This is a genomic window from Sphingomonas benefaciens (assembly GCF_052907485.1).
Genome location: NZ_JBREIC010000004.1, coordinates 54,088 through 109,592, shown reverse-complemented (window position 1 = coordinate 109,592; position 55,505 = coordinate 54,088). Strand labels below are relative to the sequence as shown.

Annotated in this window: 59 protein-coding genes (2 of these 59 only partly in view); 43 read left to right on the top strand and 16 right to left on the bottom strand. The window is 68.7% G+C overall.

Annotation, left to right across the window (positions count from 1 at the left end):
* The 12 genes from murD to ACU5AX_RS13895 all read left to right on the top strand — a co-directional run.
* Positions 1-893, top strand: partial view of a UDP-N-acetylmuramoyl-L-alanine--D-glutamate ligase gene (gene murD, locus ACU5AX_RS13950; RefSeq protein WP_446691431.1) — the 3' portion only. Its footprint begins 415 nt before the window's first position; the window shows 893 of its 1,308 coding nt (coding positions 416-1,308); its start codon lies off the left edge, out of view; the stop codon is at positions 891-893.
* Positions 893-2,131 carry an FtsW/RodA/SpoVE family cell cycle protein gene (locus tag ACU5AX_RS13945; RefSeq protein WP_446691430.1) on the top strand — a complete coding sequence of 413 codons (1,239 nt, stop codon included), beginning with the start codon at positions 893-895 and terminating at the stop codon, positions 2,129-2,131. Before murD ends, ACU5AX_RS13945 begins: the two co-directional genes overlap by 1 nt.
* A complete protein-coding gene (gene murG / locus ACU5AX_RS13940; protein WP_446691429.1) occupies positions 2,116-3,285 on the top strand; it encodes an undecaprenyldiphospho-muramoylpentapeptide beta-N-acetylglucosaminyltransferase in 1,170 nt (389 codons plus the stop codon). The genes ACU5AX_RS13945 and murG overlap by 16 nt, the downstream gene beginning before the upstream one ends.
* Positions 3,285-4,700 (top strand): UDP-N-acetylmuramate--L-alanine ligase, encoded by a 1,416-nt coding sequence (gene murC / locus ACU5AX_RS13935; RefSeq protein ID WP_446691627.1) that lies wholly within the window; start codon positions 3,285-3,287, stop codon positions 4,698-4,700. Before murG ends, murC begins: the two co-directional genes overlap by 1 nt.
* Entirely contained in the window at positions 4,697-4,897 is a 201-nt protein-coding gene (locus ACU5AX_RS13930; RefSeq protein ID WP_232474232.1) for a hypothetical protein, read from the top strand. The genes murC and ACU5AX_RS13930 overlap by 4 nt, the downstream gene beginning before the upstream one ends.
* 17 nt (positions 4,898-4,914) lie before the next feature.
* A complete protein-coding gene (murB, locus tag ACU5AX_RS13925; protein ID WP_446691626.1) occupies positions 4,915-5,796 on the top strand; it encodes a UDP-N-acetylmuramate dehydrogenase in 882 nt (293 codons plus the stop codon).
* Between the two features lie 145 nt (positions 5,797-5,941).
* The gene (locus tag ACU5AX_RS13920; RefSeq protein WP_198354777.1) at positions 5,942-6,883 is read left to right on the top strand and encodes a D-alanine--D-alanine ligase; all 942 of its coding nucleotides are present in this window, start codon (positions 5,942-5,944) and stop codon (positions 6,881-6,883) included.
* Positions 6,880-7,815, top strand: a complete 936-nt coding sequence (locus ACU5AX_RS13915) for a cell division protein FtsQ/DivIB (protein WP_446691428.1) — start codon at positions 6,880-6,882, stop codon at positions 7,813-7,815. Before ACU5AX_RS13920 ends, ACU5AX_RS13915 begins: the two co-directional genes overlap by 4 nt.
* 16 nt (positions 7,816-7,831) lie before the next feature.
* Positions 7,832-9,094, top strand: a complete 1,263-nt coding sequence (ftsA, locus tag ACU5AX_RS13910; protein ID WP_198354779.1) for a cell division protein FtsA — start codon at positions 7,832-7,834, stop codon at positions 9,092-9,094.
* Positions 9,095-9,207: 113 nt separating this feature from the next.
* Positions 9,208-10,758: a cell division protein FtsZ gene (gene ftsZ / locus ACU5AX_RS13905; protein ID WP_446691427.1), complete on the top strand. Its 1,551-nt coding sequence runs from the start codon at positions 9,208-9,210 to the stop codon at positions 10,756-10,758.
* 224 nt (positions 10,759-10,982) lie between these two features.
* On the top strand, positions 10,983-13,070 hold the full coding sequence (locus tag ACU5AX_RS13900) for a tetratricopeptide repeat protein (protein ID WP_446691426.1): 2,088 nt from the start codon (positions 10,983-10,985) through the stop codon (positions 13,068-13,070).
* A gap of 9 nt (positions 13,071-13,079) precedes the next feature.
* Positions 13,080-14,243, top strand: coding sequence for a deoxyguanosinetriphosphate triphosphohydrolase (locus ACU5AX_RS13895; protein WP_446691425.1), 1,164 nt, complete (start codon positions 13,080-13,082; stop codon positions 14,241-14,243).
* A gap of 137 nt (positions 14,244-14,380) precedes the next feature.
* Here ACU5AX_RS13895 and ACU5AX_RS13890 read toward each other — a convergent pair whose 3' ends face one another.
* On the bottom strand, positions 14,381-14,686 hold the full coding sequence (locus ACU5AX_RS13890) for a hypothetical protein (RefSeq protein ID WP_232474233.1): 306 nt from the start codon (positions 14,684-14,686) through the stop codon (positions 14,381-14,383).
* A gap of 210 nt (positions 14,687-14,896) precedes the next feature.
* On the opposite strand from ACU5AX_RS13890, the gene ACU5AX_RS13885 reads away from it, so the two are divergent.
* The 11 genes from ACU5AX_RS13885 to tatC all read left to right on the top strand — a co-directional run bounded on the left by ACU5AX_RS13885 (position 14,897) and on the right by tatC (position 24,890).
* Positions 14,897-16,405 (top strand): DUF1800 domain-containing protein, encoded by a 1,509-nt coding sequence (locus ACU5AX_RS13885; RefSeq protein WP_446691424.1) that lies wholly within the window; start codon positions 14,897-14,899, stop codon positions 16,403-16,405.
* A 5-nt stretch (positions 16,406-16,410) separates the two neighbouring features.
* Positions 16,411-17,553, top strand: a complete 1,143-nt coding sequence (locus ACU5AX_RS13880) for a DUF1501 domain-containing protein (RefSeq protein ID WP_198354784.1) — start codon at positions 16,411-16,413, stop codon at positions 17,551-17,553.
* Between the two features lie 158 nt (positions 17,554-17,711).
* Positions 17,712-19,439 carry an arginine--tRNA ligase gene (gene argS, locus ACU5AX_RS13875; RefSeq protein WP_446691423.1) on the top strand — a complete coding sequence of 576 codons (1,728 nt, stop codon included), beginning with the start codon at positions 17,712-17,714 and terminating at the stop codon, positions 19,437-19,439.
* Positions 19,439-20,164 (top strand): SPOR domain-containing protein, encoded by a 726-nt coding sequence (locus tag ACU5AX_RS13870; RefSeq protein WP_446691422.1) that lies wholly within the window; start codon positions 19,439-19,441, stop codon positions 20,162-20,164. The genes argS and ACU5AX_RS13870 overlap by 1 nt, the downstream gene beginning before the upstream one ends.
* A gap of 154 nt (positions 20,165-20,318) precedes the next feature.
* Positions 20,319-20,996 (top strand): hypothetical protein, encoded by a 678-nt coding sequence (locus ACU5AX_RS13865; RefSeq protein WP_446691421.1) that lies wholly within the window; start codon positions 20,319-20,321, stop codon positions 20,994-20,996.
* Between the two features lie 48 nt (positions 20,997-21,044).
* Complete coding sequence (gene nagZ / locus ACU5AX_RS13860) at positions 21,045-22,046, top strand: beta-N-acetylhexosaminidase (RefSeq protein ID WP_446691420.1); 1,002 nt, start codon at positions 21,045-21,047, stop codon at positions 22,044-22,046.
* Positions 22,047-22,098: 52 nt separating this feature from the next.
* Positions 22,099-22,830: a segregation and condensation protein A gene (locus ACU5AX_RS13855; protein WP_446691419.1), complete on the top strand. Its 732-nt coding sequence runs from the start codon at positions 22,099-22,101 to the stop codon at positions 22,828-22,830.
* Positions 22,827-23,405: an SMC-Scp complex subunit ScpB gene (scpB, locus tag ACU5AX_RS13850; protein ID WP_446691418.1), complete on the top strand. Its 579-nt coding sequence runs from the start codon at positions 22,827-22,829 to the stop codon at positions 23,403-23,405. The genes ACU5AX_RS13855 and scpB overlap by 4 nt, the downstream gene beginning before the upstream one ends.
* Before the next feature lie 28 nt (positions 23,406-23,433).
* On the top strand, positions 23,434-23,670 hold the full coding sequence (locus ACU5AX_RS13845; RefSeq protein WP_198354791.1) for a Sec-independent protein translocase subunit TatA: 237 nt from the start codon (positions 23,434-23,436) through the stop codon (positions 23,668-23,670).
* Positions 23,671-23,703: 33 nt separating this feature from the next.
* Positions 23,704-24,099, top strand: a complete 396-nt coding sequence (gene tatB, locus ACU5AX_RS13840; protein WP_446691417.1) for a Sec-independent protein translocase protein TatB — start codon at positions 23,704-23,706, stop codon at positions 24,097-24,099.
* 14 nt (positions 24,100-24,113) lie between these two features.
* On the top strand, positions 24,114-24,890 hold the full coding sequence (gene tatC, locus ACU5AX_RS13835; RefSeq protein ID WP_446691625.1) for a twin-arginine translocase subunit TatC: 777 nt from the start codon (positions 24,114-24,116) through the stop codon (positions 24,888-24,890).
* 94 nt (positions 24,891-24,984) lie between these two features.
* Here the strand turns inward: tatC and ACU5AX_RS13830 are convergent, their stop codons facing one another.
* The 3 genes from ACU5AX_RS13830 to ACU5AX_RS13820 form a co-directional block, all read right to left on the bottom strand.
* Entirely contained in the window at positions 24,985-25,119 is a 135-nt protein-coding gene (locus ACU5AX_RS13830; RefSeq protein ID WP_198354793.1) for an entericidin A/B family lipoprotein, read from the bottom strand.
* A 320-nt stretch (positions 25,120-25,439) separates the two neighbouring features.
* Complete coding sequence (locus ACU5AX_RS13825; RefSeq protein WP_446691624.1) at positions 25,440-26,987, bottom strand: sensor histidine kinase; 1,548 nt, start codon at positions 26,985-26,987, stop codon at positions 25,440-25,442.
* A gap of 56 nt (positions 26,988-27,043) precedes the next feature.
* The gene (locus ACU5AX_RS13820) at positions 27,044-27,418 is read right to left on the bottom strand and encodes a NepR family anti-sigma factor (protein WP_446691416.1); all 375 of its coding nucleotides are present in this window, start codon (positions 27,416-27,418) and stop codon (positions 27,044-27,046) included.
* Positions 27,419-27,487: 69 nt separating this feature from the next.
* Between ACU5AX_RS13820 and ACU5AX_RS13815 the strand changes: the two genes are divergently transcribed.
* On the top strand, positions 27,488-28,294 hold the full coding sequence (locus ACU5AX_RS13815) for a response regulator (RefSeq protein ID WP_198354794.1): 807 nt from the start codon (positions 27,488-27,490) through the stop codon (positions 28,292-28,294).
* 297 nt (positions 28,295-28,591) lie between these two features.
* Positions 28,592-29,242 carry a sigma-70 family RNA polymerase sigma factor gene (locus ACU5AX_RS13810; RefSeq protein ID WP_198354795.1) on the top strand — a complete coding sequence of 217 codons (651 nt, stop codon included), beginning with the start codon at positions 28,592-28,594 and terminating at the stop codon, positions 29,240-29,242.
* 136 nt (positions 29,243-29,378) lie between these two features.
* Here ACU5AX_RS13810 and ACU5AX_RS13805 read toward each other — a convergent pair whose 3' ends face one another.
* Positions 29,379-29,549, bottom strand: coding sequence for a hypothetical protein (locus ACU5AX_RS13805; protein WP_198354796.1), 171 nt, complete (start codon positions 29,547-29,549; stop codon positions 29,379-29,381).
* A 122-nt stretch (positions 29,550-29,671) separates the two neighbouring features.
* Between ACU5AX_RS13805 and ACU5AX_RS13800 the strand changes: the two genes are divergently transcribed.
* Both ACU5AX_RS13800 and ACU5AX_RS13795 read left to right on the top strand, forming a co-directional pair.
* Positions 29,672-32,323: a bifunctional [glutamine synthetase] adenylyltransferase/[glutamine synthetase]-adenylyl-L-tyrosine phosphorylase gene (locus tag ACU5AX_RS13800; protein WP_446691415.1), complete on the top strand. Its 2,652-nt coding sequence runs from the start codon at positions 29,672-29,674 to the stop codon at positions 32,321-32,323.
* On the top strand, positions 32,310-32,771 hold the full coding sequence (locus ACU5AX_RS13795; protein ID WP_446691414.1) for a peroxiredoxin: 462 nt from the start codon (positions 32,310-32,312) through the stop codon (positions 32,769-32,771). Before ACU5AX_RS13800 ends, ACU5AX_RS13795 begins: the two co-directional genes overlap by 14 nt.
* A gap of 27 nt (positions 32,772-32,798) precedes the next feature.
* Here ACU5AX_RS13795 and ACU5AX_RS13790 read toward each other — a convergent pair whose 3' ends face one another.
* Entirely contained in the window at positions 32,799-33,317 is a 519-nt protein-coding gene (locus tag ACU5AX_RS13790) for a hypothetical protein (protein ID WP_446691413.1), read from the bottom strand.
* Between the two features lie 93 nt (positions 33,318-33,410).
* On the opposite strand from ACU5AX_RS13790, the gene ACU5AX_RS13785 reads away from it, so the two are divergent.
* The 4 genes from ACU5AX_RS13785 (at position 33,411) to ACU5AX_RS13770 (ending at position 36,432) form a co-directional block, all read left to right on the top strand.
* Complete coding sequence (locus ACU5AX_RS13785) at positions 33,411-34,625, top strand: multidrug effflux MFS transporter (RefSeq protein WP_446691412.1); 1,215 nt, start codon at positions 33,411-33,413, stop codon at positions 34,623-34,625.
* 67 nt (positions 34,626-34,692) lie between these two features.
* Positions 34,693-35,034, top strand: coding sequence for a DNA primase (locus ACU5AX_RS13780; protein WP_446691411.1), 342 nt, complete (start codon positions 34,693-34,695; stop codon positions 35,032-35,034).
* Between the two features lie 320 nt (positions 35,035-35,354).
* The gene (locus tag ACU5AX_RS13775; RefSeq protein ID WP_198354801.1) at positions 35,355-35,996 is read left to right on the top strand and encodes an outer membrane protein; all 642 of its coding nucleotides are present in this window, start codon (positions 35,355-35,357) and stop codon (positions 35,994-35,996) included.
* 100 nt (positions 35,997-36,096) lie between these two features.
* A complete protein-coding gene (locus ACU5AX_RS13770; protein WP_446691410.1) occupies positions 36,097-36,432 on the top strand; it encodes an HNH endonuclease in 336 nt (111 codons plus the stop codon).
* An 18-nt stretch (positions 36,433-36,450) separates the two neighbouring features.
* On the opposite strand, the gene ACU5AX_RS13765 is transcribed toward ACU5AX_RS13770, so the two are convergent.
* The 10 genes from ACU5AX_RS13765 to ACU5AX_RS13720 all read right to left on the bottom strand — a co-directional run bounded on the left by ACU5AX_RS13765 (position 36,451) and on the right by ACU5AX_RS13720 (position 41,460).
* Positions 36,451-36,582, bottom strand: a complete 132-nt coding sequence (locus ACU5AX_RS13765) for a hypothetical protein (protein ID WP_446691409.1) — start codon at positions 36,580-36,582, stop codon at positions 36,451-36,453.
* A gap of 39 nt (positions 36,583-36,621) precedes the next feature.
* Positions 36,622-36,945, bottom strand: coding sequence for a 5'-nucleotidase (locus ACU5AX_RS13760; RefSeq protein WP_446691408.1), 324 nt, complete (start codon positions 36,943-36,945; stop codon positions 36,622-36,624).
* Between the two features lie 61 nt (positions 36,946-37,006).
* On the bottom strand, positions 37,007-37,606 hold the full coding sequence (locus tag ACU5AX_RS13755; RefSeq protein WP_446691407.1) for a TIGR02466 family protein: 600 nt from the start codon (positions 37,604-37,606) through the stop codon (positions 37,007-37,009).
* Positions 37,603-38,172, bottom strand: coding sequence for an aminoacyl-tRNA hydrolase (gene pth / locus ACU5AX_RS13750; RefSeq protein ID WP_446691406.1), 570 nt, complete (start codon positions 38,170-38,172; stop codon positions 37,603-37,605). Before pth ends, ACU5AX_RS13755 begins: the two co-directional genes overlap by 4 nt.
* A 232-nt stretch (positions 38,173-38,404) precedes the next feature.
* A complete protein-coding gene (locus ACU5AX_RS13745; protein ID WP_446691405.1) occupies positions 38,405-39,046 on the bottom strand; it encodes a 50S ribosomal protein L25/general stress protein Ctc in 642 nt (213 codons plus the stop codon).
* A 217-nt stretch (positions 39,047-39,263) separates the two neighbouring features.
* Positions 39,264-40,166 (bottom strand): TraB/GumN family protein, encoded by a 903-nt coding sequence (locus ACU5AX_RS13740; RefSeq protein WP_446691404.1) that lies wholly within the window; start codon positions 40,164-40,166, stop codon positions 39,264-39,266.
* Between the two features lie 41 nt (positions 40,167-40,207).
* Positions 40,208-40,648, bottom strand: a complete 441-nt coding sequence (locus ACU5AX_RS13735; protein ID WP_446691403.1) for a hypothetical protein — start codon at positions 40,646-40,648, stop codon at positions 40,208-40,210.
* Complete coding sequence (locus tag ACU5AX_RS13730; RefSeq protein ID WP_446691402.1) at positions 40,645-40,824, bottom strand: hypothetical protein; 180 nt, start codon at positions 40,822-40,824, stop codon at positions 40,645-40,647. Before ACU5AX_RS13730 ends, ACU5AX_RS13735 begins: the two co-directional genes overlap by 4 nt.
* On the bottom strand, positions 40,821-41,279 hold the full coding sequence (locus tag ACU5AX_RS13725) for a hypothetical protein (protein ID WP_446691401.1): 459 nt from the start codon (positions 41,277-41,279) through the stop codon (positions 40,821-40,823). The genes ACU5AX_RS13730 and ACU5AX_RS13725 overlap by 4 nt, the downstream gene beginning before the upstream one ends.
* A complete protein-coding gene (locus ACU5AX_RS13720; protein WP_198354810.1) occupies positions 41,257-41,460 on the bottom strand; it encodes a helix-turn-helix transcriptional regulator in 204 nt (67 codons plus the stop codon). The genes ACU5AX_RS13725 and ACU5AX_RS13720 overlap by 23 nt, the downstream gene beginning before the upstream one ends.
* A gap of 187 nt (positions 41,461-41,647) precedes the next feature.
* Here ACU5AX_RS13720 and ACU5AX_RS13715 point away from each other — a divergent pair, with 187 nt between their 5' ends.
* The 12 genes from ACU5AX_RS13715 to ACU5AX_RS13660 all read left to right on the top strand — a co-directional run.
* A complete protein-coding gene (locus ACU5AX_RS13715; protein WP_198354811.1) occupies positions 41,648-42,517 on the top strand; it encodes a glycine--tRNA ligase subunit alpha in 870 nt (289 codons plus the stop codon).
* A 5-nt stretch (positions 42,518-42,522) separates the two neighbouring features.
* A complete protein-coding gene (locus tag ACU5AX_RS13710; RefSeq protein ID WP_446691623.1) occupies positions 42,523-42,756 on the top strand; it encodes a hypothetical protein in 234 nt (77 codons plus the stop codon).
* Positions 42,753-45,047, top strand: a complete 2,295-nt coding sequence (gene glyS, locus ACU5AX_RS13705; RefSeq protein ID WP_446691400.1) for a glycine--tRNA ligase subunit beta — start codon at positions 42,753-42,755, stop codon at positions 45,045-45,047. The genes ACU5AX_RS13710 and glyS overlap by 4 nt, the downstream gene beginning before the upstream one ends.
* An 87-nt stretch (positions 45,048-45,134) precedes the next feature.
* Entirely contained in the window at positions 45,135-47,792 is a 2,658-nt protein-coding gene (gene ppdK, locus ACU5AX_RS13700) for a pyruvate, phosphate dikinase (protein ID WP_446691399.1), read from the top strand.
* Positions 47,793-48,017: 225 nt separating this feature from the next.
* Positions 48,018-48,725: a CoA transferase subunit A gene (locus tag ACU5AX_RS13695; protein WP_446691398.1), complete on the top strand. Its 708-nt coding sequence runs from the start codon at positions 48,018-48,020 to the stop codon at positions 48,723-48,725.
* Positions 48,722-49,678 (top strand): HAD family acid phosphatase, encoded by a 957-nt coding sequence (locus ACU5AX_RS13690; protein ID WP_446691397.1) that lies wholly within the window; start codon positions 48,722-48,724, stop codon positions 49,676-49,678. Before ACU5AX_RS13695 ends, ACU5AX_RS13690 begins: the two co-directional genes overlap by 4 nt.
* A gap of 1 nt (position 49,679) precedes the next feature.
* Positions 49,680-50,315: a CoA transferase subunit B gene (locus ACU5AX_RS13685; RefSeq protein ID WP_446691396.1), complete on the top strand. Its 636-nt coding sequence runs from the start codon at positions 49,680-49,682 to the stop codon at positions 50,313-50,315.
* Entirely contained in the window at positions 50,312-50,998 is a 687-nt protein-coding gene (locus ACU5AX_RS13680) for a glutathione S-transferase family protein (protein ID WP_446691395.1), read from the top strand. Before ACU5AX_RS13685 ends, ACU5AX_RS13680 begins: the two co-directional genes overlap by 4 nt.
* A gap of 198 nt (positions 50,999-51,196) precedes the next feature.
* Complete coding sequence (locus tag ACU5AX_RS13675; RefSeq protein WP_446691394.1) at positions 51,197-52,603, top strand: S41 family peptidase; 1,407 nt, start codon at positions 51,197-51,199, stop codon at positions 52,601-52,603.
* Positions 52,604-52,691: 88 nt separating this feature from the next.
* Positions 52,692-54,131: a 3-isopropylmalate dehydratase large subunit gene (leuC, locus tag ACU5AX_RS13670; RefSeq protein WP_446691393.1), complete on the top strand. Its 1,440-nt coding sequence runs from the start codon at positions 52,692-52,694 to the stop codon at positions 54,129-54,131.
* A gap of 114 nt (positions 54,132-54,245) precedes the next feature.
* Entirely contained in the window at positions 54,246-54,875 is a 630-nt protein-coding gene (leuD, locus tag ACU5AX_RS13665; RefSeq protein WP_446691392.1) for a 3-isopropylmalate dehydratase small subunit, read from the top strand.
* Positions 54,838-55,505, top strand: the 5' portion of a protein-coding gene (locus ACU5AX_RS13660) for an NADPH:quinone oxidoreductase family protein (RefSeq protein ID WP_446691391.1). 337 nt of this gene lie beyond the right edge of the window; 668 of the gene's 1,005 nt are visible here — the first part of the coding sequence; its start codon is at positions 54,838-54,840; the stop codon falls past the right edge of the window. Before leuD ends, ACU5AX_RS13660 begins: the two co-directional genes overlap by 38 nt.

Below are 55,505 nucleotides of genomic sequence, written 5' to 3'. Positions count from 1 at the left end.
CGACGCTGATGGGCGGCAACATCGGCCTTCCGATCCTCGAGCAGGCGCCGCTGGAGCCGAATGCGCAGGGGGGCGGCGTCTATGTGTTGGAACTGTCGAGCTACCAGATCGACCTGACGCAGAGCCTCGATTGCGACGTTGCGGTGCTGCTCAATATTACGCCCGATCACCTCGATCGCTACGATGGGTTCGAGGCGTACGCCGCGTCGAAAGCGCGGCTGTTCGCGATTCAATCGGCGGCGCATGAGGCCGTGATCGGCATCGGCGATACCGCCTCGGCGCAGATCGCCGGTACGCTGGCACCGCGGGCGGACCGGCTGACCAAGATCGCGGCCGGCCAATGCCTCGACCAATCGCGCTGGCCGGCGCTGCAGGGGCCGCATAACGCGCAGAACGCGCTCGCCGCGCTCGCCGTGGCGAAGGCGCTGGGGCTGGCGCCCGAGGCGATCGAGCAGGGACTGGCAACCTACAGCAGCCTCCCGCACCGCATGGAAACGGTCGCGACGCGCAACGGCGTCGCCTTCGTCGACGACAGCAAGGCGACCAACCCCGAAAGCACGGCACCGGCGCTCGGCGCGTTCGAGCGCATCCACTGGGTCGTCGGCGGCAAGCGCAAGGGCGACGACCTCGACGCCTGCGCACCGTATTTCGACCGCGTCGCCGCCGCTTATACGATCGGCGAAGCGGGGCCCTTGTTCTCCGACCTGCTGAAGGGACGCATCCCCGTGGTGGAACAGGCGGGCGACCTCGCCACCGCCGTCCGCCACGCCGCTGCGGCGGCCCGGCCGGGAGAGACCGTGCTCTTGTCGCCGGCCTGTGCTAGCTTCGACCAGTTCCGCGATTATGAGGATCGGGGGCGGGCATTCCGCGCCGCGGTGGAGGCATTGGACTGATGGCGACACGGACGGATGCGGTGCCCGGTGCGGGGCGCGACAGCCTGATCGCCAAGGTCAAGCGTCGCGGCGGGCGTGGCGATCGTTCGCCGCTCGGCACCTGGTTCTGGGACATCGACCGGATGCTGCTGCTGCTGACGCTGTTCCTGATCGCGATCGGGCTGGTGGCGGTGGCGGCGGCGAGCCCGGCGACGGCGGTGCGTTATTCGGGCGAGCACCACAAATTCACGCCGCTCTATTATTTTTGGCGGCAGCTGATGTGGGTTGGCCTGTCGCTGCCCGTGCTGTTCGGCGTGTCGATGCTGCCGGTCGCCACCGCGCGGCGGCTGGCGCTGGGCGGCGCGGCACTGTTCGCCTTCCTGCTCGCGGTGACGCCGTTCATCGGCGCAGTGCATAATGGCGCGCGGCGCTGGATCGGCGTCGGCATCGCCGAATTCCAGCCGTCCGAGTTCTTGAAGCCGCTGTTCATCGTCGCCGTCGCCTGGGTGCTGTCGCTGAAGGTCAAGGATCAGGAGCTGCCGACGGTGGTGATCACCGGCGCGATGACCGCCTTGGTCGCCGGCCTGCTGATGCTGCAGCCGGACTTCGGGCAGACGGTGATCTTCTGCTCGGTGTGGATGGCGCTGCTGATGATCGCGGGGACGCCGATGCGCGTGCTCGGCGGGATCATCGCCATGGTGCCGGTCGGGCTGGGCGCGGCCTATATGTTCTACAGTACGGCACGCGCGCGCATCGACGCCTTTCTGTTCCCGGGCGTCGACGGCGAGGGGGCGGGCGACCATTTCCAGACCAACGCCGCGCATGCGACGATCACCGCCGGCGGCTGGACGGGCACCGGGCCGGGCGGCGGCGTCGCCAAATTCGGCCTGCCCGAAGCGCATACCGATTATATTTTCTCGGTGATCGGCGAGGAGTTCGGACTGATCGCCTGCGCCGTGATCGCCGTCGTGTTCCTGGCGATCGTCGTGCGGGTCTTCGTCAAGCTGCTCGACGAGCAGGATGAATTCAAGCTGCTTGCGGCGAGCGGGCTGGCGGTGCAATTCGGTGCACAGGCGCTGGTGTCGATGGCGGTGAACACGGGGCTGGCGCCGTCCAAGGGGATGACGCTGCCGTTCATCAGCTACGGCGGATCGTCGATGATCGCGCTGTCGATCGGCATGGGGCTGCTGCTCGCCTTCACGCGGCGCAACCCTTTCCTGACGCGCAGTCCCTATGTGGTGAGATGGGGTTCGAATTGAGCAAGCATTACGTCCTCGCCGCCGGTGGTACGGGGGGGCATATGGTGCCCGCCGCGGCGCTGGCCGCGGAACTGACCAAGCGTGGCCACCGCGTCGCGCTGGTCAGCGATGCACGCGGCGTGCGCTTTCCCGGCCTGTTCGACGGCATCCAGACGCACGTACTGCCCGCCGGCCGCTTCCAGTTGAAGAGGCCACAGGGCTGGCCCGGTGCCGTGCGGGAGATGCTGCGCGGCCGGGCGATGGCGCGCGAATTGTACCGGACGTTCAAGCCGGCGGCGGTGATCGGCTTCGGCGGCTATCCCGCCTTTCCGGCGTTGCTGGCCGCGTTTGCGGAGAAGATCCCGACCGCTGTGCATGAGCAGAATGCGGTGCTGGGACGCGTCAACCGCGTCGTCGCCGGGCGGGTGGAGGCGATCGCGACCTCCTACGCGGACACCGCGCGGTTGCCGGCGAAGCTGGCCGGCAAGGTGCATCTGATCGGCAATCCGGTGCGCGAGGCGGTGCTCGCCTTGCGCGCCAAGCCCTTTCCGCTGCTCGAGGAGGACGGAATCTTCCGCGTGCTCGTCACCGGCGGCAGCCAGGGCGCGAGCGTGTTGAGTCAGGTGGTGCCCGACGGTCTGGCGATGCTGCCCGTCACCTTCCGCCGCCGGTTGCAGGTGACGCAGCAGGCGCGGATCGAGGATATCGACGCGGTGCGCGCCAAATATGCCGAGCATCAGATCCCGGCGGAGCTCGCCACCTATCTGCCCGACATGCCGGAACAGCTCGCCTGGGCGCATCTGGTGATCGGCCGGGCCGGCGCCTCGACGATCGCGGAGCTGACCGCGGCGGGGCGACCGGCGATCCTGGTGCCGCTGCCGTCCGCGACGGACGACCATCAGACCGCCAATGCACGCGAGATGACCAGGGCGGGCGGCGCGCGGACGATCCCGCAGGCGGAGTTCACCGCCAAGGAGCTCGCCAAGCAGATGCAGAAACTGGGCCTCGACCCCGCCGCACTCGAAAATGCGGCGGCGCGGGCGAAGAGCGTCGGCCGGCCGAATGCCGTCGGCGACCTCGCCGATCTGGTCGAGAGCCTGGATGCGCCGCTCGCCCGCTTGCCGGTCGGCAAGCCGGTCAAGCCGAAGCCCGTATTGGCGGGAGCGGGGGCATGATCCGCGGCGTCCATACCGACATCGGCCCGATCCATTTCGTCGGCATCGGCGGCATCGGCATGTCCGGCATCGCCGAGGTGATGAAGAACCTTGGCTATACGGTGCAGGGCTCCGACGTCGCCGAAGGCTATGTCGTGCAGGGACTGCGCGACAAGGGCATCGCGGTGACGATCGGCCATGCGGCGGAAAATGTCGCCGAGGCGGCGGTGGTCGTCACGTCAACCGCGATCACCCGCTCCAATCCCGAAGTGGAAGCGGCGCTGGAGCGGCGCATCCCCGTCGTTCGCCGCGCGGAGATGCTCGCCGAGCTGATGCGGCTGAAGCAGACGGTGGCGGTCGCGGGGACGCACGGCAAGACGACGACGACCTCGATGGTCGCGGCGCTGCTCGACGCGGGCGGGATCGACCCGACCGTGATCAACGGCGGCATCATCAACAGCTACGGATCGAACGCGCGGCTCGGCGCCTCCGACTGGATGGTGGTCGAGGCGGACGAGAGCGACGGCAGCTTCCTACGCCTCGACGGCACGATCGCGGTGGTCACCAACATCGATCCCGAGCATCTCGACCATTACGGCAGCTTCGACGCGGTCAAGGATGCGTTCGTCGAGTTCGTCGAGAACGTACCCTTTTATGGCGCGGCCTTGCTGTGCCTCGATCATCCGGAGGTGCAGAACGTGCTGCCGCGGGTGCGCGACCGGCGCGTCGTCACCTACGGTTTCTCGGCGCAGGCGGACATCCGCGGCACCGACGTCACGCCGGTGCCGGGCGGCAACCGCTTCGCCTGCGTGATCCGGCAGCGAGGCGGGTCGACGCGGACGATCGACAATGTCGAGCTGCCCATGCCCGGCCGGCACAATGTCCAGAACGCGCTCGCCGCGATCGGCGTCGCGCTCGAACTCGGCATCGACGATGCCACGATCGCCAAGGGCTTCGAGGCGTTCGGGGGGGTCAAGCGCCGCTTCACCAAGGTCGGCGAGATCGCGCTCGACGGCGGCAGCGTGACAGTGATCGACGATTACGGTCATCATCCGGTCGAAATCCGCGCGGTGCTCGCCGCGGCGCGCGAAGGCGCGCGGGGCCGAGTGATCGCGGTGGTGCAGCCGCATCGCTATTCGCGTCTCGGCAATCTGATGGAGGAGTTTCAGACCGCCTTCAACGACGCCGACCGCGTGCTGGTCACCCCCGTCTATGCCGCGGGCGAGGCGCCGGTGCCCGGCGTCGATGCCGAAGCGTTGGTCGAGGGGCTGAAGCGACGCGGCCACCGCTCCGCCGCCGTCGTCGCCGATGCGGATGCGCTGGCGACGGAATTGGCGGGGACGATCCAGGCGGACGATATGATCGTCTGCCTGGGGGCGGGTGACATCACCAAATGGGCGGCCGGACTGGCCGCGGCGATCGAGGCACGGCGATGAACGATTGGTTCGATGCAAGTCTGCGCTTCCAAAAGCAGATCCTCGACGCGCAACGCCGTACGCTGGAGGCGGGCAGCCAAGCGGTCGGGGCGGGCGATGCGCTGGTCCAGGTGCAGGAGGCGACGCGCAAGGCCGCCGAAGCCAACCTCGCGGCGTTCCAGGCCTGGGCGCGACTATGGGGTGCCGGGCCGTGGTGAACGCCGACGCCATCGCCATGCCGGCGGTCCGCGGCCGCCTGACCCGCAGCGCGCCGCTCGCGCCTTTGGTCTGGTTCAAGGCGGGCGGCGCGGCGGAATGGCTGTTCGAGCCGGCGGATGTTGACGATCTCGCCGACTTCCTCGCCGCGCTCGACCCTGCGGTGATGGTGATGGCGCTCGGTCTCGGGTCCAATCTGATCGTCCGCGACGGCGGCGTGCCGGGCGTGGTGGTGCGATTGGGCAAGGCCTTCGCCAAGGTCGAGGCGATCGACGCGACGACGCTGCGCTGCGGCGGTGGGGCGAGCGGCATCCTGGTGTCCTCGACCGCGCGCGATGCGGGCATCGGCGGCGTCGAGTTCCTGCGCTCGATCCCCGGCACGGTCGGCGGCTTCGTCCGCATGAACGGCGGCGCCTATGGGCGCGAGGTCAAGGACGTGCTGATCGAGGCCGATGTCGTTCTGCGCTCGGGCGAGCGGCGCACGCTGAGCCTCGGCGATCTCGGCTATACCTATCGCCATTCGGCGCTGCCCGACGGCGCGGTGGTCGTGTCGGCGATCTTCCGCGGCATGCCGGCCGAGCCGGCGGCGATCCAGACGGAGATGGATCGCATCGCCGCCGCGCGCGAGGCGTCGCAGCCGTTGCGGTCCAAGACCGGCGGGTCGACGTTCAAGAACCCGGACGGCCACAAGGCCTGGGCGCTGGTCGACGCCGCCGGCTGTCGTGGCTTGCGTCGCGGTGATGCTCAGGTATCTGAGAAACATACGAATTTCCTGCTCAACCTGGGTTCGGCGACGAGCGCGGAGATCGAGGGGCTGGGCGAAGAGGTGCGGGACAAGGTGAAGGCGCATTGCGGGGTGACATTGGAGTGGGAAATCCAGCGGGTGGGGGTGGGGGCGTGATTGGCGTGAATCCAGTCCTCCCCGGAACGGGGAGGGGGACCATGCGCAGCATGGTGGAGGGGGCTCTCCACCCGCGCTGCGCTCCATGGCCCCCCCCCTCCGTCAGCGCTCTGCACTGCCACCTCCCCGTGCCGGGGAGGATTTAATGCAGCCGCTCCACATCGCGGTCCTGATGGGCGGCTGGTCAGCTGAGCGTCCGGTGTCGCTGATGTCCGGCGCCGGCGTCGCCGATGCGCTGGAGGCGAATGGCCATCGCGTCACCCGCATCGACATGGGCCGGGACGTCGCGGCGCGGCTTGCCGAGGCGAAGCCCGACCTCGTCTTCAACGCCCTGCATGGCTCGCCCGGCGAGGACGGCACGGTGCAGGGCATGCTCGACCTGATGGGCATCCCCTATACCCATTCGGGTCTCGCCACGTCGGTGATCGCCATCGACAAGGTGCTGACCAAGCAGGCGCTGGTGCCGGCCGGCATCCCGATGCCGGGCGGCCGGGTAGTCCAGTCGGCGGACGTGTTCGAGGGCGATCCGATCGCGCGGCCTTATGTGCTCAAACCCGTCAACGAGGGCTCGTCGGTCGGCGTCGCGATCGTCACCGCGGACGGCAATTACGGCAATCCGATCGGCCGCGACGTGGAGGGGCCGTGGCAGGAGTTCGACGAGCTGCTCGCCGAACCCTATGTGCGCGGGCGTGAGCTGACGACGGCGGTGCTCGGCAACCGGGCGCTCGGCGTCACCGAGCTGAAGCCCAAGAACGGCTGGTACGACTTCGACGCGAAATATACCGACGGCCTGACCGAGCACGTCTGCCCCGCCGATATCCCGGATCATATCGCCGATGCGTGCAAGCGACTGGCGCTGGAGGCGCATCGCCTGCTCGGCTGCAAGGGCGCGAGCCGCTCCGACTTCCGCTGGGACGACGAACGCGGCGTCGACGGCCTGTTCCTGCTGGAGGTCAACACCCAGCCTGGCATGACGCCGCTCAGCCTGGTGCCCGAACAGGCGCGGCATATCGGCATGAGCTACGAACAGCTGGTTCAGGCGATCGTCGACGAGGCGCTCGCCGATGCGAAGGCGCGCGACGGATGAGCCGCACGATCAAGCGCGGCAGCCCGCCGCGCCGGCCCGCCCCGCGCAAGAAGCAGCCCGTCCGCAAGGTCGGGCTGTTCGAGCGTGCGGTCGGTGCGCTGCCGGTCAGCGAGACGACGATCCGCAAGGCGGCGACCTGGACGATCACCGGCGCCGGCGTCGCGGGCGCACTCGCCATCCTAACCTGGATCGGCATCCCCGGCATGATCGGCACCGCCGTCGCCGAAGGCGCCGGGCGCGCCGGCTTCCGCGTCGAGCAGATCGAGGTAACCGGCCTCAAGCGCATGGACCGGATGAGCGTCTATGCCGTCGCGCTCGACCAGCAGAGCCGCGCCATGCCGCTCGTCGACCTCGAATCGGTGCGCGAAAAGCTGCTCCGCTACGGCTGGATCGCGGACGCCCATGTCTCGCGGCGGCTGCCCGACACGCTGCTGATCGACATCGTCGAGCGCGCGCCCGCCGCGGTGTGGCAGGACAATGGCCAGCTGACGCTGATCGACAAGGATGGCGTGTTGCTGGAGCCGGTGCGGGCGGAGGCGATGCCGGATCTGCCGCTGGTCATCGGCCCCGGTGCCGATCGGCAGGAACCCGGCTATCAGGCGCTGCTGGCCGCCGCACCCGCGTTGAAACCGCGCGTCAAGGCGGCGACCTGGATCGGCAATCGTCGCTGGGACCTGACGTTCGACACCGGCGAGACGCTGGCGCTGCCCGAGGATGGGGCGCCTGCGGCACTGCTCAAGTTCGCGGAGATGGACGGGGCGCGGCCACTGCTTGGCAAGGGCTGGGTGCGGTTCGACATGCGCGATCCCGCCAAGCTCGTGGTACGACGGCCGGACGCCAGCGTCGTCCATGCCTTGCCCGACCCGAGCGAGACGGAAGCGCCGGCGCCGGCAAGCAGGACAATCGCATCGGCGGGGGCGTCCGATGGTTAAGGGGGGCTGAGGCATCATGGCGAAGGTTGCACCGGAAGGGCTGATCACCGCGCTCGACATCGGGTCGTCCAAGGTATCGGCGATGATCGCGCAAAAGGGCGACGGCGGCGAGCTGATCGTGCTCGGCACCGGCCAGCGCGAGAGCCGCGGCGTCAAGCGCGGCTATATCGCCGACATGGGCGCGACCGAGGCGGCGGTGCGCGAGGCGGTGGAGCAGGCGGAGCGGATCGCCGGCATCAACATCGAGAACGTCTGGGTCGGCTTTTCCGCCGGCGGGCTGGTCAGCGACGTCGCCGAGGTCGAGTTCGAGCTGGGCGGCCACCGTGTCGAACAGCAGGACATCGACGCGCTGCTCGCCGCCGGGCGCAATTCGATCGATCCGCAGGGGCGGATGGTGCTGCACGCCCAGCCGGCGCTCTACACGCTCGACGGGTTGACCGGGGTCAAGAAGCCGCTCGGCCTCCATGCCGACCGGCTCGGTGTCCACATCCATGTTGTCGCTGCCGACGGGTCGCCGGTGCGCAACCTCGACTTGTGCGTCCGCTCGGCGCATCTCGAGGTCAAGTCGATCATCGCCGCGCCGGTCGCGACGGGCCTCGCCTGCTTGAGCGAGGAGGAGCGCGAGCTCGGCGTTGCGCTGGTCGAGATGGGGGCGGGGATCACTAACGTCTCGCTATTCGCGGGCGGGATGCTGGTCGGCCTGTGCTCGCTGCCAATGGGCGGGCAGGACATTACCGACGACATCGCCTCCGCCTTCGGCACGCGCCGTGCCCAGGCGGAGCGGATGAAGTGCTTCCACGGCTCGGCCAACGCTTCCCCGCGCGACAATCACGAGATGATCCCGGTGATGCCGATCGCGGCGGAGGACGACGTGCATGGCGGGATGCAGATCACCAAGGCGCAACTGATCGGCATCGTCCGCCAGAGGCTGGAGCATCAGATGGGCGAGATCCGCAAATCGCTGCAGCAGCTGAAATTCGAAGGACCGGTCGGGCGGCAGGTGGTGCTGACCGGCGGTGGCGCCGAGCTGAAGGGCATCGCCGATTATGCGCAGCAGGCGTTGGGGCGCTCGGTCCGCATCGGCCGGCCGCGCGGCTTGACCGCGCTGCCGGAGGCGCATGGCGGTCCGGCGTTCGCGACATTGGCCGGCCTTGCCTTCTACGCTGCGACCGATCCGATCGATCTGCGTGGCGCCGCGCCGCAGCCGCAGACCGTGCACCGCCAGAAGGGGCTTGGCATGGTCCGAAAGCTGATCCAGGCGGCGCGAGCCAATTATTGAAATTGCTTGACGTTTTGTGACGGTTTTCGGTGGAACCATCCCAAGCGTTGAGGCACAAGGGTTAATCAGTGCCCCGGTCAGCGTTTACCGGTAGGGGGCGGAGAGAACAGGCCATGAGCATCGAATTCATCACTCCGGAAGTCGACGAGCTGACGCCGCGTATCGCCGTGATCGGCGTCGGCGGCGCGGGCGGCAATGCGATCGCCAACATGATGCGCGCCGACGTGCAGGGCGTCGACTTCCTCGTCGCCAACACCGATGCGCAGGCGCTGAAGTCGTCGGTGGCGCCACATCGCATCCAGCTCGGCTCCAAGATCACCCAGGGCCTAGGCGCCGGTGCCCGGCCGGAGATCGGTCGTGCCGCGGCAGAAGAGACGATCGACGAACTCGCCAAGCGGCTGGAGGGGGCGCATATGTGCTTCATCGCCGCCGGCATGGGCGGCGGCACCGGCACCGGTGCCGCGCCGGTGATCGCCAAGGCGGCGCGCGACATGGGTATACTGACGGTCGGTGTCGTCACCAAGCCGTTCAGCTTCGAGGGCAATCGTCGCGCCAAGGCCGCCGATGGCGGCATCGAGGAGCTGCAGAAGTACGTCGATACGCTGATCGTCATCCCGAACCAGAACCTGTTCCTGATCGCCAATGCGAACACGACCTTCAAGGAAGCGTTCGAGATGGCGGACGAGGTGCTGCAGCAGGGTGTGCGCGGCATCACCGACCTGATGGTCATGCCCGGCCTGATCAACCTCGACTTCGCCGACGTCCGCTCGGTGATGCAGGAGATGGGCAAGGCGATGATGGGCACCGGCGAGGCGAGCGGCGACAACCGCGCGCTGGAAGCGGCGCAGAAGGCGATCGCCAACCCGCTGCTCGACGGCGTCAGCATGCAGGGCGCCAAGGGCGTCATCATCTCGATAACCGGCGGCGACGACATGCGCCTGCTCGAGGTCGACGAGGCGGCGAACCACATCCGCGACCTGGTCGATCCCGATGCCAACATCATCTGGGGCTCGGCGTTCAATCCTGATCTCGAAGGCAAGATCCGCGTTTCGGTGGTCGCCACCGGCATCGACTCCGACGCCAAGCCCGCCGCCGTCGCCGCGCAGGCCGAGCCGACCAAGTCGTTCAGCTTCGGCATGGGCCGCAAGAGCGACGAGTCGACCTCCTTCCGTCCGAGCACGGCCGCGCCGGCCCAGTCGGCTCCGGCTCTGGCTCCGGCGGCCGCACCTGCCGCGCCGTCGCCCAGCGTGTCGTTCGCGCCGCAGCAGCCGGCCGAGCCCGAGCCGCTCGACCTGACGCCGGACGCGGCGGTCGCGCCGATGTCGCAGGCCGATGCGGCGGATGACGAACTGGTGCTCGGCACCGAGACGATCGTGCCGCAACCGGCACCGCGTGCCTATGGCGATGATCCCTATCCGGCGGCCCCGGCACGCGGCTCGGCCGCTCCCGCTGCGGCGCCGACCGACGACGGCAGCCGCCGCCGCTGGATCGCGCCGGGCAGCGAGGCCAGCCCCGAGGCCGCGCCGCAGCCGCGCGTCAAGCTGGGCGGCACGCTGTTCGAGCGCATGTCCAACGCCGCCCGCGGCGCACAGCGTGAGGACACGGGCGAGGACAAGGAACCGCTCGACATTCCGCGCTTCCTGCATCGTCAGAACAATCAGTAACTGTCGATCGGGCCGCGGCGCAGGTCGCGGCCCCTCGTCCGGCTCCATCGGCCCCGGCGGATGACCGGGGCTTTTTGTTGTCCGCGCGCCCGATCCTGCCGACACGATCCCGCGACAACGACCCTCTCACCGTCTTCGTCGCCGCGCAGTCTCGTTCTGGCGCACGGTCCTGTTGCAGGACATTGCCGGTTCAGTTCCGCTCGGCTCTAGTCAGTGGCAATCCCATGCGTGTCTTTCTTCCCGCTTTCGTCGCCCTGGCGTCCGCGCCGGCCGTGCTGCCTGCGCAGCAGATGGTGCAGGCGCTGCCCGGCACCACCGATGCCGATCGGCTCGCCGAACAGATGCGCGCGCTCGCCAGCAATCCCCGCGACGTCAACGCGCTGATCGCGGCGGGCGAATTGTCGCTCGGCCTCGACGATCTGAGCGGCGCCGCCTCGCTGTTCGCGCGGGCGGAGCAGGTCGCGCCGGGCAATCCGCGGATCAAGGCGGGCGAGGGGTCGATCCTGGTCCGCTCCGAACGGCCGGGCGAGGCGCTGCGCTATTTCGCGCAGGCCGAGGCCGCCGGGCTGGACCCGCGCAATTATGCCGCCGACCGCGGCCTCGCTTACGATCTGATCGGGCAGCAGGAGCGGGCCCAGCGTGATTACCGGCTGGCGTTGAAGACCGCGCCGTCGGACGAGACGTTGAAGCGCTATGCCCTGTCGCTGGGTATTTCCGGCAAGCGCGATGCGGCGCTGGAGCAATTGGATCCCTTGTTGCGCAAACAGGACCGCAGCGCCTGGCGCGTCCGTGCCTTCGTCCTCGCGATGGGCGGCGATCAGTCGGGGGCGGCGAAGATCGCATCGACGATGCTGCCGGGTGGCATGGCGCAGGGTCTGCAGCCGTTTTTCGAACGGCTGCCGACGCTGCCCGCCGCCGACCGCGCCTTTGCGGTTCATTTTGGCGAGGTGCGGACGACGCCGGAACGGATCGCCGATGCGCGGCTGGCGCCCGCCTTGCCGTATCTGGCGCCCGAGGCCGCACCGGTGGCGCTGGCGGCGGTGCAGCCTGCCGCACCGTCCTCACGCGCTGCGAGCCGCAACGAGCGTCGCCGCCGCGGGCGGGATCGGGAACAACCCGGCCGCGTGGCCCTTGCCTCCAATTCGCCGACGCCCGCCACCACCCCATCTTATGCGGAGGTGACGCGAGCCCTGACTCAGGTCCAGCCAGTGCCGGCGAGCGGCGGCTCGATCACGCGCGCTGCGACCATGGCGCCGGTGGCGCCGGTTGCGGTGGCGGCACAGCCGACCGTTCAGCCATTGCCGCCGACCCGGACACCGGTTCCAACTACGACGCCTTCCGCGCCGGTCACGCGGGCGCCGGTCGAGGTCGTCACCATCGCGCCGGCGCCGCGCCCGACAACGGTCGTGGCCAGTCCGCCGCCGCCGGTGGCGCTGGCGACCGCCACGCCGAGCCAGCCGGTGGTCGCGCGGAGCATGCCGGCGCCCGGCTTCACCACCGCCACGAGCGCCGCTCTGCCGACGGCGGGCGTGCCGACGAGCACGTCCACACCGGCCGTCGAATACGCCTCGGGGTCGTCGCCGGTGCCTGCGCCCGTCTCCCCCGTTGCATCGCCAGTCGTGACGACGACGCCCGCTCGAACCGCCTTCGTCGCTCCGGCCCCGACGCGGCGGCGCGAGCAGGCCGATTCCGTCCTGGCGCGGATCGTCGCCGGTCTGTCGATTCCCGGCAGCGAACTGGGCGTCGCCGAACCGCCACGTCCTGCTCCATTGGTCGCGGCACCGGTCGCCGCGGTGGCGTCGTCGTCCGCTGCTGTCGCCACACCGTCGCCCGAACGCGTCCTCGCCGAGGCGAAAGCCAAGGAGCAGCGCGACGCGGAGGCGGAGAAGGCGCTCGCCGCCAAGGCGGCGGCCGACAAGCGCGCCGCGGACCGCAAGGCCGCGGCCGAGAAGAAGGCGCTCGCCGCCAAGAAGGCCGCCGAGGCGGAGAAGCTCGCCGAAGCCAAGGCCGCGGCCGAGGAAAAGAAGAAGGCGCGTGCCAATCCATCGCGCATCTGGGTGCAGGTCGCGGGCGGCGCCAATGAGGACGATCTGCCCAAGGCCTGGGCGGCGGCCAAGGCCAAGGCGCCGATCCTTGCCGGCAAGAGCGGTTGGAAGACGCCGCTACGCGCAACCAATCGCGTGCTGACCGGGCCGTTCAAGACCGATGCGGAGGCGCGGGCCTTCGTCAATCAGCTGACCAAACAGGGGGTCGGTGCCTTTGCCTTCACCAGCGATGCGGGACAGGTGGTGGAGAAGCTGTCGAGCAAGTAAAGGCGGCGCATGACGTTTCATGCGCCCTGGGCCTCCGACCCCGCCGCCAGCCGCGGTCGCCTTCATCCCGAGGGGGAGGGGACGCGCGGCCCGCGCGACGATTTCCAGCGCGATCGCGACCGGATCATCCATTCGATCAGCTTCCGCCGCCTGCGCCACAAGACGCAGGTGTTCATGGCGCCGGACGGCGACCATTTCCGCGTGCGCCTGACCCACAGTCTCGAGGTCGCGCAGATCGGCCGCACGATCGCCCGCGTGCTCGGCCTCAACGAGGATCTGACCGAGGCGCTGTGCCTGGCGCACGACATCGGCCATCCGCCCTTCGGCCATGCCGGCGAGGATGCGTTGAAGGCGGCGCTCGCCGGCGCCGGCGGCTTCGACCACAACGGCCACACGCTGCGCACGCTGACCGAGATCGAGCGGCCCTATCCGACCTGGCACGGGCTTAATCTGACCTGGGAGACGCTGGAGGGGCTGGCCAAGCATAACGGCCCGGTACGCCATCCCGGTTGGGCCCTGACCGAGGCGGATGCGCAATTTCCGCTCGACCTTGCCAGCCACGCCAGCCTGGAGGCGCAGGTGGCGGCGATCGCCGACGACATCGCCTATGACAATCACGATATCGACGATGGCTTGCGGGCGGGGCTGCTGACGCTGGACCAGCTGCTGGCCGTGCCGATGGTCGCGGCCGGCTGGCAGGCGACGCAGGCGCGCTTTCCCGACGTGCCCGCCAAGCGGTTGGCGCGCGAACTGGTGCGCAGCCAAATCGGTGTGATGGTCAACGACCTGATCGAGGAAACGCGACGCCGGATCGCCGCATCCGGCGTGCAGACCGTCGACGAGGTTCGCGCGACCGGCTACGCGCTATGCGGCTTCTCGCCGGCAATGCGCGAGGCGGAGCGCGACCTGAAGCGCTTCATGTACGCCAACCTCTATCACCACCCGCGCCAGCTGGAGGCGGCGGAGGCGGCGCATGGCATCGTTGCCGGCCTGTTCGCCGTCTATCAGGCCGACCCGCGGACGATGGGCGAGGAATGGGCGGAGACGGCGCCGACGGAGGAGCCGGCGCGCAGCCGCCACATCGCGGATTTCATCGCGGGGATGACCGACCGGTTCGCCATCGCGCGGTATCGGGAGCTGATTGGCGAGGTGGCGCTGCCCGAAGGCTTTTGAACCGGCGGGATCGTGCCGGACGCTGCTGATATGGCGGGTCCGCTCCGGAGGCCGTCGGGTGTTTCTGTTGCATATGATATGAGAAGGGCCGCCCGTGATGCCGACGGCCCTGACGCATGCCGGTGCGGCGTTGCGGCTTAGCGCGCGGCGGTCTGGATACCCGTCGCTTCGCGGGCAGCGCCCACCGCCTGAGCGGCGCGGAACGAAACCGGATAGCCACCGGCAAAGCCGCTGACCCGGTCGCCGCGGACGACGAGTCGGAAGGGCGTGCCCGACGGATAGCGGCGGCCAGAGATCACCTGGTGATCGCCGCTGACCTGGCTCGAGTAGATGTAGGTATAGCCTTCGTGCGTGAAGCTCTGGCGCGGTGCGCGGGCTTCGACGGTGGCGGTGGCAGTGACGGCTACCGTGACGGCGGCCAGAATCGAAATGGTCTTGCGCATGATCGTCTCCCGCTTGGATGCGAGCCGGATCAGGTCCTTCCCCGAACTTTCGTCCGGAGCGGATATTGCGGTGCAGCACAGCACGCAACTGCAACTCCGATCGTCGTGCATGCAGATCGCGCAATCGTGTGTTCAGGTCGACAATGGCATAAATCTGCGACATGTGCCGCTTAGCAGAGACGAATCTTCCGGGAGTGGAGGAGCGTTTTGATGTCCGATGCAGCGATCGCGTTGAACCGGTTCGGGCTGGGTGCTCGGGCGCAGGATGAGCCGCCGGCCGATCCGCGACGCTGGCTGACCGAGCAGATCGAGCGATACCAGCCGCGTCCGCCGGCGCTGACGTCGGTGCCGACGAGCGCCGCCGTGTCGGTCGACATCCAGGACTATCGGGCCGAACAGCGCGCGATGCGGATGGTGCAGGGGCCGGCGGTGAAACCGGCCGCCACGCCCGCCGCTGCCGCTGCCATGGCCGCACCGGCCGTGCCGGCGGCGATGACGACGCCGGCAGCCACCATGCCGGGGGCGACGGCGATCAAACCGGCGATGCAGGAGGCGCGGCAGGCGGCGCGGCGGCTCGCCCGTGACGATTATTCGACGCTGATCGCGGCGCGGGCGGCGGCGGCGGTGACGAGCGACACGCCGTTCGCCGAACGGTTGGTGCATTTCTGGTCCAACCATTTCGCGGTGTCGGCCGACAAGCTGGAACTGCTCGGCCTGTCGGGCACGCTGGAGATGGAGGCGATCCGCCCGCAACTGATCGGGCGCTTCTCCGACATGCTGTTCGCGGTGGAGCGGCATCCGGCGATGCTGCTCTATCTCGACCAGTCGGTGTCGGTCGGGCCGGACAGTCCGCTCGGCGCGCGCATCGCGGCGCGGGGCAATCGCAAGGTCGGCCTCAACGAGAATCTCGCCCGCGAGATCATGGAGCTGCACACATTGGGCGTGCGCACCGGCTATACCCAGGCCGACGTCACCGAATTCGCGCGGGCGATGACCGGCTGGACGGTGGGCGGCATCGGCGGGGGTGCCGGCGGGCGTTTCTCCGACGGCTGGACGCCCGGCAGCTTCGTCTTCGTCGATCGGGTCCATCAGCCCGGCACCCGCACCATCCTCGGGAAGATTTATCCCGAGGGCGGGCAGGAACAGGCACAGGCGGTGCTGATGGATCTGGCGGGCCATCCCGCCACCGCGCGCCATATCGCCACCAAGCTGACCCGGCATTTCGCCGGCGACGTGCCGCCGCCGGCGATGGTCGCGCGGCTGGAGGCCGCCTTCCTGCGGTCGGGCGGCGATTTGCCGACCGTCTACCGCGCGATCATCGCGTCGCCGGAAGCCTGGGCGCCGGCGCCGGCCAAGTTCAAGACGCCATGGGAATGGTCGGTCTCGATCGGCCGGGCCTTGGGGCCCGCCGCGCTGCCGCCGCTCTCAGTCGAGGGATTGATGAACCAGCTCGGCCAGCCCGTCTGGAAGCCGGGCCAGCCGATCGGCTATGACGACACCGCGCCGAGCTGGGCCGGGCCGGACGCGGTAATGCGCCGGGTCGAGGCGGCGCAGCGCTTCGCCGCCCGCGTGCCCGCCGCCGTCGACGCGCGCGCGCTGGCGGCGCAACTGTTCCCCGCGGCGCTGTCTCCGGCGACCGCCCAGGCGCTGCAACGCGCCGAGAGCCCGGCACAGGCGCTCGCCCTGCTGCTCGTCTCGCCCGAAATGATGCGGAGGTGACCACCGTGGACCGTCGTACCTTCTTGCGCGGCGCCGGCACGATCGGCGTGCTCGGCGGCTTCGCGCCCCGTCTCGCCTTCGCCAAGGCGGCGACCGCCAAGCGGTTCGTCTTCATCATCCAGCGCGGCGCCGCCGACGGCATGGGCATCGTCGGACCCGTCGGCGACCCCGCCTTCGTCAGCGCGCGTGGCGATCTGGCGGCGGACGTCGCCGCCGGCACCAAGCTCGACGCGATGTTCGCGCTGCATCCGGCGCTCGCCACCACTGCCGGCCTGTACAAACAGGGGCAGGCGCTGTTCGCCCATGCCATTGCTTCGCCCTATCGCGACCGCTCGCATTTCGACGGCCAGAACGTGCTCGAGACGGGCGGCACAAGCGCCTATCAGCTGCGGGACGGCTGGATGAATCGGCTGCTCGGCATCGTGCCGCAGGAGGACGCGCATGCGATCGCGATCGCGGCGACGGTGCCGATGGCCTTGCGCGGCAAGCGCGAAGTGGCGAGCTACGCTCCGTCCGCGCTGCCCCACGCCTCGGACGACCTGCTCGCGCGGGTGACGCAGCTGTACCAGGGCGATGCGCAGCTCCACGCATTGTGGGACGAGGCGCTGTCGACGCGCCAGTTGACCGGTGACCTGACCGACAAGGATGCGCGCAACACCGGCGCGCTGGCGGCGCGACTGCTGGTGCCGGCGAATGGCGCACGCATCGCGACGATCGAGACCGGTGGCTGGGACACGCACGCCGGTCAGCGCGGGCGGCTGACCCAGCAGCTCAAGGCGCTCGACGCGATGGTCGGTGCGTTGAAGACGGGGCTGGGTCCGGTGTGGGACGATACATTGGTCCTGGTCGCCACCGAATTCGGCCGGACGGTGGCGGTCAACGGCACTGGCGGCACCGACCACGGCACCGGAACCGCGGCGATGCTGCTCGGCGGCGCGGTCAAGGGCGGACGGGTGCTCGCCGACTGGCCCGGGCTGGCGGCGGCGAACCTGTACGAGAACCGCGACCTCAAGCCGACCGCGCAGCTCGACGCCTTCATCGCGGGCGCGGTGGCAGATCACTTCGCAGTCGATCCCGCCCGCGCCATGCCGGCGCTATTTCCGGCGAGCCAGAAGACCGCGGCGGTGGAGGGGCTGCTGCGCGTCTAACGCCTCTCCGCTCGCGGGGAGGTGGGGAGGGACATCCCCAGACACTGCGTTGCGTGGACGTCCCGCACCGTCAGCGCAGGCGCGCTTGTCCTCCCCGTGCCGGGGAGGACAAGCGCGCCTTGCGACAATCCGGCCACGCCCGTACATCGCGGCGCATCATGACGCTCTATACCCGTTTCGCCGGCCATGTCGCCGCCGCCCTCGACACGCTGATCGCCGCCGGCACGCTGCCGGAAGGGCTCGACCGCCGCAACGTCACGGTCGAGCCGCCACGCGATCCGAGCCACGGCGACCTCGCCACCAATGCGGCGATGGTGCTGGCCAAGCCGGCCGGCACCAATCCGCGGCTGTTGGCGGAAGCCCTGGTGGACGAACTCGGCAAGCTGCCCGAGGTGGCGGCGGCGAGCGTCGCGGGGCCGGGCTTCATCAACCTGACGCTGACGGACGCCGCCTGGCGCGACGAGCTGGCGGCGATCCCCGCGGCCGGCGCCGATTACGGCCGTTCGACGATGGGGCAGGGCGTGCGCGTCAACATCGAATATGTCTCGGCCAATCCGACCGGCCCGATGCACATGGGCCATTGCCGCGGCGCCGTCGTCGGTGACGCGCTCGCCGCGCTGCTGGAATTCGCCGGCCATGACGTGATCCGCGAATATTACGTCAACGACGCGGGCGGCCAGGTCGACGTGCTCGCCCGCTCCGCCCATCTCCGCTACCGCGAGGCGCTGGGCGAGGACATCGGCGCGATCCCCGAAGGCCTGTATCCCGGCGACTATCTGGTGCCGGTCGGCCAAGCGCTCGCCGCCGAGTTCGGCGATCGCTACGTCGCCGCGCCGGAAAGTGAATGGCTGGCGCTGTTCCGCAGCCGCGCGGTCGCGGCGATGCTGGTGATGATCAAGGACGATCTCGCGCTGCTCGGCATCCATCACGACGTCTTCTCCTCGGAAGCGGAGCTGCAAGCGGCGGGCAAGCCGGAGGCGGCGGAAGCGTGGCTGCGCGAGCACGACCTCGTCTATGACGGCGTGCTGGAGGCACCCAAGGGCGAGACGCCGGAGGATTGGGAGCCGGTCGAGCTGCCGTTGTTCCGCTCCACCGCCTTTGGCGACGATCAGGATCGCCCGATCAAGAAGTCGAACGGCAGCTGGACCTATTTCGGTGCCGATCTCGCCTATCATTTCCAGAAGAGCCAGAATGCCGACCAGCTGATCGACATCTGGGGTGCGGATCACGCAGGCACAGTCAAGCGGATCGTCGCCGCCGTCGCCGCGCTGACCGGCGGCAAGACCCGCTTCGACGTCAAGCTGGTGCAGATGGTGCGGCTGCTGCGCGGCGGCGAGCCGGTGAAGATGTCCAAGCGCGCGGGCAATTTCGTCACGCTGGCTGACGTCGTGCGCGAAGTCGGCAAGGACGTCGTCCGCTTCACCATGCTGACCCGGCGGGCCGACGCGCAGATGGACTTCGACTTCGCCAAGGTGGTGGAGGCGTCGAAGGACAATCCCGTTTTCTACGTTCAATACGCCCATGCGCGTATCGCCTCGCTGCACCGCCGCGCGGCGGAGGCGGGGATCGCTGCCGGAGCGGCCGACTTGTCCCGGCTTGATACGGAGGAACTGGCGCTGATGAAGCTGGCAGCGCAGTTCCCGCGCGTTGTCGAAACCGCCGCCGTGGCTCGCGAGCCACACAGAATCGCATTCTATCTGTATGACTTAGCGGCAGCTTTTCACGCCGCATGGAACGTCGGCAACGATCGCCCCGACCGCCGCTTCCTGATGCCCGACGATCATGAGGCGACGCGTGCGCGTCTCTTCTTGGCGGACGGCATCGCACAGATTATTCGTAACGGGCTCGCCATCATGGGCGTGGTGGCGGTTTCGGAGATGAAGTGATGGCCGACGAGATGGATCTGCGACAGGACGATCGCCTGCCGTGGCTCGAGACCGTCGAGCCCGAGGAGGAGCGGACGGCGCCCGTCGGCAAGGTGATCGCGCTGGTCGTGGTCGGCCTCGCCATTCTCGCGGCGATCGTCTTCGGCATCTACAAACTGCAGACCCGTCACGGTGGCGGCAACGGCGAGCTGATCGAGGCGCAGGAAGGTGATTACAAGGTCCGTCCGGACGATCCCGGCGGCCTGAAGGTGAAGGGCGAGGGCGACGCCGCGGTCGCGACCAGCGCCGGCAAGGCGGGCAATGCCGCGATCGATCTCAACGCCGTGCCGGAAAAGCCGGTCGATGGGCGCCGCGTCGCGCCGACCGCCGGCAAGGCGCAGGGCGACGGCGGCCGCAACGCGGTGGCGCAGGTGCCGGCCTCGGGCGGCAAGCTGGTGGCGACGCCACCGGTGACCGCCCAGCGGCCGACCGGCCCCGGTTCGGCGAGCGGCGGATCGCTCGTCCAGCTCGGCGCCTATCCTTCGGAAGCCTCGGCAAATGCGGCGTGGACGGGCTTCTCCAAGCGCTTCTCCTACCTCGCGCCGCTGGGCAAAGCGGTGCAGCCGGTCGCGACGGGCGGACGCACGCTCTATCGCTTGCGCGTCAACGCCGGCAGCGCCAATCAGGCCGCGGATATTTGCGGACGCCTGCGCGTCGCCGGCGAAAGTTGCTTCATCGCCAGCTGACCGGTGCGGCGATATGCGGCGCCAGTTGATGCCTTTCTTCTTCCGCAACGGCGGGGGAGGAAATTCATGTCTTCACGCGACCGGCTTCTATTGATCGCTCCGGCCTGCTAATTCCCGCATGATAAATCAGGAGGGCAGGATGCGGACTCGGCGAGTGGCGTGGCTGGCGGTAGCGGCGATTGCACTGACCGGGGCGCAAGACCGTCCGGCGCCGCCACAGGCTGGCAGCGATACGGTCATCACCGGCAAGCGCGACGAACCCGGCATCGACCTGTCCGGCCCCGTCCCCAGATTGCATGGCGGCCTCTGGGTCTTTGATCGAACGGGAACGATGGTGAGCGGGCATCCGATCAACGCCCCGCGCCAGCGCTTCCCGGGTGCCGGCGGTGGCGAGGGAAGACCGTTCTCCTTCCGCACCTGTCTCGAGGACGACGATCTGGCCGGCGCCTTGCGACGCATGGCCGGCGAACATTCGAGCCTGCCCGATCCCCAGCATTGTGGCCGCCTGCAAATGACCGTCAACAAGGGGCGCGTGAGCGGACGCCGCATGTGCGAACTGACCAGCTTCGAGATCGGTCAATCGCATTCGCGGCTGTCGATCGACGTCAGCGGCACCTATGACGCCCAGCGTCTTCGCTTGACCATGACCGGTAACGAGGGGACCGACGGCTTTGCGGAGGGTTATCGTTCCGTGCCGCGTCCGGCGACCTGGCGCTGGCGGGTGACCGCCTCGCGGGCGGGCGCCTGCCCGGACGATCGTCGCGCGCTGCGCGGCGCCGACGAAACCGTCGACTTGATTTTCCTGCCAGGCGTCGATGGATCGGGCATCTAGCCGGGGCGGCGGTAGCGCGCATCGCCGCCGCGCGCTACACCGCCGCGCATGAAGCCCGTCATCTTCGGCCTGTCCGGCCCGGCGCTCACCCCCGACGAGCGCGCCTTCTTCGCCGACGTCGAGCCCGCCGGCTACATCCTCTTCCGCCGCAACGTGGTGGACCGGGCGCAGCTGCGCGCCCTGACCGACTCCCTGCGCGACCTGGCCGGGCGCGACGATCTGGCGATTCTGATCGATCAGGAGGGTGGCCGCGTCGCCCGCATGGGGCCGCCCGCATGGCCCGCCTTTCCCGCCGGTCCCGCCTTCGCCAAGCTGTACGAGGCCGCGCCGATGTCGGCGATCCAGGCGATGCGCGCCAATGCCCAGGCGTTGGGGCTGATGCTGAGCGAGGTCGGCATCACCGTGGATTGCGCGCCACTGCTCGACGTCGCGCAGCCCGATACGACCGAGGCGGTGGCGTCGCGGGCCTATGGCGCCGATCCGATGCAGGTCGCCGCGCTCGGTCGCGCGATGCTGGAAGGGCTGGCAGCGGGTGGCGTCGTCGGCGTCGTCAAGCATATGCCCGGTCATGGCCGCGCGATCGTCGACAGCCATTACGATCTGCCGACGGTGACCGCGCCGGCGGAGGCGCTCGCCGTCGACATTGAGCCGTTCCGCACGCTGCGTCATGCGATGATGGGCATGACCTCGCATATCGTCTTCCAGGCCTGGGATGCGGAGCGTCCGGCGACCTTGTCGCCCGTCGTCATCGATCGGGTGATCCGCGGCGAGATCGGCTTCGACGGGCTGTTGATGACCGACGACATCGACATGAAGGCGCTGTCCGGCACCGCCGGCGACAAGGCGGCGAGCGCGATCGCGGCCGGTTGCGATCTCGTGCTCGATTGCTGGGCGCGGATGGACGAGATGATCGACATCGCCGGCCGGCTCGAACCGATCGCGGCGCACAGCCGCGCCCGCCTCGACCGGGCGATGGCGAGCCGCCGCGCGCCGGACGGCGACTTCGACGAAGTGATCGCGCGCCGCGACGCCTTTTTCGCCCTGGCGTGATGCCGGGCGGGCTCGTGTCGCCGTGCCGCCGCCAGGGGCAGAGATCGCGCTGATGGCGGAGCCGGAGCAGCTGACGCTCGACCTCGACGGCTGGGAGGGGCCGTTGGACCTGCTGCTGTCGCTGGCGCGGGCGCAGAAGGTCGACCTGCGCGCGATCTCGATATTGGCGCTGGTTGAGCAGTATCTGCGCTTCGTCGAGCGCGCCAAGGTGCTGCGGCTGGAGCTGGCGGCCGACTATCTCGTGATGGCGGCGTGGCTGGCCTATCTCAAGTCGGCGCTGCTGCTGCCGCGCGACCCGTCGGCGGAGGAGGAGGATCCCGAAATCCTCGCGTTGCGCCTGCAGCATCGACTGGAGCGACTGCAGGCGATGCGTGAGGCCGGCGCGCGGCTGATGGCGCGCGACCGATTGGGCCGCGACGTCTTTGCGCGCGGCGCGCCGGAGGGGATCCGTACCGTCCGTCACGCCCGCTGGCAGGCGGAATTGTACGACGTCATCGCGGCTTACGGGCGGATCAGTGCGCGCAACCGGCCGGTGATGCATGTCGTCGCCGATCGCGAGGTGATGACGCTGGAGGCGGCGCTGGCGCGCATCGGTGCGCTCCTCGGCACACGGCTCGACTGGTCGACGCTGGAAAGCTTCCTGCCCGACGGCAGCGAGCGGCTGCGCAAGTCGGCGCTCGCCTCGTCCTTCCTCGCCGCGCTCGAACTCGCCAAACAGGGCAGGGTGATGCTGCGCCAGCAGGCGCCCTTCGCGCCGCTCTTCCTCAAGGCCGCCGAAACGTGACCCCGCCGGACGATATTGTACGCGCGGTCGAGGCGCTGCTGTTCGCCGCGGCCGAGCCGCTGTCGCTCGATTCGATCCGTGCCTATGTCGGCGGCGACGTCCGTGCGGCGCTGGCCCAGTTGGAGGCGGATTATGCCGGGCGGGGCGTCACGTTGGTGCAGCGGGGCGGGCGCTGGCATTTCCAGACCGCGCCCGATCTGGCGCATCTGCTCCGCCGCGATCGCGACGAGCCGCGCCGCCTGTCGCGCGCCGGCGTCGAGACGCTGGCGATCATCGCCTATCACGAGCCGGTCACCCGCGCCGAGATCGAGGCGATCCGCGGCGTGCAGATCTCCAAGGGAACGCTGGACGTGCTGATGGAGGCGGGCTGGGTGCGACCGTCGGGGCGGCGCGAGGTGCCCGGCCGGCCGCTGATGTATGCGACGACGCCGGCGTTTCTGGCGCATTTCGGGCTCGCCAGTCGTCGCGAACTGCCTGGGCTCGAGGATCTGCGCGCGGCGGGGCTGCTCGACCCCGTCGACCTGACGCAGGACGACACCGCTTTGGCGGTGGAAAAGGACGCCGACACCGACTAGATGCAGAACAAGTTTCAGGAGACATGCCATGGGCAGCTTCAGCCCGATCCATCTGCTCGTCCTCGCCGTCGTCGCCATTCTGCTGCTCGGCGGCGGGCGATTCTCCAATCTGATGGGCGACGTCGCCAAGGGCGTGAAGAACTTCAAGAAGGGCATGGCCGAAGAGGACGAGACGCCGAGCAAGCCGGCGCCGCGCATCGAAGCGAAGAAGTCGGCCGAGCCCGCCTTCGACCGCGACGGCGAGCGCGTCCGCGACGACCGTTGATCGCCGTCGCCGCCAGCCGCCGCTGACACGTCCATGCTGGACATCGCACCGTCCGAATTCCTGCTCGTCGCCTTCGTCGCGCTGGTGGTGATCGGCCCGAAGGACCTGCCCAAAGCGATGCGCATCGTCGGCTATTGGGTCGGCAAGGCGCGCGGCGTCGCGCGCCAGTTCCGCCAGGGCTTCGACAATATGGTCCGCGAGGCGGAGCTGGAGGAAATGGAAAAGCGCTGGGCGGCCGAGAATGCGCGCATCATGGCGGAACATCCGGCCGAGCCGCCCGCAACGACCGAACATGACGCTGGAGAGGCCGCGCATGGGGAGGATCATGCGCCGGCTACGGTGGCACAACCCGTGCTGATCGACGCGCCGAAGGTCGAGCCGGCACCGGCCGATCATCCCGCGCCCCCGCGCGAGGGGGCAAATTCGTGAGTGACGACGCCGTCATCGACGAAATCGACGCCAGCCGCGCGCCGTTGCTCGACCATCTTGTCGAGCTGCGTCGCCGGCTGCTCTATTGCATTGCCGCGGTCGCGGTCTGCTTCGGCGTCGCGATGTATTTCGCCAGCACCATCTTCGCCTTCCTGCTCCACCCATTGTACAACGCCGGGCAGAAGGAGGTGATCTTCACCACCGTCTACGGCGGCTTCTTCACCGAGGTGAAGCTCGCGTTCTTCACGGCGATGATGCTGAGTTTCCCGGTGATCGCCAATCAGGCGTGGCGGTTCATCGCGCCGGGCCTGTACCGGCAGGAAAAGCGTGCGCTGCTACCCTTTCTGCTCGCAACACCGCTGCTATTCATCGCCGGTGCGGCGCTAGCCTATTACATCGCCGTGCCGATGGCGCTGCACTTCTTGCTCGGCTATTCCGGCATGGTGGGCGGCGTGAAACGTCAGGCCTTGCCCGACATCGCCGAATATCTGTCCTTCATCATGCAGTTCCTGTTCGGCTTCGGCATCGCCTTCCTGCTGCCGGTGCTGCTCATGTTGCTCGAGCGGGCGGGCATCGTCACGCGCAAGCAGCTCGTCTCAGCGCGGCGCTACGCCATCGTCGGGGCTTTCGCGATTGCGGCGGTACTGACTCCGCCCGACGTCGGATCACAGCTGTTGCTCGCGATACCGCTGTGCCTTTTGTACGAGATGGCATTGGTCGGGATTTGGTTCACCGAACGTAAGCGCGCCAAGCTGGCGGCGGCGGAAGAGGCAGCAGCCGAGCAGGCGTGACGCGGCCTCGGTTGCGCGGTCCTATGTTTCCACCAATGAAAAAGCCCTCCGCCCAGGCGGGGGCGAAGGGCTCTCGTTCAGCCGGGTGAGGGGCTTACTTCGACTTGTCGGCGGTCTTGGCGACGGTGTTGCCAGCCGAGCTCACGTCCTTGCCAACGCCTTCGACCGTATTGCATGCGCTGACCATCAGCGCACCAGCGACCACGGCGAGACCCAGAACCTTGCGCATCGAAAACCTCCTGAACGTTTGAAAAGCGGTGCCCCTCCAATGATCGGGGGCCAGGATCGTTCCGGATGCGCAATGCGTCGACCAGCGGGATTGTCCAGTGATACGTTCGGCGCGAGAAACGCCGTCAAAACGTTAAAGGCCCGGAAGCAGCACCGGGGGGGGAGGGTTGCTGCTTCCGGGCCTATGTCGTGGACCGCGAGAGCGGGGGGGCATAAGGTCGCGATCCGAAGGGCATAACACCCCTCCCGCAGGCGAGTTCCGCCGATCCGTCGAAATTCTGAATCTTTTTTCGATCCGTGCGTGTGCGTGCCGTATCGCGGTCAGTCGCGACCCATCACGGGGAAGGCGATCTCATAGGCGCCGGTCATCGGGTCGTGGTGGAGCGGCGTGCGCAGCTGGCGGGACAAGCCCTCCATGACGCGGCCATAGCGGGTGGAGAGCAGATGCGTCAGGGTTTCGCTCTCGACGAACGCTCGCGATACGACGCGGAGCTTCGCGCGCTTTTCCTCGTCCCCCGGCTTGACCGCCACCCGGATTTGCGCGGCGGGGTCGCAGGTCATTGCCAGCTCGATAGTCTCGGTGACTAGGAAGGCGACGGCGACGGCCACGTCCTGATTGACCAGGAACGGGTCGACGTCGAGCGCGATGTGCAGGCTGCCAGCGCCCTCCGGCGCAGTGGCGCGGATGTTGGAGGCGAGTTCGCCGATCACCGACCGCAGGTTGAGACCGCGGTTTTCCTCCATCTCGGCGAAATGGTTGCGATGGACGACGGCCAGCGCGTCGACGCGACGCTGAATCGAGGCATAGGCCGCGGTCGCATCGGCGCTGGGGGCGCCCCGCGCATGGAAGTTGATCAGGCTGGAAATGACCTGGAGGTTGTTCTTGACGCGATGGTGGACCTCGCGCGTCAACTTGGTCTGACGCACCACCGCATCGGCCAGGCCGGCCTCATGCAGCGCGACGGTGCGGCTGATCGCGCGAAACGTGTCCCCGAGTTCGCGAATTTCCTGTGCCGGCAGCGGGCCGAGCTTACCCGGATCGATCACTTCGCCCGGCGTATAGGCCGCGACGCTGGCGCGCAGCAGGCGCAGCGGCCGGATCAGCAGCCGATCGACGACGAACCAGGACAGGCCCGCCGCCGCCGCCCACATCAGCAACGGCAGAAGCAACGCGACGAGGAAAGGCGAAGTGATCGGCGCGCTGCGGATGCTGGTGCGGAGCTGCAGCCCGCCGAGGCCAAGGTCGGTCTGTACCGTCTCCGTGCGTTCCAACGGCCCTTGGCCGGGGATCGACGTCAATTCGAGGCTATGATCCTCATCGATCAGCGCGGTGCCGAGCGGCATCGCGCGGCTGCCGGAGCCCACAAGCCTTGCCAGGAATGCGGTCGGGAACACCACGCGGGCGATCGGGGCGCCGCCGGGGGCGGCGACGGTGACGATCAGGCCGCGGTGATTGAGAATGCGGACATCGACCGGATCGTCGCGATCGTCCGGGATGCGCGTGTCGAGCGGGACGCCGCATAACAAGCGGCCGCTGCGATCGACGATCGAGAAACGCGTGCCGATCGTCGCCTGTTGGGCGAATACGCCCTGAGCGCGCGCGCAACTCGGCGCGTCCGCGGGGTCGCCGCGCAGCGCGGCGACCGCGACCCTCAGCGCGTTGATGTCGCCCGACAGTTCGATCGCTATATTGCGTGCGCTTTCATTGGCAGCGATGCGCAGGCGCGCGCGCACCTCGGAATCCGCCAGGCGGCCGGTCTGCAGCGTCGCGCCGATCGCGATCAGCGCGAGCAGCAACAGCGCGATGGAGAGGGTGATGAACAGCTTCGCCCCGGTCGGCAGCCGCGACAATGCGGAAACCGGTGCCATCGCCGCCCGGCGGGTCGTGGCGGCTGCGTCGATAGAGGAGGCCATGCCCCCTCCGCTTAGGCCAGCTTGTTCAACAGGTCGAGCATTTCGTCGGGAACGTGTTCGTCTACCGTCTTTTGATAGGCGGAGCGGAGCGCCGCGCCCATGTCACGATCCTTGCTCTGGACCTTGGGTGAATTCTGCGAAGACGTGTTCCGGTCCTTGTCGCTCTGTTGCTTGTCGCTGGCCAAGTCCAAAACGTCCCCCTGGTGGCCCGGCACCGCGACCTGGGCAATCCACGCACACATAATAGCGAACGGCACGATCCGTCGCACTCGCCGGCGACATAATCGCTTCCGATCGCCGAGGAAACCAAATCGACGGTCGATGGTTCCACCGACGCGCGAAAATTCCGCAGGTCCACGGGGGCGGCTGGGTTCTTCGACAAACATTGTTGCAAAGCCGCGGGTCCCCCATCACCTATCGGGCCCGCTGGTTCTATCAGGGAGTGAACACGACCCATGTCGCTTGGACAGCAACTCGCACCGCATCTTCCATTTCTGCGGCGCTACGGCCGGGCTCTGACCGGCAGCCAGCACCAGGGCGACAAATATGTCCGTGCCACGCTGGAGGCGATCGTCGCCGCGCCCGACCAATTCCCCCGCGATGTCGATCCGCGTCTGGGCCTGTACCGTATGTTCCAGGGCATCTGGGCCTCGGCCAATGTCGACGGCGCCGAGGAAACGTCGGCCAGCGATGCCGAGGGTACGGAAGCGGTGGCCCGCGCCCGTCTGTCGCGCATGACGCCCTTGTCGCGTCAGGCGCTGCTGCTCACCGCCATGGAAGGCTTCACGCCGGAAGATGCGGCCTATCTGATCGAGGTCGACACCAGCGAGGTCGAGAGCCTGGTCGCCGAGGCGCTGGCCGAGATCGAGAAGCAGACCCGCGCTCGCGTCCTGATCATTGAGGACGAGCCGATCATCGCGATGGACATCGAGACTATCGTCCGCGATCTCGGCCATGAGGTGACCGGTGTCGCCGTCACCCGCGACGAGGCGGTGGCGCTGGCGATGGAGGACCGGCCGGGTCTGGTCCTCGCCGATATCCAGCTCGCCGACGACAGCTCGGGCATCGATGCGGTCAAGGACATCCTGGCCGAGTTCGAGGTGCCGGTGATCTTTATCACCGCCTTCCCGGAGCGGTTGCTCACCGGCGAGCGGCCGGAGCCGACCTTCCTGATCACCAAGCCGTTCCAGCGTTCGACGGTGAAGGCGGCGATCAGCCAAGCGCTGTTCTTCGACGAGGCGACCATCCCCGCCAGCGTCTAACGGCACGCGAAAGTTACGGACCCAAAACGGAACTCGGGGGTTATTGCGACATGGCTGATCCAGATGATGCTATGCATGTGACGACCACCGAGGCCCGTGCCGGGTCGACGCCGGGCGTGACACGATATGTCCTTGGCATATCGCTGGTGCTGATCATCGCGATCTTCGCCTTCCTGATCCTGCGTTGATCGGCGCGCTGCGCGACTTTCGCCACCAACCTTCTGGCATTTGCCAGTTCGGGGCCTTATCTTCCGTCTTCAGGGCGGCAGATCTTGCCCCGGCTTCGAACGGAATTGCATGACCCAGCCTGCACCGCGCGACGAGTATGACGACGACGACGCGGTGGCGCCGATCGTCGAGCATGTCGCGCTCTCCGACCCCGAATTCAAAACGCAATTGGCGCAGGTCATTCCGCATCTGCGTGCGTTCGGCCGATCGCTGTCGGGCAGCCGCGACCTCGCCGACGATCTGGTGCAGGAAACTCTGCTGAAGGCGTGGGCGGCGCGCAAGCGCTTCCAGGCCGGCACCAACATGCGTGCCTGGACCTTCATCATCCTGCGCAACCTGTATTTGTCGCAGATGCGGCGTGCGCGCTTCAAGGGCGAATGGGACGATCTGGTCGCGGATCGCATCCTGGCAGCGCCGGCGAGCCAGGATCGTCACGTCGAACTGGGCGACATGCAGCGCGCGCTGATGCATCTGCCGCAGCCGCAGCGTGAGGCGTTGATTCTAGTCGGTGCGGGCGGCTTCGCCTATGAGGAAGCCGCCGAAATCTGTCAGGTCGCGGTCGGCACGATCAAGAGCCGCGTCGCGCGCGGCCGGGTCGCGCTGGAGAACATCCTCAACGACGGCGCCCTGCCGTCGCGGCGCGAGCATGAGACCGATACGAGCAAGACCGCGCTCGACACGATTATGGGCGAGGTCGACGAACTTAGCCGCGGCCATTGAATGGGGGCGGGCGGTGTGTCGCCTGCTCTTCGCCGCCGCTCGTCGTACGGCTCCTTCCGTTCCCACGATGGCAGATGCACGTGTGAAAAAGTTGCCGCGGTATCGCCGGCGGCCGAGCCAGCGTTGACTGGCAAGATCAGTGTTTTACGTGATCCAGCCGATCCAGCAGGCGCGCCATATCCTCCGGCATGCCATGATCGCCATAGACGCCGCGGAGCATGTGCCCGATCGTGTCGGTCGCGCGCGGCGGACGGACGACATAGTCGCCACGACGCTGCTTTTCGGGATGATGCGCGGCCAGGGTCATGTCATCGTCAACGAGCGATCGGACGAAACGTTGCGCCTTTGTGACGGCCGGGGGCAAAGGCAGGGCGAAATATCGTGTTAAACGAAAGGCTTGATTCGCCCTCATCGCAGGATGCCCGCGGCGTGGCGATCCGCCGTGCGCGGGACCATGCGCCGTTTCTTGCGACCATCCTGACCCGGCACCCGGATTGGGAAGAGCGGGCCGCCGCCGGTGCGCTCGACTGGCGCGACGCGGCCGTGGTCGATCCCGCCATGCCGGTCGGGCGGCGGTTGCGCTGGCAACGGCAGGCACTGGCCCTGTCGGTAGCGATCGACGATCTGGCCGGGGTCGCCGATCTGACCACGGTCACCCGCCGGCTCAGCGACTTTGCCGATCATGCCCTTGATACCGCCATCGCCGCCGCGATCGCGGAGCGCTATCCGGACGTACCGCCGCTTGGCTTTGCCGCGATCGCGCTCGGCAAATTGGGTAGCCACGAACTCAATTATTCCTCCGACGTCGACCCGATCCTGATCTTTGACCCGGTGACCTTGCCGCATCGCGCGCGCGAGGAGCCGGAGGAGGCGGCGGTACGGATCGCCAAGCGCGTCGTCGACCTGCTGCAGACGCGCGACGGTGACGGCTATGTGCTGCGCGTCGACTTGCGGCTGCGCCCGGCGGCGGAGGTGACGCCGATCGCGGTGCCGTTGCTCGGCGCGATCAGCCATTATGAATCGCAGGCGCTGACCTGGGAGCGCGCCGCCTTCATCCGGGCGCGCAGCGCGGCGGGCGATATCGCCCTGGGCGACGGCTTCCTCGATGCGATCCGCCCCTTCGTCTGGCGGCGCGGGCTCGATTTCGGTGCGGTGCGCGAGATCCGCGACCTGTCGCGTCGCATCCGCGATCATTATGCCAGCGGCCAGGCGTTCGGCCCCGGCTACGATCTGAAGCGCGGACGCGGCGGCATCCGCGAGATCGAATTCTTCGCGCAGATCCACCAATTGATCCACGGCGGTCGCGACCCCGCGCTGCGCGCACCCGCGACGCGCGAGGCGTTGGCGCGGCTGGCGGCGGCGGGCTGGATCGATCCCGCGGACGCAATCCCGCTCACCGACGCCTATGGCCGGCTGCGCACGATCGAGCATCGGTTGCAGATGGTCGACGACCGCCAGACGCATGTGCTGCCGAACGGGGCGGCGCTGGAGGGCGTCGCCCGGCTGCACGGCGTCGCCGATGGCGCGGCGCTGCTCGCGCTGCTGCGAGATGACGTCGCTCGGGTGGGTCGACTGTACGACACGCTCGACGATGCGGGCGGGGCGCGGCTCGCCCATGATCCGGTCGTCCTCGCCGGCGACCTCGGCCGCGCCGGTTTCGCCGACAGCGACGCCGCGGCCGCGGCGGTCGCGACCTGGCGGGGCGGGCGCTATCCGGCGCTGCGCAGTCCGGCGGCGCGCGACGCCCTGGAGGCGGTGCTGCCGGTGCTGATGCCGGCGTTGGCGGAGGCACCCGATCCGGTGGCCGCCCTGTTGCGCCTCGACCGGATGCTCGAACGGCTGCCGAGCGCGATCAATATCCTGCGCCTGCTCGAGGCACGGCCCGGTCTCGCCGCGCTGCTCGCCACCATCCTCAGCCACGCGCCCGCGCTCGCCGATGCGCTGGCGCTGCGCCCGGAACTGATCGACGGACTGATCGACGCCAGCGCCTTCGAGCCACTCGGCACCGTCGACCAGATGGTCGCCGAGATGCGGCGCGGCGACGCCGCCGATTATCAGGCGCTGCTTGACCAGGTCCGTCGCATCGTCGGCGAGCGGCGGTTCGCGCTCGGCTGCCAGATCGTCGCCGGCGCCGCCGATCCGCTCGACGTCGCCGCCGGCTATGCCCGGCTGGCGGAGGCGGCGGTGGAGACGCTGGCCGCCGCGACGGTGGAGGAGTTCGCGCGCGCGCACGGCCGCGTGCCGGACAGCAAATTGCTGATCCTCGCCTACGGCCGTCTCGGCGGCGAGGCGCTGACCCACGCCTCCGATCTCGACCTCGTCTATCTGTTCACCGGCGACTTCCACGCCGAATCCGACGGCCCACGGCCGCTCGGCGCGACGCTCTACTACAATCGCCTGGCGCAACGGATCAGTGCGGCCCTGTCCGTACCGACCGCCGCCGGGCCGCTCTACCCGGTCGACACGCGGCTGCGCCCGTCCGGTACGCAAGGGCCGCTGGTCGTCAGCCTCGACAGTTATGCCCGCTACCAGCGCGAGGAGGCGTGGACCTGGGAACATATGGCGCTGACCCGCGCCCGGCCGGTGTTCGGCACGCCGGCGGCGCGGGCGGCGGCGGCGGCGGTGATCCGCGACGTACTGGCGGGCGCCCGGCCGGTGCGCGACGTCGCGGCCGACGCGCGGGCGATGCGCATCGAGATGGCGCGGCACAAGCCACCGGCCGGGCCACTCGATGCCAAGCTGCTGCCCGGCGGGCTGGTCGACCTGGAATTCGCCGTGCACGTCGCGCAGCTGCGCGCCAGCGCCGGCTTCGACCCGCGGCTGGCCGTGGCGATCGACGCGTTGGTCGCCCGCGGGCTCGTTCCGCCCGGCTTTGCCGACGCCTATCGGCTGCTCGGCCGGCTGCTGGTGACGGTCCGGCTGGTCGCGCCCGACGCCGCCGAGCCCAAGCCGCCGACCTGCGCCTTGATCGCCCGCGCGCTCGGCCTGCCCGACTGGACGAGCGTGGTTGCCGCGCTCGACGCGACGCGGCAGGAGGTGGCGGATGCCTGGGCACGGATCACGGAGGATGCCGATGGATGAGGGGATGACGCTGCCGCCGGTGACGGTGACCGCCATGGACGGGACACCGATGCGGCTGAGCGACCGGCCGCTGCCAGCGGTGATCTATTTCTACCCCAAGGACGACACCAGCGGCTGCACTCGCGAGGCGAAGGATTTTTCAACCCTGGCGGACGCGTTTGCGGCAGCCGGGGCGAGCGTCGTCGGGATCAGCAAGGATCCGCCCTCCAGCCACGGCAAGTTCGCCGCCAAACATGCGCTCACCGTGACGCTGGCGAGCGACGAGGACGGGAGCGCCTGCGACGCCTTTGGCGTCTGGGGCGAAAAGCAGATGTACGGGCGCAGCTATATGGGGATCGAGCGCGCGACCTTCCTGTTCGGCGCCGACGGGCGGCTGGTCCGCGCCTGGCGCAAGGTGAAGGTCGCCGGCCATGCCCAGGCGGTGCTGGAGGCGGTGCAGGCGCTGTAGAGGAGGGCGATGCGCCGGATTCCGGCGCTATCCGCCGAGTACGATCGTCCCCTGGGTCCGGCCTCGGCCGGCATCGTTCACCTCCATCCGGAACGGCTTCTTCTCGTCGGTCGTGCCGCTCAGCCCCTGGCCGTCGGCATGCAGGGTGAAGCCCGCACCGGTCAGCCGCTGCTGGAACCAGTCGCGCACCGTCGCGGCATCCGCCGGGCTGGTGAACCGCACCTGCACTCCGCCGTCGGCATCACCCGCCTTGCCGGCCCCGTCGCCGCCGCTGACGTTGATCGCGTCGACCGTCGATCCCGGATAGAGATGGACGCCGTTCAGGTCGAAGTTGTTCGGCTGCACCTTCAGATTGGGCAGCTTGAATTGCCCGGTGAAGCCGGGCAGCTTCAGCTTGACCTCGCCGGTCCGGCCGTCGACCGCGCCGACCGTATTGCCATCGCTGGCGTTGATCGTAATCGACGTCCCGTCACCCGACCGGTCGCAACCGGCAGCCAGCATTGCGGCGGCCAGCGCCGCCCCCGTCATCGCCTTCCGCATCCTCATGCCTCCAAAGTCCCTGCAGGGGTTCCGCGCCGTGCGTCGGGAGGTTAGGGGAGCCGGGTGACCACGTCATCCCCTTCTTCCGCCGACCTTTCCGTGGCGTACGAGCCCCCCGGCGCGCCGATCGGCTTCGTCGAGTTCGTCGCCCTGGTCGCCGCGCTGATGTCGCTTGCCGCGCTCGGCATCGATTCGATGCTGCCCGCGCTGCCGGCGATGGGCGGGTCGCTGCACGTCGATGGCGAGAACCAGCGCCAGTTCATCATCACCGCCTTCGTCCTCGGCTTCGGCATCGCGCAGCTCGCCCATGGGCCGCTCGCCGACCGCTTCGGCCGGCGCCGGCTGCTGCTCTGGGCGCTCGGCGGCTATGCGGTGGCGAACATTCTCTGCGCGGTCTCCGCCAGCTTCACCCTGCTTCTTGCGGCCCGCGTCGTCGGCGGGGCAATGGTCGCCGCGACGCGCGTCGCGGTCGTCGCGCTGGTCCGCGACTGCTATCACGGCCGGCCGATGGCGCGGGTGATGTCGATCGCCTTCATGGTGTTCATGATCGTCCCCGTGCTCGCCCCCGCCTTCGGCCAGACGGTGCTGCTGTTCGCCAACTGGCGCGGCATCTTCTGGGTCATCGCCGGCATTACCATCGGCATCATGACCTGGTTCTTCATCCGCATGCCGGAAACGCTGCGGCCGGAGGCGGTGCAGCCGCTGTCGCCGTCGCGCATCCTCGCCGGCTGGCGCCGCACGCTCGGCGACCGCTGGTCGATCGGCTATACGCTCGCCTCGACCGCGCTGATGGGTGCGCTCTACGGCTATCTCAATTCGATCCAGCAGATCATGTTCGACACCTTCGGCCATCCGCGTCTGCTCGCGGTGATGTTCGCGGTGACCGCGACGCTGATGGCGGCGGCGAACCTGACCAACGCGCGGCTCGTGCTGCGGCTCGGCACCCGGCTGATCAGCCATAGCGCGGTGACCGCGTTGATCGTGCTAAGCGCGATTCACCTCGCGCTCGCCTGGAGCGGCCACGACAGTTTGGTCAGCTTCGTCGTGCTGCAGGCGCTCACCATGGGCTGTTTCGGCCTCGCCACGTCGAATTTCTCAGCGATGGCGATGGAGAATATGGGCTCGATCGCCGGCACCGCGTCGAGCGTGCAGGGCTTCATCTCCGTGACCTTCGGCGCGATGCTCGGGGTGGTGATCGGCCAGGCCTATGACGGCACCACCGCGCCGCTCGCCGCCGGCTTCCTGCTCGCCGGCTTGGTCGCGCTTGCCCTGGTCGCGGTGACCGAGAAGGGGCGGCTGTACCGCCCCGTCTGAGCGACGGGGCGGGAACCGCGCCCATGGTCCCGCCGTTCGCCCCCTACCCATGATACAGGAGGTGGCGATGGGCGGACATCAGGTGCCCGGCTACGGCTCGGGCGACGACGGTTATGACGAAGAGGGCTATGACGAGAGCCAGCGCGCCGAGATCCTTGAGGCGACGCGCGACGGCCCGACCGACGGCGTGGTGCTGACCGATCTCGATCCCGACCTCGGCGACGATGACGAGGAAGACGAGCCGCTCGACGAGCTCGACATGGATTCCGAAGAGGTGGGCGAGACGGACGCCGATGCGGAGCCCGACGAGGCCGATCTCGACGAGGACGACGCCCAGGAGGACTTCGACGACGACACGGTCGACGACGAGGATCTGGACGACAAGGACGACGTCGCGTTGCGGCCCTGATCCCTGTTCCATGCCGCGCCTGATCGGCCCTACGGTCGCGACGGATCAGGTGCGGCAACCGGCGCGAGCGAGATCTGCTGCAGCGCACCAAACCAATTTGTGGCAAGAATACGCCGGCAATATGCCGGCTTTATTATGGTTGTGGCACGACGTTCATAGTTGAGAAAGAAAGTGTGCCCTTCGCGCAACAGGTTTCACCCTTCGTCCGGAATCGACGCTTGCGGTGCAACAAAGGCCGGGGCGCGCGGTTTTGATGGGCCTGGGACGGCCGGCAGCGATGCCTTGGCCTCCCGAGTTGAGGCAATAAAGGTATTTCACACATGCGTAAGCTCGCCCTGGCGGCCGCCGTTGCGGTCGCGTCCTTCGCCGTCCCCGCTTTCGCGCAGGACATGTCGACCACGTCGACCGACACCACCGCGACTGCGCCCAGCGATGCGCCGACCGCACCGGACGGTACCCGCGCGTTCGGCATAGAGCCGTATTTCGGCATCATGGGCGGCTGGGAGCAGTTCGATCGTCCGTCGGTCGCCGGCATTCCGGCTCAGCCGCGCGGCTACAATCTCGACGGCGCGCTGGTCGAGGGCGTGGTTGGCGTGAACGTGCCGCTCGGGCCGCTGTTCGTCGGCGCCGAGGGTAGCGTCGCCAAGGGCGTGTCGGGCAACATCGACTGGGAATATGGCGCTTACGGCCGCGGCGGTTTCCGCGCGGGTGACAGCGGCCTGTTCTACGGCAAGGTCGGCTATCGCTGGAACAACTTCGACCATTTCGCGCCGGGCGTCGTCGGCGACACCAAGCGTGACTATCACGCGATGGTCTACGGCATCGGCGCCGAGATCGGCCCGAAGGACATCGGTCTGGGCGGCATCACCGGCAATTCGGGCCTGCGCCTGCGTATGGAGGTCTCGACCTTCGACGACGCGCACAGCTTCCGCCCGATGGCGGGTGTGATCGCGCACTTCTGATCCGGACCGGGGCATCCGCCCCGTCGGTAAAAACAGGGGCGGGTCCGGCCTATGCCGGGCCCGCCCTTCGTTTATCCATCGCGCCCCCCATATCGACGGCATGGCCGGACGGGTGAAGCGCAAGGCGGGTTTGGTGGAGGCGGCGGAACGCACCGCGCGGCCGGCCGCCCCGCCGCCATGCCCGATCTGCCAGCGGCCATTGGGTGAGAAGGTGGAGTGGCACCATCTCGTGCCCAAGTCGGAGGGCGGCAGAGTCACCGCGGCGGTGCATCCGATCTGTCACCGCACCGTCCATGCGCTGATCGCCAGTGCCGATCTGGCGCGGACCTATGCCGATCCGGCGGTGCTACGCGACCATCCCGGCATCGCCCGCTTCGCGCGCTGGATCGCCGACAAGCCGCCCGATTTCCACGCGCCGACCCGCCGCGGGCGGTGAGCGGCCGGTCGGGGCGCGTCAGTCGTCCGTCTTCTTCCCGTCACGCCTCTTGCGATAATGGTTCGCCAGCAGCGTCGCCCCGAGGATGAAGCCACCCGGCGCGAGCAAGACGACGGCGGCGAGGCCGACCTTTTCCCAACGTTTGTCCATGCCCCATCCTAGCGCGCGGAACTGAACGTCCGGTTGCGGCTAGAAGGGTATTTTGGCGCGCAGCATCGCACGGTGGATCGGGATGCCGCCGGGCAGCCCGGCCTGTTCGCCCTCCGCCACCAGGCCGACCTTGCCGATCCGGGTGGCCGCCCGCACCGGCTTCTCGCGATATCGCGCGTCGTCCATCCGCCCGACGCGGTTGGCGTCGGCGCTGCGGCCGCAGACGACGACGTCGGCGCCCGCGTCGGCCCCGTCACAGCGGCGAGGGAGCAAGGGCTTGGCCTTGGCGACCATCTCCGGCGGCAGGGGTGGCCCATAAGTCGCGCTCGCCGCCTGCATCGCCATCAGCACCGCCAGCCGCATCGCCGCCTCCATCGCCCGTCGGCACGAAGGTTGGCCCCGATTGCGGCATCAGTGCGGCGGCTCAGCGATAGTTGAAGCTGATGCTGATCCGTTCGCCCTTGGCGGCATTGGGCACCACCTCGTGGCGCAGCCAGCTTTCCCACAGGAAGACGCTGCCCGGCTCCGGCACCGCATAGACGAAGGTCTTGAGATCCTCCGGCGCGTCGTCGGTTCGCGTCGGCGCGGCCATCATCATCGGCAGCCGCGGGTCCTCCAGCTTCAGCGCCCCTGCGCCCGGCGGCACTGCGACGTAGAGCGTGCCGGACACGACGCTGTGCGGATGGATATGCCCCGAATGGCTGCCGCCGGGTTTCAGGACATTGACCCACAGGCTGTCGAGCTTGAGTTTACGGCCGAGGTCGAAGGCGCAGGCCTCCGCGAAGCGGGCGACGTGGCGGTTGAGCAGCTTGACCAGATCGGCGAAGCGCGGGTCGCGCGCGGGCAAATCGTCGAGCGAGGCATAGGAGGTATAGCCGCGATAGCCATGCGCCTTGCACCAGCCGATCCCGGCGCGATCCTCGCGCGCCAGGTCGAGCGCGGCCTCCTCCAGCTCGGCGAGCAGCGCGGCATCGCCCAGCGGCGCGTCGTAGAAGCGCGTGGCGAACAGCGAACGGACGGTCATGCGCCCAGCCTCATCGCGACATCGTTCATGAAGCGCACGTCGTCGCCCGCGGCGAGCCACGCCGCCTCCGCGCCGATCGCGCCCAGCATGTCGGCAAGCGGGTCCATCTCCGCCTTGGCGTAATTGCCGAGCACATAGCCGGTGACGCGGTCCTTGTGCCCCGGATGGCCGATCCCGATCCGCACGCGGCGGAAGTCCGGCCCGAGATGCTGGTCGGTCGAGCGCAGGCCATTGTGGCCGGCGGTACCGCCGCCCCGCTTCACCTTGACCTTGAACGGCGCCAGGTCGAGCTCGTCGTGGAAGACGGTCAGCGCGTCGGGTTCCAGCTTGTAGAAGCGCAGCGCCTCGCCGATCGAGCGGCCGCTGTCGTTCATGAACGTCGCCGGCTTGAGCAGCACGATCTTCTCGGGCCCGATCCGGCCTTCCTGCGTCCAGCCCTGGAACTGCTTCTTGGCCGGCGTGAAGCCGTGCATGTCGGCGATCGTGTCGATCGCCATGAAGCCGACATTGTGCCGGTGCAGCGCATATTGTGGCCCCGGATTGCCGAGCCCGGCCCAGATCTGCATCGCGTGGCTCCTTCCGGATGGTAGGGGAACGCCCACCTAGCGGTTATCGTCATTTCCGCGAAGGCGGGAATCCAGGCTGGCTGACCTGCCGGCGAGAGCGCGAACGTCAGGGGTTCTGGATTCCCGCCCGCGCGGGGATGACGCGAACTGCGGGGTATGACCGAACAACGAAAAGGGCAGGGGAGCGTTGCCGCCACCCTGCCCCTGTCGCTTGGCCGGAACGGCGGGGCGATCAGCCCTCGGCCGAATCCTCGCCAGCGGCCTCGGCCGACTGGGTCTCGGCGACCTCGGCGTCGAGCGCCTCGTCGGCGGCGGTCGGCACCGTCGGCGGCACGATCGTCGCGATCGCGAAGTCGCGGTCGTCGATCGCCGGCTTGGCGCCGTTGGGCAGCTTGACGTCGCTGATGTGGATCGAGTCGCCGATCTCGCGGCCCTTCAGCGAGATGGTCAGCTCGGCCGGGATCTCGGCCGCGTCGACGACCAGCTCGACCTCGTGGCGGGTGATGTTGAGCACGCCGCCCTGCTTGATGCCGCGGCATTCGTCCTCGTCGGCGAACACCACCGGCACCGCGACGGTGACGGTCGCATGCTCGCTGATGCGCAGGAAGTCGGCGTGGGTCGGACGGTCGGTCACCGGATGGAAGGCGACGTCCTTCGGCAGCGTGCGCTCGCCGTTGATCATGATCACCGAAGTGAAGAAGTGACCGGTCATCAGCGCCTTGGTCAGCGCCTTCTCCTCGAGGTGGATCGAGGTCGGTTCCTTGTTCAGGCCGTAGATCACGGCGGGGACGCGGCCGTCACGACGCAGCGCCCGGGAGGCTCCCTTGCCAACCCGGTCGCGCGTCTCGGCTGCGAGCGTAATGGAGTCGCTCATGCAGATACCTTCCGAAACGTGCTAAATGTCATTTCCGCGCCCACGCCTCCAGGGATGACCATGGACCGGAAGCGGGCGCGCATAGCGGGTGGACGGGGAAAAAGCAATCAGCGTCGCCCACCCTCACCCCTTCGGCGCCGCGCGCCTCTTCCCCTCTCCCGCTGCGAGAGGGGCAAGCCGGCGGAGCCGGCGCGGGGTGAGGGTGGGTGCGATGCCGTCAATATTTCACCCGTTCCGCCTTCAGCCCGAGCTTGGCGAGCTGCGCCTGCACAGACCCCGCCCCGGCGAGGTGCCCCGCGCCGACCGCGATGAACACCGTGCCCGGCTGCGCCATCCGGCCCTTGATCCACTGCGCCCAGCGGGCGTTGCGGTCGGTCAGCAGCACCTTGGCGACCTCCGGCGAATCCCTCAGGCTGTCGTTCATCTCGCGCGCTAGCGCATCCGGGTCACCGTCCGCCCATTCGCGGACCATCGTCTCCATCGTCTCCTGCAGCTTGGGCAGTTCGTCGACCGTGCTGTCGAGGAACTGGATCTGCGCCTTGTCCGACAGGCTGCTGAAGAAACCGAGCTGCTGCTCCGCCGTTTCCAGCCCGGTCAGCGGCTTGCCCGCCTGCTTCGCCGCCGCGGTGATCACCGCCTCGGGCCCGTTGGCGCTGTCGTAGCCGAGCTTGCCGAGCGGCGCGACCGACAGCTGCGTGGCGGCGAGCCACGGCTTGAATGTGTCGAGCGCATTGGCGGGCAGGCCGAGGTCGACCACCGCCTTGGTGAAGGCGGCGCGCTTGTCGGCGGGCAGCCGCTCGGTCAGCGGCGGCGTGCCGGCCGGGGCAAGACCCGTCGCCATCACCAGCTTGGTCATCGCCGCCTGGTCGGGCAGCACCAGTTCCAGCTTGACCTCGTTAGACCGGTCGAAGGCGCTCTTCACCGCCTCGTCGAACCAGGTGAGGCCAGGTTTGAGCACGTGGATCGTGCCGAACAGATAGACGGTCGTGTCCTGGTCCTTGACCACCCACAGGGCGGGGTCGGCATCGTTGGCGGCGCGCGCCTTGGCGGCCGGTGCGGCCTGTTGCGCACAGGCGGGCAGGGCCAGCAACAGGCCGATCGCGGTCAGGGTCGTCTTCATCAGCCTTGTCATGCAGGCGCTCCGGCAGGAAGGGAAGGGGATCAGGCGTATTTACGGTACAGCCAAACGATGCCGGTCACCGCCAGCGTCGCGACGTAGAGGCCGATCGGGTCGACCTCGGCGACCAGACCGCCGCGCGCCAGCACCCACCAGACTGGCGCACCTGCACCCATGACGTAGAAGCCGGCGACCGCGCCGTCGCGATAGGCCTCGCGCTCATGCTCGTCGACGACGCGCTGCCAGCGCCAGGCGATCAGCGGCAGCGCCACGCCCCAGGCGAGCGCGACCAGGATCGCGAACCAGGCGGGCAGGGGTGCATGCAGCAGGTCGACCATGTCGGGCGCGCCCTCGCCTTGCGGGATCAGCACCAGCACCAATCCCACGCCGATCGCGCCACCCAGAACGCCGGAGGCGGCGAGCAGCCGCTGGTTGGCGCGGACGCTGGCTGCGACCGGCGCGTCGTTGCGCTTCATCGGGGTCATTTCCACATCTCCAGGGTAAGGCGGACGGACAGGAAGGAGGGCTGCCAGGTCGCGGTGAGCGTGCCGACGCCCGACGTCGCCACGCTGACCGGGGCGGGGCGGGGCAGGCCCAACACCAGGATCGTTCCGGCAACCAATCCGGCGATCGCGGCGCGATGCGGCGGACGCCGGCTCATGCCCGCACCCGGCGATAGGCATAGAACACCATGCCGGCGGCGGCAGAGGCGAGCCAGGCGACCTGCGCTGGCTGATGCATCGGCATCCACCGCGACGCGATCTCGATCAGCGGATTGAGCAGGAAACCGCTCAGGCCGATCACCGCCCAGGTCTGGATTGCAAGCAGCCGCTGCATCTCGTCGGTCTCGCGCCAGTTGCGCCAGGTGATCAGGCCGGCGACGACCAACAGGGTCACCATCACGGCGTCCGCCCAATTCTGGGGCAGCGGCGCGGCGGCGCGCCGCGGTGCGCCGGTAAGACCGTCGTAGAAGCCGCGCCAGAAGTCGATCCCGCCGACCAACACGGCGGCCGACACCGCCAGCACGATCCGCCGCCTGGCCTTGCGCCCCGACTTGGCACCGGCGCGGGCCTCGCCCCAGCCGGCTTCGCGATCACTGACCATCATGGGCGTCATCGAAAATCTCCTCGATCGGGCGTTCGAACAGGCGGCCGATGCGAAAGGCGAGCGGCAGCGACGGGTCATATTTGCCGGTCTCGATCGCGTTCACGGCCTGCCGCGACACGTCGAGACGGCCGGCGAGTTCGGCCTGGCTCCAGTTGCGTTCGGCTCGCAGCACCTTGAGGCGGTTCTTCATGTCGGCCTCCTCTGTCATGCCAAGACCCCCTTGTCATCCATCCCTGACTCAGTGTCAGGTGACCATGACAAATTGACCGCGACTCGCGACAATGTCAACAACCCCTGACATTCTGCTGGGGGTGCCTGACATCGGGACAGGTCGGCCCCTTGCGGAAGGCGCGGGCATCGGCCAAAGCCTGCCCGCGATGGCCGCCACACCGCTTTCCTTCCAGAAGATGATCCTGACGCTCCATGACTATTGGAGCGACCGGGGCTGCGTGATCCTCCAGCCGTACGACATGGAGATGGGCGCGGGCACCTTTCACCCGGCGACGACGCTGCGCGCGCTCGGCCCCGACACGTGGAACGCCGCCTTCGTGCAGCCGTGCCGCCGGCCGACCGACGGCCGCTACGGCGAGAACCCCAACCGGCTGCAGCATTATTACCAATATCAGGTGATCCTGAAGCCGAGCCCGCCCGATCTGCAGGATCTCTATCTCGGCAGCCTCGCCGCGATCGGCGTCGACATGACGCGCCACGACATCCGCTTCGTCGAGGACGACTGGGAAAGCCCGACGCTCGGCGCCTGGGGCCTCGGCTGGGAAGTGTGGTGCGATGGCATGGAGGTGACGCAGTTCACCTATTTCCAGCAGATGGGCGGCTTCGACATGAAGCCGGTGGCGGGCGAGCTGACCTACGGGCTCGAACGGCTCGCGATGTACATCCAGGACGTCGACAACGTCTACGACCTGCGCTTCAACGATGCCGGCGTCAGCTACGGCGACGTGTTCCTCGAGAACGAGCGCCAGATGTCGAAGTGGAATTTCGAGGTGGCGGACACCGCGACCTTGTTCGACGCCTTCCGCAAGGCCGCGGCCGAGTGCGAGAACAGCCTCGCCGCCGGCCTGCCGATCCCCGCCTACGAACAGGCGATCAAGGCCAGCCACACCTTCAACCTGCTCCAGGCGCGTGGCGTCATTTCGGTGGCGGAACGCCAGGCCTATATCGGCCGCGTCCGCGATCTCGCCAAGGGCGCCTGCGGCGCGTGGATGGAGAAGAACGGGTGGGCGGCGTGAGCGTGATGATCGCGCGAAGCCGCGAAGCTGCGAAGATGTTTCGCGCAGCGGGGCAGAGGGCGCAGAGCCGCCCGTGGCAGACCGGCCGCGCCAGCGGCCCCTACATCGCCAGCGGCATGCGGTTCGGACAAACGCTTTGCGTCGAGCCCGACCTCTCCGCGCCTCTGCGCGAACCAACTCTTCTTCGCGTCTTCGCGTCTTCGCGTGAACCAAACCTCTTCTTCGGCGCCGCCCAATGACCGACTTCCTGCTCGAACTCCGCTCCGAGGAAATTCCCGCGCGCATGCAGGACAAGGCGCGTGAAGACCTCGCGCGTCTGTTCGTAGCCGAGCTGGGCAAGGCCGGCCTCGCCGCGGGCGACATCGTGACCTATGCCACCCCGCGTCGCCTCGCGCTGATCGCGCGGGGAATGCCATTGCAGACTGAGGCGGTGTCCGAGGAGCTGAAGGGCCCGAAGGCCAATGCGCCCGAACAGGCGCTCGCCGGCTTCCTGCGCAAGACCGGCCTCACCCGCGAACAGCTCACCGAGCGTGATGGCGTGTTCTACGCGATCACCGAAAAGCCCGGTCGCGCCACCGCCGCGGTGCTGGCGGAGGCGATCCCGGCGATCGTCCGCGCCTTCCCCTGGCCAAAGTCGATGCGCTGGGGCGCCGCCTCCGCGACGACCGAATCGCTGCGCTGGGTGCGCCCGCTGCACGGCATCGTCGCGCTGCTCGGTGAGGACGTCGTCCCGGTCGAGATCGCCGGGGTCGTCAGTGGCGCGGCGACGCTCGGCCACCGTTTCCACCACAGTGGCGCGATCACCATCGGCTCGGCGGCGGATTATGTCGAGAAGCTGCGCGCCTGCCATGTCATCGTCGATCAGGACGAACGGCGCGCTCTCATCCGCGACCGGGCGACCGCGCTGGCGGCGGAGGCCGGGCTGACGCTGGTCGAGGACGAGGGGCTGGTCGCGGAAAATGCGGGCCTCACCGAATGGCCGGTGCCGCTGCTCGGCCGCTTCGATGCCGACTTCCTCAGCGTGCCGCCGGAGGTGATCCAGCTTACCGCGCGCGTCAACCAGAAGTATTTCGTGTGCCGCGATGCGTCGGGCGCGCTCGCCGACGCCTTTGTCTGCACCGCCAATATCGAGGCGAGCGACGGCGGCGCCAAGATCGTCGAGGGCAACCGCAAGGTGCTCGCCGCGCGCTTGTCCGACGCCCGCTTCTTCTACGACACCGACCGCAAGACGCCGCTGGAAGAGCAGGCGCAGAAGCTGTCGAACATCGTCTTCCACGAGAAGCTGGGGACGGTGGCGGACAAGGTCGACCGTGTCGCCAAACTGGCACGGTGGCTGGTGGAAGAGGAGATCATCCAATCTCCCTCTCCCGCTACGGGAGGCGGACTGTCGCTCGCCGACCTGGCGGAGCGCGCCGCGCGCCTTGCCAAGGCGGACCTCGTCACCGGCATGGTCGGCGAGTTCCCGGAATTGCAGGGCCTGATGGGCGGCTATTATGCCGCCGCGCAGGGCGAGCCGCAGGCGGTCGCCGACGCGGTCCGCGACCATTACAAACCGGTCGGGCAGGGCGACGACGTGCCGACCGCGCCGGTGACGGTGGCGGTGAGCCTCGCCGATAAGCTCGACACGCTCGCGTCCTTCTTCGCGATCGGCGAATTGCCGACCGGATCGAAGGATCCGTTCGCGTTGCGCCGCGCCGCCCTCGGCGTGATCCTGCTGATCGAGCGGTCGCAGCTGCGCGCGCCGATGCTGCAGGCGTTCCGCGTCGCGGTAACCAATGTCGTGCTCGGCGTCCTCGAACGCACCGCGCAGATCGATCCGAACTACGCCGTCTATCTCGACACGGTGAAGCGGATCGCCCCCGACCGCAGCCTGCCCCAAGACGAGTTCGACCGGCGCATGGTGCAGATGGCCGACGCGCTGGGCGATTTCGAGATCGTGCTGAAGCCGGAGACGGAAAAGGTCTTCCACTTCCTGCAAGCTGGCGGCGATCGCATCCGTGAGACGCCGGCACAGCTGCTCGCCTTCTTCGCCGACCGCCTCAAGGTGCAGCAGCGCGAGGCAGGCGTGCGCCACGACCTGATCGACGCGGTGTTCGCGTTGGGCGGCGAGGACGATCTCGTCCGGCTGCTCGCGCGGGTGCGGGCGCTCCAGGCGTTCGTCGCCACCGAGGACGGCGCCAATCTGCTCGCCGGCTACAAGCGCGCCGCCAACATCCTGAAGAAGGAAGGCTACGCCGCCGATACCGAGGCCGCGCCGAAACCACTGTCCTACACGCCCGAAACGGCAGAAGCTGACCTGGTCGCCGCGCTCGATTCGGCCGAGCCCGCCGCTACGGCCGCAGTGGCGGACGAGGATTTCGAGCGTGCGATGGCGGCACTCGCCTCGTTGCGTGCGCCGATTGACGCGTTCTTTGACAGTGTGACCGTCAACGATACCGATCCGGACAAGCGCGCCGCCCGGCTCGCGCTGCTCGCCCGCGTTCGCGCCGCAGTTCATGCCGTCGCCGATTTCTCGAAGATCGAGGGATAATGGCGCGCCTTATGTAGTGCGACTTTTGAGACCTTCCGACACCGCCTTCCTCCCCGGGGCAATGTGTACCGAACTGAAGGACCAGCGATGACCCAATATGTGTTCCGTTTCGGCGGCGGCGTCTCCGACGGCGGCAAGGGGGACAAGAACCTGTTGGGCGGGAAGGGCGCCAATCTGGCGGAAATGGCGTCGATCGGCCTGCCGGTGCCGCCAGGCTTCACGATCAGCACCGCGATGTGCACGCGCTATTACGAGGAGGGGGAGCGCTTCCCCGATTCGCTGCGCGACGAGGTCGCCAACGGCATCGCCCATATCGAGGGGATCACCGGCAAGCGCTTCGGCGACCCGGCCAATCCGTTGCTGGTCTCGGTCCGCTCGGGCGCGCGCGTGTCGATGCCCGGGATGATGGACACGGTCCTCAACCTCGGCCTCAACGATGCGACCGTCGAGGGGCTGGCGGCGGCGGCGGACGATGCGCGCTTCGCCTGGGACAGCTATCGCCGCTTCATCCAGATGTACGCCGACGTCGTGCTGGAGCTCGACCATGGCGCCTTCGAAGAAGCGTTGGAGATCGCCAAGGAAGACAATGGCTATACGCTCGACACCGAGCTCAGCGCCGACGACCTGCGCGCCCTGGTCGCGGAATATAAGGGCCTGGTCGCGCAGCAATGGGGCAAGCCCTTCCCGCAGGACGTGCACGACCAGCTGTGGGGCGCGGTCGGCGCGGTGTTCGGATCGTGGCAATCGGAGCGGGCGAAGGTCTACCGCCGCCTCAACGACATCCCCGGCGACTGGGGTACTGCGGTCAACGTCCAGGCGATGGTGTTCGGCAACATGGGCGACACCAGCGCGACCGGCGTCGCCTTCACCCGCGATCCCGCCAAGGGCGATCGTGCCTATTATGGCGAATTCCTGATCAACGCGCAGGGCGAGGACGTCGTCGCCGGCATCCGCACGCCGCAATATCTCACCCGCGCCGCGCGCGAGGAGGCCGGCGCCAAGCCCGCTTCGATGGAAGAGGCGATGCCCGAGGTCTATGCCGAGCTGGCGGCGGTGTTCGACCGGCTCGAGACGCATTACCGCGACATGCAGGACATCGAATTCACGGTCGAGAAGGCCAAGCTCTGGATGCTGCAGACCCGTGCGGGCAAGCGCACCGCCAAGGCGGCGCTGAAGATCGCGGTCGACATGGCCAATGAGGGGCTGATCAGCCGTGAGGAGGCGGTGGCGCGGGTCGATCCGATGGCGCTCGACCAGCTGCTCCACCCGACGCTCGACCCGAAGGCGCCGCGCGACGTGATCGCCAAGGGCCTGCCCGCCAGCCCCGGCGCGGCGTCGGGCCGGATCGTCTTCGATGCCGATACGGCGGAAAAGCGGGCGGCCGCCGGCGAGGCCGTGATCCTGGTCCGCGTCGAGACCAGCCCGGAGGACATCCACGGCATGCACGCCGCCAAGGGCATCCTGACCGCGCGCGGCGGCATGACCAGCCACGCCGCGGTGGTCGCGCGCGGCATGGGCCGCCCCTGCGTCTCGGGCGCCGGCGGCCTGTCGATCTCGGCCAAGGACAAGGTGCTGCGCGTCGGCGACCGGACGCTGGGCGAGGGCGATACGCTGACCATCGACGGCGCCAGCGGCGAGGTGATGGCGGGCGCGGTCGCGACCGTGCAGCCGGAACTGGCCGGCGACTTCGGCACGCTGATGGAATGGGCGGACGGGGTGCGCCGGCTGAAGGTGCGCGCCAATGCCGAGACGCCGGCCGACTGCCGGACCGCACGCGACTTCGGCGCGGAGGGGGTCGGCCTGTGCCGCACCGAGCATATGTTCTTCGACGCCGACCGCATCACCGCGGTGCGCCAGATGATCCTCGCCTCGGACGAGGCCGGTCGCCGCGCCGCGCTCGACCGCCTGCTGCCGGCGCAGCGCAGCGATTTCACCGAAATCTTCGAGGTCATGGCCGGCCTGCCGGTGACGGTGCGCCTGCTCGATCCGCCGCTGCACGAATTCCTGCCGCACGAAGAGGCGGAGTTCGCCGAGGTCGCGGCCGCCGCCGGCATCGACGTCGAGACGCTGAAGCGCCGTGCCAACGAGCTGCACGAATTCAACCCGATGCTCGGCCATCGCGGCTGCCGCCTCGGCGTCACCTATCCGGAGATCTACGAAATGCAGGCGCGCGCGATCTTCGAGGCGGCGCTCGACGTCGCGGCGAAGGGCGAAGCGCCGGTGCCGGAGATCATGATCCCGCTGGTCGCCACCAAGCGCGAGCTCGACCTGATGAAGGCGGTGGTCGACAAGGCGGCGGAGACGGTCTTCGCTGAGCGCGGGGCCACGGTCGATTATCTGGTCGGCACGATGATCGAGCTGCCCCGCGCCGCGCTCAAGGCCGGCGAGATCGCCGAGACGGGCGAGTTCTTCTCGTTCGGCACCAACGACCTGACCCAGACGACGTTGGGGGTCAGCCGCGACGATGCGGCGCGCTTCCTGGGCGCCTATGTCGAGAAGGGCATCTACGCCAAGGACCCGTTCGTCAGCCTCGACGTCGAGGGCGTCGGCGAGCTGGTCAAGCTGGCGGCGGAGCGCGGCCGTGCGACCCGGCCCGACATCAAGCTCGGCATCTGCGGCGAGCATGGCGGCGATCCGGCGAGCATCGCCTTCTGCGAGGCGGTGGGGCTGAGCTACGTCTCGGCCTCGCCGTATCGCGTGCCGATCGCTCGGCTGGCGGCGGCGCAGGCGGCGTTGCGGAACTAGGCTTGTTTTTGGAAGCCCGCCGTCATCCCCGCGCAGGCGGGGATCCAGAACCGCCGACGCTGCTGAAAGAGCCGCCCAGCCAGCCAGTCTGGATCCCCGCCTGCGCGGGGATGACGTTCAGGGGCAAGAGGGCAGTCTGGCATCAAGTTGAACCCCCGTTCAGGTTCTTGACCCGGCCGCCGCCGCCTCGCTAATCCCGCTTCGAAGACAGGAGAGTCCCGGCCGATGAACAAGCTCTACCCCGATGCTGCGGCGGCGCTCGACGGACTGCTGCACGACGGCATGACGATCTGCGCCGGCGGCTTTGGCCTATGCGGCATCCCGGAACGGCTGATCGACGCGATCCAGGCCGCCGGCGTCAAGGATCTGACCATCGCCAGCAACAATGCCGGCATCGACGGCGAGGGCCTCGGCAAGCTGCTGCGCAGCCGCCAGGTGAAGAAGATGATCTCCAGCTACGTCGGCGAGAACAAGGAATTCGAACGCCAGTATCTCGCCGGCGAGCTCGAGGTGGAATTCTGTCCGCAGGGCACGCTCGCCGAGCGTTGCCGCGCCGGCGGTGCCGGTATTCCCGGCTTCTACACCAAGACCGGTGTCGGCACGCTCGTCGCCGAGGGCAAGGAGGTGAAGAGCTTCGACGGCGAGGATTATATCCTCGAACGCGGCATCCGCGCCGACCTGTCGATCATCAAGGGTTGGAAGGCGGACGAGAGCGGCAACCTGATCTTCCGCAAGACCGCGCGCAACTTCAACCAGCCGATGGCGACCGCGGGCCGGATCTGCGTCGCGGAAGTGGAAGAGGTGGTGCCGGTCGGCAGCCTCGATCCCGACCACATCCATCTGCCCGGCATCTACGTGAAGCGGATGATCGTCGGCGCCCCCTACGACAAGAAGATCGAATTCCGGACCACCCGGCCGCGCGAGGCCGCGTGACCCGCGCCCTTGCCTGCGCCTTGCTCGGTGCGACGTTGCTCGCCGGATGCGCCGCGCGCCGGCCGGCGACCGCGACGCTCCCGCGTCCCGGTCAGACCTATGTGGCGGACGGCCAGACGGTCCGGATCGTCGGTCTGAAGGCACTGCCACCGCCCGACGGCAACGCAGCGGTCGCGGGCGCAGCGGCGTCGGTGCCGCCGCAATTCCAGTTCCTCTACGGTTCGGGTGAAGCCGCGGCGCTGAGCCGCCAGGCCTATCGTGCGCTGGTCAATTACGCGACCTATCGCCGCGCCGGCGGCGACAGCGTCGTGCTGCGGCCGGGGGCGACGCTGGCGGCGCCGCAATGGCTGCCCTGCGCGGGCAAGCCGCGCGCCGCGGTCTTCGACGCCGACGAGACGGTGATCCTCAACCTCGGCGTCGAGGCGCTGGCGGCGCGCGATCCCGCCGCGCCCTTCGATGCCGCCCAATGGACGCGCTGGGAACGCACCGGGCAGCGGTCCGTCGCCCCCGTTCCCGGAGCCGTGGAAGCCTTTGCCGCCTTGCGCGCGGCGGGCATCACCGTCGTCATCAACAGCAACCGCGCCACGGCGACCGTGGCGGGCACCGCGGCGGCGCTCAAGGCGGCGGGGCTGGGCGACTTCACGCCCGGCAACGACCTGTTCCTGCGCGACGGGCCGAGCGGCAAGGATGCGCGCCGCACCGCGATTGCCGCGCGTTATTGCGTGGTCGCGATGGCTGGCGACCAGCTCGGCGACTTCAGTGACCTGTTCAATGCCATTCCGTCCTCCGCGGAGCGGCGGCGCGTGACCGATAGCGGAGCGATCGCCGACCTGTGGGGGAATGGCTGGTTCGTGCTGCCCAACCCCGTCTACGGCAGCGCGCTGAAGGGCAGCGCCGCCGACGTCTTTCCCGCCGACAAACGCTGGGTCGATCCCGGCCAAGGAGCAAAGTGAGATGAGCTGGGATCGCAACCAGATGGCGGCGCGCGCGGCGCAGGAATTGCGCGACGGCTATTACGTCAACCTGGGGATCGGCATTCCGACGCTGGTCGCCAATAACATCCCGGCCGGCATGACGGTGACCTTGCAGTCGGAGAACGGCATGCTCGGCATCGGCCCGTTCCCCTATGATGACGAGGTCGACCCGGACCTGATCAACGCCGGCAAGCAGACGATCAGCGAACTGCCGCAAAGCGCCTATTTCGGCAGCGAGCAGAGCTTCGCGATGATCCGCGGCGGGCATATCGACCTGACCGTGCTCGGCGCGATGGAGGTGAGCGAGGGCGGCGACATCGCCAACTGGATGATCCCCGGCAAGATGATCAAGGGCATGGGCGGCGCGATGGACCTGGTCGCCGGGGTCAAGAAGATCATCGTCGTGATGGACCACAATGCCAAGGACGGCAGCCCCAAGTTCATCCCGTCCTGCACGCTGCCGCTGACCGGCAAGAACGTCGTCGACATGATCGTCACCGATCTCGCGGTGTTCCAGCGCCCCGACCACCAGTCCCGCTTCAAGCTGGTCGAGCTGGCGCCGGGCGTCACCGCCGACGAGGTCGCCGCCAGGACCACGGCGGCCTACGACGCGTGAGCTACACGCTCGTCACCGCCAACCGGAATTACTCGAGCTGGTCGCTGCGCCCGTGGCTGCTGATGACCGCGCTCGGCATTCCGTTCGACGACCGGATCGAGCCGTTCGCGCAGGCTGACAATTACGAGGCCTTCCGCGCCTTCTCGCCGACCGGGCAAGTGCCGGTGCTGATCAATGGTGACCGCACCGTCTGGGATTCGCTTGGCATCGCGCTGTATCTGGCGGAGCGTCATGCCGGGGTGTGGCCGACGGACGAGGCGGCGCGGGCCTGGGCGATGTGCGCCGTGGCCGAAATGCACGGCGGCTTCGCGGCGCTGCGCAGCGAGCGGACGATGAACGTCGGTGTGCGCGCCGACGCCGCGCCGGGCTCGCCGGCGCTGGCTCGCGATGTCGCGCGCCTCGCGGAGCTGTGGGCCGAAGGGCTGGCCCGGTTCGGTGGGCCGTGGCTGGCCGGTGGCGATTTCACCGCCGTCGACGCCTTCTTCGCGCCGGTCGCCTTTCGCGTCCGTACCTATGCCATCGAGGTCGGGGTGGCGGGAGCACGCTGGGTCGAAACGATCCTGTCGCACCCGGCAATGCAGGCCTGGGAGCGCGCCGCATTGTCGGAGCAATGGCGCGAGCAGGAGCATGAGGCAGAGCTCGGCCGCTGCGGACGAATCATCGCCGACCACCGCCTTCGCTGATTTGCGTACACCTGTCCGTTATCGGACAGTGGTCGCGCGGAGCTTCATCCCAACCTGCTGATCCGTCAGTCATTTCTACTCTCGCCGCAGCCGTGCGATCCTACCGTTGATCGAATAGGGCGGGGGGATGGAATGATCGGGACGGCGATGATGATCGGTGCGGCGATGTGGCAGTCCGCACCAGCAGGATCGGCGCCCGTGGAAGCGCCATCGGCGCCGGTCGTGGCGCGGGATTGGGCGGCGGCGACACGCCATGACCTGCAGGCCTTCCACGCCCTCATCCAGGCCGATCATGCCGGGCCGGTCAATCCGCTCGATCTGCCGTTCAACGCCCGCGAAGGCGCCGCCCTGGCGCTCGCGCAGCGGCGTGCCGCGCAGGTTCGCGACTATGCCGGCTATTTCTGGACGATGCGCGGCTATGTCGCGAGTTTCGACGATGGCCATGTGCAATTCTCCACCCTGAAGGGCTCGCCGATGCTGACGGCGCAGTGGCCGGGCTTTTTGACCGGCCTCGACGCGCGCGGACGGCAGGTGGTGATGACCCGAACCGACGATGCACCGGTGCCGCTTGGCGCCGAGTTGGTGGCCTGCGACGGCGTGGCGGCCGACCCGTTGCTCGCCCGCAACGTCGGCGCCTTCGTCGGGCGCTGGTCGCTGCTCGCGACGCGGCGATCGCGGGCGGGGCGCCTGTTCATCGACAGCGCCAATCCGTTCATCGCACGTCCGACGCGCTGTACCTTCGCCGTGGCAGGGCAGGCCCGGACCGTGTCGCTGGCCTGGCGGCCGCTGGTCGATCCGGAATGGTCCGCCCGGCTCGATCAGACCAGCTATCGTCAGCCAAGCTGGATCGGGGCACGGGCGTTGGCAGACGGGACGCGCTGGTTCGGCATGACAGCGTTCGACGGGGATCCCGACGGGCCGGCGGGCAAGGCGCTGCGGCCGATGATCGCAGGCATGCGCGATCAGCGTGCGGCCCTGCTCGCCGCCCCCGCTATCGTGCTCGACGTCCGGGGCAATGGCGGCGGATCATCGCAATGGTCCTATGACATCGCCAGGCTGCTGTGGGGCGACGCGGCGGTAGCGGCGGCCGACGACGACAGAACCTACGTCGAATGGCGGGCGTCGCGGGACAATCTGGCGACGATCGACCATTACCGTGACCAGTGGAGCAAGTCGCCGGACGCGTCGGCGGAATCGCTGGCCTGGGCGCGGCGCATATCGGCGGGCCTGTCCGCCGCCATCGCGGCGGGACAGCCGCTGTGGCGCGAACCAGCCGATGCCGCTCCCGTCGCCGTACCGCCGTCGGCCGCACCCGTCGCGGCGCGAATGCCGCCCATCTACGTGCTGACCGATGCCGCCTGTGCTTCCGCCTGCCTTGACGCGGTCGATCTCTGGACCAAGCTCGGCGCCGTCCAGGTCGGTCAGGAAACCAGCGCTGACACGCTCTACATGGACATTGGCGAATATCCGCTGCCCAGCGGCATTGCCGAGGTCGGCATCCCGATGAAGGTCTATCGCGGCCGCGCCCGCGGGTCGAACGTACCGCAGGTGCCGCGGTATCGCTATGATGGCGATATGCGCGACACCGCCGCGCTGGAACGATGAATTGCAACGCTGAATGGACGCCGGAATGGGTAATGAATCGTATGTCGCGCTTGGCCTGTGCGCATCTTTCGGTTAACGCGGCGACATCATGGCATCCCGACCCCTGACCCTGTACGAGAAGATCTGGGCCGCCCACGTCGTGGAGCGGCGTGACGACGGCACCTGCCTCATCTACATCGACCGCCACCTTGTCCATGAGGTGACGAGTCCGCAGGCGTTCGAGAGCCTGCGGGTCAGCGGCCGGCGCGTACGGCGGCCCGAATTGACTCTGGCGGTGCCGGATCACAATCTGCCGACGACGCCACGCGTCGATGCGCAGGGGCGGCCGATCCCGATCGCCGATCCGGAAAGCGCGCAGCAGCTCGACGCCCTGCGCCGCAACACCGCCGAATTCGGCATCGACTATATCGATGCGACCGCCGCGGAGCAGGGCATCGTCCATGTCGTCGGGCCGGAGCTCGGCTTCACCCTGCCGGGCACGACCCTGGTGTGCGGCGACAGCCACACCTCGACCCATGGCGCGCTCGGCGCGCTCGCCTTCGGCATCGGCACCAGCGAGGTGGAGCATGTGCTCGCCACCCAGACGCTGCTGCTCAGCCCGTCGAAGACGATGGAGGTGCGCGTCGACGGCACATTGGGCTTCGGGGTCAGCCCCAAGGACGTGATCCTGGCGATCATGGGCCGGGTCGGCGCGGCGGGCGGCACCGGCCACGTCTTCGAATATACCGGCGACGTCGTCCGCGGCATGTCGATCGAGGGGCGGATGACGCTCGCCAACATGTCGATCGAGGGCGGCGCGCGGGCCGGCCTGGTCGCCCCGGACGACACGACCTTCGCCTATCTCAAGGGGCGGCCGATGGCGCCGTCCGGCGCCGAATGGGATCGCGCCGTCGCCTGGTGGCGGACGCTCGCGTCCGATCCGGCCGCGCGCTACGACAAGAGCGTCCGCCTCGACGCCACCGACATCGCCCCGGCGCTGACCTGGGGCACCAGCCCGGAGGATGTCGTGCCGATCACCGGCACCGTTCCGGCCCCCGACAGCTTCGCCGATCCCGCCAAGCGCGCCGCGGCGCAGGCGAGCCTTGATTATATGGGGCTGGCGCCGGGCACGGCGATGCAGGACGTGGCGATCCAGCATGTCTTCATCGGTAGCTGCACCAACAGCCGGATCGAGGATCTGCGCGCCGCCGCGGCGGTGGCCAACGGCCGGCGTGTCGCCGACGGCGTGCACGCGATGGTCGTGCCCGGCTCCGGCCTGGTCAAGCGTCAGGCAGAAGCAGAGGGATTGGACCGCATCTTCGTGTCCGCCGGCTTCGACTGGCGCGAGCCCGGCTGCTCCATGTGTCTGGCGATGAACCCGGATAAGGTGCCGGCCGGCGAACGCTGCGCCTCCACCTCCAACCGGAATTTCGTTGGCCGTCAGGGACCCGGGGCGCGTACCCACCTGTTGTCGCCGGCAATGGCCGCCGCCGCCGCGGTGACCGGCCGATTGGCCGACGTACGAGATCTGATGGGAGACAGAGCGTGAAGAAGGTCCTGGTGATGCTGGTTCTGGGCGCCGTATTCAGCGGCGCCGCTGCCTATTACGCAGGCGCGCGCACGCCCGTGCCGATCAAGACGCCGCACTGATCCGGAGCTACCCGTGCAGCCTGTCACCGCCGTCAGCGGCACCGCCTATCCCTGGGGTGCCAAAAATATCGACACCGACGTCATCATCCCGGCGCATTGGCTGAAGACCATCACCCGCGCCGGCCTGGGACGCGGCGCGTTTGAGACGGTGCGGGGGCAACCGGGCAACGTGTTCGACGACCCACGCTATGCCGGTGCGCCGATCCTGATCGCCGGCGACAATTTCGGCTGCGGGTCCAGCCGTGAACATGCCGCCTGGGCGCTGGCCGACATGGGCGTGCGCGCGGTGATCGCGCCGAGCTTCTCCGACATCTTCTCGGGCAATGCCTTCAAGAACGGCATCGTCCCCGTGGTCCTGCCGCAGGAGGCCATCGACCGGCTGCTGGTCGCGGCCAAGGATCAGCCGGTCACCGTCGATCTTGAGACGATGACCGTCACCAACCCCTATCAGGACCGTTTCGATTTCCACCTCGATCCGTTTCGCCGCCGCTGTCTCATGGAAGGGCTGGACGAGATCGGCATGACGCTGGCAGAAGATACCGCGATTTCGAAATTCGAGGGGATGATGCGCGAACATCGCCCCTGGATCGAGGATAGGAGCGGATATGCGAGCATTGCTGTCGAGGGCACCGGGCGGACCTGAAACTCTGGAACTGGCCGAGCTGCCCGATCCGGCGGCCGGGGCGGGGCAAGTGGTGGTCGCCGTCCGGGCCTGCGCCATCAACTATCCCGACGTCCTGATCATCGAGGACAAATATCAGTTCAAGCCGCCGCGCCCGTTCGCGCCGGGCGGCGAGATCGCCGGTACGATCGTCGGCGTCGGCCCAGGTGTCGACGATTGGGCGATTGGCGACCGGGTGATGGCGGTGATCGGCCATGGCGGTCTCGCCACCCATTTGGTCGTCGAGGCTGCACGGCTGACGCGATTGCCGGACGACCGCGATTTCGCGCAGGGTGCGGCGTTGCTGCTGACCTATGCCACGACCATCCACGCCTTGCTCGATCGCGGTCGGCTCGCCACCGGCCAGTCGCTGCTCGTGCTCGGCGCCGCGGGCGGGGTTGGCCTCGCCGCGATCGAGCTCGGCAAGGCCTTTGGCGCACGCGTCGTCGCCGCCGTGTCGTCCGAGGAAAAGGCCGCCGCGGCCAGCGCCGCGGGTGCGGACGAGACGATCATCTACGGCCGCGCGCCGTTCGACAAGGATGCCTCCAAGGCGCTGGCGGAGCAGTTTAAGGCGGCTGGCGGGCGTGGTGGTTTCGACGTCATCTACGATCC

Bases quoted from the DNA above. Each gene is read 5' to 3' on its own strand.
- ACU5AX_RS13715 (WP_198354811.1), top strand. From the start codon at position 41,648: ATGGCCGCCACACCGCTTTCCTTCCAGAAGATGATCCTGACGCTCCAT.
- tatB (WP_446691417.1), top strand. From the start codon at position 23,704: ATGCTGGACATCGCACCGTCCGAATTCCTGCTCGTCGCCTTCGTCGCG.
- ACU5AX_RS13770 (WP_446691410.1), top strand. From the start codon at position 36,097: ATGGCCGGACGGGTGAAGCGCAAGGCGGGTTTGGTGGAGGCGGCGGAA.
- ACU5AX_RS13930 (WP_232474232.1), top strand. From the start codon at position 4,697: ATGAACGATTGGTTCGATGCAAGTCTGCGCTTCCAAAAGCAGATCCTC.
- ACU5AX_RS13845 (WP_198354791.1), top strand. From the start codon at position 23,434: ATGGGCAGCTTCAGCCCGATCCATCTGCTCGTCCTCGCCGTCGTCGCC.
- ACU5AX_RS13945 (WP_446691430.1), top strand. From the start codon at position 893: ATGGCGACACGGACGGATGCGGTGCCCGGTGCGGGGCGCGACAGCCTG.
- ftsZ (WP_446691427.1), top strand. From the start codon at position 9,208: ATGAGCATCGAATTCATCACTCCGGAAGTCGACGAGCTGACGCCGCGT.
- ACU5AX_RS13805 (WP_198354796.1), bottom strand. From the start codon at position 29,549: ATGACCCTGGCCGCGCATCATCCCGAAAAGCAGCGTCGTGGCGACTAT.
- ACU5AX_RS13760 (WP_446691408.1), bottom strand. From the start codon at position 36,945: ATGCGGCTGGCGGTGCTGATGGCGATGCAGGCGGCGAGCGCGACTTAT.
- ACU5AX_RS13920 (WP_198354777.1), top strand. From the start codon at position 5,942: ATGCAGCCGCTCCACATCGCGGTCCTGATGGGCGGCTGGTCAGCTGAG.
- glyS (WP_446691400.1), top strand. From the start codon at position 42,753: ATGACCGACTTCCTGCTCGAACTCCGCTCCGAGGAAATTCCCGCGCGC.
- ACU5AX_RS13765 (WP_446691409.1), bottom strand. From the start codon at position 36,582: ATGGACAAACGTTGGGAAAAGGTCGGCCTCGCCGCCGTCGTCTTGCTC.
- ACU5AX_RS13720 (WP_198354810.1), bottom strand. From the start codon at position 41,460: ATGAAGAACCGCCTCAAGGTGCTGCGAGCCGAACGCAACTGGAGCCAG.
- ACU5AX_RS13730 (WP_446691402.1), bottom strand. From the start codon at position 40,824: ATGAGCCGGCGTCCGCCGCATCGCGCCGCGATCGCCGGATTGGTTGCC.
- ACU5AX_RS13710 (WP_446691623.1), top strand. From the start codon at position 42,523: ATGATCGCGCGAAGCCGCGAAGCTGCGAAGATGTTTCGCGCAGCGGGG.
- ppdK (WP_446691399.1), top strand. From the start codon at position 45,135: ATGACCCAATATGTGTTCCGTTTCGGCGGCGGCGTCTCCGACGGCGGC.
- ftsA (WP_198354779.1), top strand. From the start codon at position 7,832: ATGGCGAAGGTTGCACCGGAAGGGCTGATCACCGCGCTCGACATCGGG.
- ACU5AX_RS13745 (WP_446691405.1), bottom strand. From the start codon at position 39,046: ATGAGCGACTCCATTACGCTCGCAGCCGAGACGCGCGACCGGGTTGGC.
- nagZ (WP_446691420.1), top strand. From the start codon at position 21,045: ATGAAGCCCGTCATCTTCGGCCTGTCCGGCCCGGCGCTCACCCCCGAC.
- ACU5AX_RS13735 (WP_446691403.1), bottom strand. From the start codon at position 40,648: ATGACCCCGATGAAGCGCAACGACGCGCCGGTCGCAGCCAGCGTCCGC.
- leuC (WP_446691393.1), top strand. From the start codon at position 52,692: ATGGCATCCCGACCCCTGACCCTGTACGAGAAGATCTGGGCCGCCCAC.
- ACU5AX_RS13820 (WP_446691416.1), bottom strand. From the start codon at position 27,418: ATGTTTGTCGAAGAACCCAGCCGCCCCCGTGGACCTGCGGAATTTTCG.
- ACU5AX_RS13870 (WP_446691422.1), top strand. From the start codon at position 19,439: ATGGCCGACGAGATGGATCTGCGACAGGACGATCGCCTGCCGTGGCTC.
- ACU5AX_RS13815 (WP_198354794.1), top strand. From the start codon at position 27,488: ATGTCGCTTGGACAGCAACTCGCACCGCATCTTCCATTTCTGCGGCGC.
- ACU5AX_RS13685 (WP_446691396.1), top strand. From the start codon at position 49,680: ATGAGCTGGGATCGCAACCAGATGGCGGCGCGCGCGGCGCAGGAATTG.
- ACU5AX_RS13810 (WP_198354795.1), top strand. From the start codon at position 28,592: ATGACCCAGCCTGCACCGCGCGACGAGTATGACGACGACGACGCGGTG.
- ACU5AX_RS13890 (WP_232474233.1), bottom strand. From the start codon at position 14,686: ATGCGCAAGACCATTTCGATTCTGGCCGCCGTCACGGTAGCCGTCACT.
- ACU5AX_RS13900 (WP_446691426.1), top strand. From the start codon at position 10,983: ATGCGTGTCTTTCTTCCCGCTTTCGTCGCCCTGGCGTCCGCGCCGGCC.
- ACU5AX_RS13775 (WP_198354801.1), top strand. From the start codon at position 35,355: ATGCGTAAGCTCGCCCTGGCGGCCGCCGTTGCGGTCGCGTCCTTCGCC.
- ACU5AX_RS13695 (WP_446691398.1), top strand. From the start codon at position 48,018: ATGAACAAGCTCTACCCCGATGCTGCGGCGGCGCTCGACGGACTGCTG.
- ACU5AX_RS13795 (WP_446691414.1), top strand. From the start codon at position 32,310: ATGCCGATGGATGAGGGGATGACGCTGCCGCCGGTGACGGTGACCGCC.
- ACU5AX_RS13825 (WP_446691624.1), bottom strand. From the start codon at position 26,987: ATGGCACCGGTTTCCGCATTGTCGCGGCTGCCGACCGGGGCGAAGCTG.
- ACU5AX_RS13790 (WP_446691413.1), bottom strand. From the start codon at position 33,317: ATGAGGATGCGGAAGGCGATGACGGGGGCGGCGCTGGCCGCCGCAATG.
- murG (WP_446691429.1), top strand. From the start codon at position 2,116: ATGGGGTTCGAATTGAGCAAGCATTACGTCCTCGCCGCCGGTGGTACG.
- murB (WP_446691626.1), top strand. From the start codon at position 4,915: ATGCCGGCGGTCCGCGGCCGCCTGACCCGCAGCGCGCCGCTCGCGCCT.
- ACU5AX_RS13895 (WP_446691425.1), top strand. From the start codon at position 13,080: ATGACGTTTCATGCGCCCTGGGCCTCCGACCCCGCCGCCAGCCGCGGT.
- ACU5AX_RS13830 (WP_198354793.1), bottom strand. From the start codon at position 25,119: ATGCGCAAGGTTCTGGGTCTCGCCGTGGTCGCTGGTGCGCTGATGGTC.
- ACU5AX_RS13915 (WP_446691428.1), top strand. From the start codon at position 6,880: ATGAGCCGCACGATCAAGCGCGGCAGCCCGCCGCGCCGGCCCGCCCCG.
- ACU5AX_RS13740 (WP_446691404.1), bottom strand. From the start codon at position 40,166: ATGAAGACGACCCTGACCGCGATCGGCCTGTTGCTGGCCCTGCCCGCC.
- ACU5AX_RS13855 (WP_446691419.1), top strand. From the start codon at position 22,099: ATGGCGGAGCCGGAGCAGCTGACGCTCGACCTCGACGGCTGGGAGGGG.
- pth (WP_446691406.1), bottom strand. From the start codon at position 38,172: ATGCAGATCTGGGCCGGGCTCGGCAATCCGGGGCCACAATATGCGCTG.
- argS (WP_446691423.1), top strand. From the start codon at position 17,712: ATGACGCTCTATACCCGTTTCGCCGGCCATGTCGCCGCCGCCCTCGAC.
- ACU5AX_RS13885 (WP_446691424.1), top strand. From the start codon at position 14,897: ATGTCCGATGCAGCGATCGCGTTGAACCGGTTCGGGCTGGGTGCTCGG.
- ACU5AX_RS13755 (WP_446691407.1), bottom strand. From the start codon at position 37,606: ATGACCGTCCGTTCGCTGTTCGCCACGCGCTTCTACGACGCGCCGCTG.
- ACU5AX_RS13780 (WP_446691411.1), top strand. From the start codon at position 34,693: ATGGGCGGACATCAGGTGCCCGGCTACGGCTCGGGCGACGACGGTTAT.
- ACU5AX_RS13725 (WP_446691401.1), bottom strand. From the start codon at position 41,279: ATGACGCCCATGATGGTCAGTGATCGCGAAGCCGGCTGGGGCGAGGCC.